General features: G+C 44.8%; 41 protein-coding genes (1 of these 41 running past the window's edge). 25 read left to right on the top strand and 16 right to left on the bottom strand.

The features are described from left to right. The first annotated feature begins 202 nt into the window (after window positions 1-202). From HY960_13825 to HY960_13835, 3 genes are all read left to right on the top strand, one after another. Window positions 203-580, top strand: coding sequence for a response regulator (locus tag HY960_13825; GenBank protein MBI5216826.1), 378 nt, complete (start codon window positions 203-205; stop codon window positions 578-580). Window positions 581-614: 34 nt separating this feature from the next. Beyond that, window positions 615-1,883 carry a type II/IV secretion system protein gene (locus tag HY960_13830; GenBank protein MBI5216827.1) on the top strand — a complete coding sequence of 423 codons (1,269 nt, stop codon included), beginning with the start codon at window positions 615-617 and terminating at the stop codon, window positions 1,881-1,883. A 215-nt stretch (window positions 1,884-2,098) separates the two neighbouring features. Continuing rightward, window positions 2,099-2,302 carry a cold shock domain-containing protein gene (locus HY960_13835; protein ID MBI5216828.1) on the top strand — a complete coding sequence of 68 codons (204 nt, stop codon included), beginning with the start codon at window positions 2,099-2,101 and terminating at the stop codon, window positions 2,300-2,302. Window positions 2,303-2,411: 109 nt separating this feature from the next. Here the strand turns inward: HY960_13835 and HY960_13840 are convergent, their stop codons facing one another. The 13 genes from HY960_13840 to HY960_13900 all read right to left on the bottom strand — a co-directional run bounded on the left by HY960_13840 (window position 2,412) and on the right by HY960_13900 (window position 12,548). Further along, entirely contained in the window at window positions 2,412-4,502 is a 2,091-nt protein-coding gene (locus tag HY960_13840) for a fibronectin type III domain-containing protein (protein MBI5216829.1), read from the bottom strand. Between the two features lie 122 nt (window positions 4,503-4,624). Then, the gene (ndk, locus tag HY960_13845; protein ID MBI5216830.1) at window positions 4,625-5,047 is read right to left on the bottom strand and encodes a nucleoside-diphosphate kinase; all 423 of its coding nucleotides are present in this window, start codon (window positions 5,045-5,047) and stop codon (window positions 4,625-4,627) included. Window positions 5,048-5,130: 83 nt separating this feature from the next. Further along, window positions 5,131-5,502, bottom strand: a complete 372-nt coding sequence (locus tag HY960_13850) for a sulfurtransferase (protein ID MBI5216831.1) — start codon at window positions 5,500-5,502, stop codon at window positions 5,131-5,133. Window positions 5,503-5,593: 91 nt separating this feature from the next. Beyond that, complete coding sequence (sucD, locus tag HY960_13855; GenBank protein ID MBI5216832.1) at window positions 5,594-6,574, bottom strand: succinate--CoA ligase subunit alpha; 981 nt, start codon at window positions 6,572-6,574, stop codon at window positions 5,594-5,596. A gap of 145 nt (window positions 6,575-6,719) precedes the next feature. Continuing rightward, window positions 6,720-6,914: a hypothetical protein gene (locus tag HY960_13860; GenBank protein ID MBI5216833.1), complete on the bottom strand. Its 195-nt coding sequence runs from the start codon at window positions 6,912-6,914 to the stop codon at window positions 6,720-6,722. Then, the gene (locus HY960_13865; protein MBI5216834.1) at window positions 6,901-7,398 is read right to left on the bottom strand and encodes a hypothetical protein; all 498 of its coding nucleotides are present in this window, start codon (window positions 7,396-7,398) and stop codon (window positions 6,901-6,903) included. Before HY960_13865 ends, HY960_13860 begins: the two co-directional genes overlap by 14 nt. Window positions 7,399-7,419: 21 nt before the next feature. Then, on the bottom strand, window positions 7,420-8,832 hold the full coding sequence (gene gatA, locus HY960_13870; protein ID MBI5216835.1) for an Asp-tRNA(Asn)/Glu-tRNA(Gln) amidotransferase subunit GatA: 1,413 nt from the start codon (window positions 8,830-8,832) through the stop codon (window positions 7,420-7,422). A gap of 96 nt (window positions 8,833-8,928) precedes the next feature. Then, window positions 8,929-9,129, bottom strand: coding sequence for a twin-arginine translocase TatA/TatE family subunit (locus tag HY960_13875; protein ID MBI5216836.1), 201 nt, complete (start codon window positions 9,127-9,129; stop codon window positions 8,929-8,931). 2 nt (window positions 9,130-9,131) lie between these two features. Further along, window positions 9,132-9,869, bottom strand: coding sequence for a phosphoribosylformylglycinamidine synthase subunit PurQ (gene purQ / locus HY960_13880; protein ID MBI5216837.1), 738 nt, complete (start codon window positions 9,867-9,869; stop codon window positions 9,132-9,134). Between the two features lie 185 nt (window positions 9,870-10,054). After that, the gene (gene purS / locus HY960_13885) at window positions 10,055-10,303 is read right to left on the bottom strand and encodes a phosphoribosylformylglycinamidine synthase subunit PurS (GenBank protein MBI5216838.1); all 249 of its coding nucleotides are present in this window, start codon (window positions 10,301-10,303) and stop codon (window positions 10,055-10,057) included. Window positions 10,304-10,312: 9 nt separating this feature from the next. Continuing rightward, window positions 10,313-11,077 (bottom strand): CDP-diacylglycerol--serine O-phosphatidyltransferase, encoded by a 765-nt coding sequence (pssA, locus tag HY960_13890; GenBank protein MBI5216839.1) that lies wholly within the window; start codon window positions 11,075-11,077, stop codon window positions 10,313-10,315. Between the two features lie 32 nt (window positions 11,078-11,109). Continuing rightward, window positions 11,110-11,781, bottom strand: coding sequence for a phosphatidylserine decarboxylase family protein (locus HY960_13895; GenBank protein ID MBI5216840.1), 672 nt, complete (start codon window positions 11,779-11,781; stop codon window positions 11,110-11,112). Window positions 11,782-11,789: 8 nt separating this feature from the next. Continuing rightward, window positions 11,790-12,548: a hypothetical protein gene (locus HY960_13900; GenBank protein ID MBI5216841.1), complete on the bottom strand. Its 759-nt coding sequence runs from the start codon at window positions 12,546-12,548 to the stop codon at window positions 11,790-11,792. A 147-nt stretch (window positions 12,549-12,695) separates the two neighbouring features. On the opposite strand from HY960_13900, the gene HY960_13905 reads away from it, so the two are divergent. Both HY960_13905 and HY960_13910 read left to right on the top strand, forming a co-directional pair. Beyond that, complete coding sequence (locus HY960_13905; GenBank protein MBI5216842.1) at window positions 12,696-13,838, top strand: peptidase M14; 1,143 nt, start codon at window positions 12,696-12,698, stop codon at window positions 13,836-13,838. A 473-nt stretch (window positions 13,839-14,311) separates the two neighbouring features. Beyond that, window positions 14,312-24,358, top strand: a complete 10,047-nt coding sequence (locus HY960_13910; GenBank protein ID MBI5216843.1) for an Ig-like domain repeat protein — start codon at window positions 14,312-14,314, stop codon at window positions 24,356-24,358. Window positions 24,359-24,502: 144 nt separating this feature from the next. Here the strand turns inward: HY960_13910 and HY960_13915 are convergent, their stop codons facing one another. Next, a complete protein-coding gene (locus tag HY960_13915; protein ID MBI5216844.1) occupies window positions 24,503-25,741 on the bottom strand; it encodes an MFS transporter in 1,239 nt (412 codons plus the stop codon). A 113-nt stretch (window positions 25,742-25,854) separates the two neighbouring features. Between HY960_13915 and HY960_13920 the strand changes: the two genes are divergently transcribed. From HY960_13920 to HY960_14015, 20 genes are all read left to right on the top strand, one after another. Further along, entirely contained in the window at window positions 25,855-28,389 is a 2,535-nt protein-coding gene (locus tag HY960_13920) for an AsmA family protein (protein ID MBI5216845.1), read from the top strand. Window positions 28,390-28,400: 11 nt separating this feature from the next. Next, a complete protein-coding gene (gene rsmA / locus HY960_13925) occupies window positions 28,401-29,204 on the top strand; it encodes a ribosomal RNA small subunit methyltransferase A (GenBank protein ID MBI5216846.1) in 804 nt (267 codons plus the stop codon). Then, the gene (gene mgtE, locus HY960_13930) at window positions 29,201-30,634 is read left to right on the top strand and encodes a magnesium transporter (GenBank protein MBI5216847.1); all 1,434 of its coding nucleotides are present in this window, start codon (window positions 29,201-29,203) and stop codon (window positions 30,632-30,634) included. Before rsmA ends, mgtE begins: the two co-directional genes overlap by 4 nt. A 13-nt stretch (window positions 30,635-30,647) precedes the next feature. Then, complete coding sequence (locus tag HY960_13935; protein MBI5216848.1) at window positions 30,648-31,565, top strand: phosphatase PAP2 family protein; 918 nt, start codon at window positions 30,648-30,650, stop codon at window positions 31,563-31,565. 1 nt (window position 31,566) lies between these two features. Next, window positions 31,567-32,439 (top strand): YjbH domain-containing protein, encoded by an 873-nt coding sequence (locus HY960_13940; protein ID MBI5216849.1) that lies wholly within the window; start codon window positions 31,567-31,569, stop codon window positions 32,437-32,439. Between the two features lie 180 nt (window positions 32,440-32,619). Continuing rightward, a complete protein-coding gene (locus HY960_13945; GenBank protein ID MBI5216850.1) occupies window positions 32,620-33,606 on the top strand; it encodes a hypothetical protein in 987 nt (328 codons plus the stop codon). 37 nt (window positions 33,607-33,643) lie between these two features. After that, window positions 33,644-35,068: an outer membrane protein transport protein gene (locus HY960_13950; GenBank protein MBI5216851.1), complete on the top strand. Its 1,425-nt coding sequence runs from the start codon at window positions 33,644-33,646 to the stop codon at window positions 35,066-35,068. A gap of 101 nt (window positions 35,069-35,169) precedes the next feature. Then, window positions 35,170-37,593: a penicillin acylase family protein gene (locus HY960_13955; GenBank protein MBI5216852.1), complete on the top strand. Its 2,424-nt coding sequence runs from the start codon at window positions 35,170-35,172 to the stop codon at window positions 37,591-37,593. Between the two features lie 93 nt (window positions 37,594-37,686). Next, a complete protein-coding gene (locus HY960_13960) occupies window positions 37,687-38,439 on the top strand; it encodes an NAD-dependent deacylase (protein MBI5216853.1) in 753 nt (250 codons plus the stop codon). A gap of 784 nt (window positions 38,440-39,223) precedes the next feature. After that, window positions 39,224-40,603 carry an oxygen-independent coproporphyrinogen III oxidase gene (hemN, locus tag HY960_13965; protein MBI5216854.1) on the top strand — a complete coding sequence of 460 codons (1,380 nt, stop codon included), beginning with the start codon at window positions 39,224-39,226 and terminating at the stop codon, window positions 40,601-40,603. Window positions 40,604-40,701: 98 nt separating this feature from the next. Further along, complete coding sequence (locus tag HY960_13970; GenBank protein MBI5216855.1) at window positions 40,702-42,219, top strand: PAS domain S-box protein; 1,518 nt, start codon at window positions 40,702-40,704, stop codon at window positions 42,217-42,219. Window positions 42,220-42,231: 12 nt separating this feature from the next. Beyond that, on the top strand, window positions 42,232-43,590 hold the full coding sequence (locus HY960_13975; protein ID MBI5216856.1) for a sigma-54-dependent Fis family transcriptional regulator: 1,359 nt from the start codon (window positions 42,232-42,234) through the stop codon (window positions 43,588-43,590). 314 nt (window positions 43,591-43,904) lie between these two features. Next, entirely contained in the window at window positions 43,905-44,306 is a 402-nt protein-coding gene (locus HY960_13980) for a hypothetical protein (protein MBI5216857.1), read from the top strand. Window positions 44,307-44,376: 70 nt separating this feature from the next. After that, window positions 44,377-44,877 (top strand): hemerythrin domain-containing protein, encoded by a 501-nt coding sequence (locus HY960_13985; protein MBI5216858.1) that lies wholly within the window; start codon window positions 44,377-44,379, stop codon window positions 44,875-44,877. Between the two features lie 40 nt (window positions 44,878-44,917). Further along, complete coding sequence (locus HY960_13990) at window positions 44,918-45,769, top strand: sulfide/dihydroorotate dehydrogenase-like FAD/NAD-binding protein (GenBank protein ID MBI5216859.1); 852 nt, start codon at window positions 44,918-44,920, stop codon at window positions 45,767-45,769. A 32-nt stretch (window positions 45,770-45,801) separates the two neighbouring features. After that, window positions 45,802-47,241: an NADPH-dependent glutamate synthase gene (gene gltA / locus HY960_13995; protein ID MBI5216860.1), complete on the top strand. Its 1,440-nt coding sequence runs from the start codon at window positions 45,802-45,804 to the stop codon at window positions 47,239-47,241. Between the two features lie 18 nt (window positions 47,242-47,259). Further along, window positions 47,260-48,321 carry a butyrate kinase gene (gene buk / locus HY960_14000; GenBank protein ID MBI5216861.1) on the top strand — a complete coding sequence of 354 codons (1,062 nt, stop codon included), beginning with the start codon at window positions 47,260-47,262 and terminating at the stop codon, window positions 48,319-48,321. After that, window positions 48,321-49,235, top strand: a complete 915-nt coding sequence (locus tag HY960_14005; GenBank protein ID MBI5216862.1) for a bifunctional enoyl-CoA hydratase/phosphate acetyltransferase — start codon at window positions 48,321-48,323, stop codon at window positions 49,233-49,235. Before buk ends, HY960_14005 begins: the two co-directional genes overlap by 1 nt. Before the next feature lie 320 nt (window positions 49,236-49,555). Beyond that, window positions 49,556-50,797 carry a radical SAM protein gene (locus HY960_14010; protein MBI5216863.1) on the top strand — a complete coding sequence of 414 codons (1,242 nt, stop codon included), beginning with the start codon at window positions 49,556-49,558 and terminating at the stop codon, window positions 50,795-50,797. Window positions 50,798-50,897: 100 nt separating this feature from the next. Next, the gene (locus HY960_14015; protein MBI5216864.1) at window positions 50,898-51,776 is read left to right on the top strand and encodes a hypothetical protein; all 879 of its coding nucleotides are present in this window, start codon (window positions 50,898-50,900) and stop codon (window positions 51,774-51,776) included. Between the two features lie 20 nt (window positions 51,777-51,796). On the opposite strand, the gene hypE is transcribed toward HY960_14015, so the two are convergent. Then, a complete protein-coding gene (hypE, locus tag HY960_14020; GenBank protein MBI5216865.1) occupies window positions 51,797-52,855 on the bottom strand; it encodes a hydrogenase expression/formation protein HypE in 1,059 nt (352 codons plus the stop codon). A 1-nt stretch (window position 52,856) separates the two neighbouring features. Further along, window positions 52,857-57,671, bottom strand: partial view of a PAS domain S-box protein gene (locus HY960_14025; GenBank protein MBI5216866.1) — the 3' portion only. 252 nt of this gene lie beyond the right edge of the window; 4,815 of the gene's 5,067 nt are visible here — the last part of the coding sequence; the start codon falls outside the window, past its right edge; it ends in the stop codon at window positions 52,857-52,859.

Consider the following 57,671-nt stretch of genomic DNA (forward strand, 5'->3'; position numbering starts at 1 on the left):
AGTTCTCTTTTTTTGAACATCGTTCGTTCTAATTCCTCTGTTTTATTTCCTCATCCACCATTTCATGGGTGTATCTAGTTCTTACTTTTCACGTATTTGTTGGATTTGCCCCTCATAATTTTCCATGTCGGATTTTAGATTTGATGATACGTTGCATCTTACCTCCCTTTTCATTACTTTTTGCCTACAGGAATTTGAAACTATGTCAACAAATCATTCAATTTTAGTCGTGGACGATGAGGACGGGTTACGAACGCTCATCGCTTCAGAGTTAACAAGAATCGGTTACAAGGTAGAAACAGCAAACGATGGTGACATCGCTATCGCTCATCTTCGGCGCGCTCCGTTCGATGTTGCCATTCTTGATATTAAAATGCCCAAAGTGGACGGCATCGAAGTTTTGAAATTTATCAACAGCAATTGCCCGACGACAAAAGCAATCATGCTGACCGGGTTCGCCGACCTTTCGTATGCTATGGAATGTAAGCGTTATGGAGCATATGATTTTATCGGAAAACCATTTAGCTTTCAAGACCTGCTTTCTACAATTGAAACAACGATACAAGAGAAAACGACGTGAAGAGCGTTCGACGCTTTTCCGGTAAGGAGTCCCTATGGCTGTTATGAAAACTGAAGAACTGAAAAAAATACCAAGTAAATTTAATCTCGAACAATTCGATGTCGCTGTGTTTGCGAAGGATAAAATCCGTGAGATGTTTCGCACGGGAAAACTTCCGACCGCGGATGCGATGGCGGAAGAAGTTATTCTTCGCGCGGTAAAAGAAGGCGCGTCCGACATTCACTTCGAGCCGACCGACTTTGCTCTCCGCATCCGTCTTGGATATGAAGGCGTGATGAAAAAACTTGTCTCGCTCCCGAAAGATACGGCGGAAAATCTCGCGAATGTTCTCAAAGCAAAAGCCGGGTTGAACGCGTTCGAAAAGAAGAAACCACAGGAAGGACGGTTCACGATCATTCTCGGAAACGTGCAACTTGATTTACGCATCAGTACATTACCCGCCGTGACAGGAGAACGGATTGCACTTCGTATTTTAACGAAGGCAAGTCACATTACGAAGATTGAAGAGTTGGGCTTTTCGGAAGTAAATCTTGAACGGATGAAAAAATTATACAGCCGTCCTTCCGGTTTATTACTGATTACCGGTCCGGCAGGAAGCGGGAAAACAACGACAGCGTACGCAACGGTCAATAAACTCAACACACCGGAAAAAAATATTTTTACCGTCGAAAATCCCATCGAGTTCAAACTCGATTTTGCAACGCAGGTTCAGCCGAGCACGGACAAAACATTCACCACGGTCGATGCGCTTCGTTCCATTCTTCGCCAGTCGCCCAATGTTATTTTAGTAGGGGATATTCGTGATGCAGAAGCGGGTAATCTTACCGCCGAAGCCGCATTTATAGGAACGATGGTCATCAGCACAATGCTTTCAAGTGATGCAATCGGAACGGTTCCTCGCCTTTTGAACTTCGGTATTTCTCCGTATTGGTTAGCATCCAGTCTTGTAGGAATAGCACATCAGCAACTGGTGAGGAAAATATGTGAAGCATGTAAGGAAGAGTATCAGGCAGGACCGGAAGAACTTGAGCGGTTGGGAACCGGAACATGGGGACAAACACAGTATTACCGTGGGAAGGGCTGTGAAGCGTGTAACGGAACCGGGTATCATGAACGAACGGCGATTCAGGAAATTTTGGTTATCAACGACCAGATGAGGGATTTGATCTATGAACAGGCGCCAAGTGTGAAATTGAAAGAAGCCGCGTTCAATGCCGGATTCGAGGAAATCCGGGCTGACGCAAAAAGTAAAGTCACTGATGGTACGACAACAATCGCGGAATTTGTCCGTTCATTGGGGTAAGTTGGTGTTCCTGTTTGCTGTTTGATACAGTGAAAGAGTTTCGTATCTTACTACCGAACTCAACTCACGTTGCGTGTCGTACCGGGATATTGCCACTTCCGCGAGTCAATTTAGTCTCCCCAAACAGTAACCACCGTTGAGCATTATTTTATTATTACGAGCCATGTGCGCTGATGCGCGTGGCATTTTACTTACTACAAAAAAGGATAACCAATATGGAACAAGGAGTTGTTAAATTTTATAACGTGACGAAAGGATTTGGATTCATCACCATGCAGAGCGGCGAAGAGATATTTTTTCACAAGAGTAATGTTAAGAGCGTTGGCTTTCGTGATGTTTTGGTGCAGGGAGATAATGTTTCATTCGAAATCAAAAATGAATCAAAGGGAAAACGCGCGTTTAATATCAACAGGATTTAACCTTTCTCTCTCCGAACATTAGTCATTGCAGGTTGAGAGAATTCAAGTTCCTGTCAAATATCATCTAAAAAGAAAGTCCCGTTCAAGAATATTGAAACGGGACTTTTTTTTATGGATGTTGGTAATAATATTTTAAGACATTCTCTCCGGGCGGACCATTCGGCATGGTAAAGTATCCCATGTCCGGTCGTTCGAGTAATGTTCCTTCCACATCACCTGCTTTGAAGACGACAGAAAAATTCGTGTTGTATTGCTTGAGCATGTAAATTCCGCTTTGTCTCTGCACTCCTTTGTCATAATAGAAGAATGACCCATCAGAGAAAAACCTGTAGCCCATGCTATCCACACCGTTATTATATTTCGCTTCCCAATAAGAAGAATATTTAAACTTTGTGATAATTTTATAAATAGTCGGGTCTGTAAATCCGACAGAACCGCTTACGCTTTCTTGCTGAATGAATTGACCGGTATCAGCATACAGTACAACCGGTTGGAACCCGTCCCAGTAACCGTTCTTCATTGCGTACGTATGTCTGCCTGCCGCCAACGCCACCGGCATAAAACTCCCGACTGAAATTTCTTGTGGTGCAGTCAGATATTGCACCCCGTCAACCACGAGTGAAACAATGACATGAGAAGAACCATTAATAAATTTGGTTTCCGTAGAACTCTTTGTCAATGCTGTTACCGTGTTCGCATAATTCGACATTCCTGCAAGATTATATGCACGGATACGATAACTGTATCGGGTAGATTGTTGAACTTCGTGGTCGGTGTACTCCTTTGAATTAACCTCGGCTATTGCTATTTGAACAAAGTCCTGTGTTCCCGCCGGAGCCCGTTCGATATGAAAACCGTCTTCGTTTGCTGAACGGTCGGTCCATGTGAACCGAACCTGTTCATGTGTTAACTGGGCATTATCAATTTGCACCAAGGATGGTGCGGCAGGAACTCCTTGAATTTGCAACGTAGCACGGGTAATAACATTTGAGTATTCGGATTGACCATCAAGATTAAACGCCCGGACTCGAAAATTATACGACGTTGATGATGAGAGTCCTTTCATTTTATAAACAGAATCATTGGCATTTACGGTGGCTACAAGAACGTAATTAGTAGTTCCACCCGGACCTCGCTCAATATAAAATCCGTCTTCATTGTCTGAGTTATCTGTCCACTCAAGCCAGATTTGCGTCGCAGATTTGACTTGTGCTGTCAGACTTGTCGGTCCGACCGGCACGCCGTTTAATCCGGCTGTAAATGCGTCAGCCGTGTTGGAAAATCCGGAAAGACCAATATTGTTAAAAGCCCGAACCCGGTACGTGTAACTTGTTCCCGGAACAAGATTTTTATCACGATAACTTGTGGTTCCGCGTTCAGGATTTGCAATTACAGAAAATAGAGCAGTGGTGCCGGGAGCGCGTTCAATTCTGAAACCACCTTCGTTGGGTGAATTATCTTTCCATTGTAAGTGAATCTGTGTTCCTGAAATTGCCGTTGCGCTGAGTAGGGATGGAGCAAATGGCGGAATTACATTTGCACCGGCAATTACAGTCACTACATCAGAATAGCCTGAGGAACCAATTGGATTATACGCATACACACGGTATTGGTACGAAGTCCCTGCAACTGCATTATCGTCTTCATAGTAATCAATATTTTCCGGTACAGTATCAAGTCCGAAGAAACTCGAAGTTCCTGTAGCGGCTCGTTCGATTCGGAATGCTTCTTCATTATTTGAATTATCCTGCCATGAGAGATACACACGTGTGTTGGAAACCGGAATCGCTCGTAACGTTAATGGTTGATTTGGCGGTGTCGGCGTACTTTGGGTCGTCCCGACCGTTATGGATGATGGAGCGGAATTTCCACCGACATTGTACGCAATAATCCGGTACGCATAACTTGTTGTCGGGGTCAAATCTAAATCGGTAAACGAGGTCACTCCCGCTTCCACCGAAGCGACTGGTTTCATAAAATTCAATGAATCAATCGTTGTCCGTTCTACCCGGAAACCATCTTCATTATCGGAATTGTCTTTCCACGTAATGTTGATTTCTGTCGAAGAAACAGCAGACGCCCGAACATTTGTCGGACGGAGAGGAACCTTCATCGGTTCCTCTTCTTCCACACACGAAACGAAAACCATTCCAAGTATCGCGAGCAATATCCATGATAAAAATACAAGAGATTTCTTCATAGCGAACTCCATTTTCCCAATTCAATAGTAATTATTTCTGTCATTCAGGCTTATACACTGCCGTCAAGATAGGAAATAACATGGATTAAATCAATGTTGAAAATCAAACCTATCGGTTCCCTTTATTCATTTTGAATGAGTTCCTGATTTGAAAAGAAAAAGGCAATTTCGATTTTCCCGTTTTCAACAGAATCAGAACCATGAACGATGTTTTCGCCTTTGTTATCCGCATACAGTTTACGGATTGTTCCTTCTGCGGCATCTTTCGGGTCGGTAGCGCCAATTAAGGTACGGTAGTCGGCAATCGCATTTTCTTTTTCCAAAGCGATGGGGACACATGGTCCCGAACTCATAAACTCAACAAGACTGTCATAAAATGGTCTCCCTTTATGGACGGCATAAAATCCGCCTGCGGTTTCTTTGGTCAAACGGGTTTTCTTCATGCCGAGAATTTTGAATCCCGCTTTTTCTATGTGTGCAATTACCTGACCGGTAAGATTCTTTTTAACACAATCCGGTTTTAATATTGCTAATGTACGTTCTATCAATGTTGTATTCCTTTTAGTTTATTAATTTAATGTTGTTAAAATGATTTTGATGAAAGATTTCTGATTGCTTATTTCCGAGTTCAAAAACTACTCACCGGATATCCAAGTTCATTCCACCGTCTCCAGCCGCCATCCATAGAGATGACGTTAGTGTAACCCATGCGCCGAAGATTATCTGCCGCCAGCGCAGTTCGATACCCGCCGCCGCAATAGAGAACAATTTCCGCATTGAAATCGGGGACGTGCAACTCAATGTCACGCTCGATAATTCCCTTGCCTATGTGAATTGCCCCGACGATATGTCCTTGTTCCCATTCGTTATCTTCGCGAACATCAACAAGCACAAACTTCTCGTCGTTGTCCATTTTCTGTTTGACTTCTTCCGGCGTTGTTTGTTTGATGCGAGTCTTTGCATCATCAACAAGCCGGAGAAATTGTGGAGAGTGAGTCACTTGTAAGATAGTTTCCTGTTTTCAGTTTTCGGTTTCCAGTTTTTATTAATGATAGATACAAATAACGGATAACAGATAACCGAAACAATTTTTACTTTTTACTTTTGACTTTTGACTTGGTGATAGTTTTCTTCTTTTTTGATTTTGCAACAGTCACAACGGTCTTCTTCGTTTTCTTTCCAAGAACCTTGACCACCGTCTCTCCAATCATCGCAGGACTTTCAACGACGTGAATTCCCGCCTTGCGCATCGCATCCATTTTCTCCGCGGCAGTTCCTTTGCCGCCGGAAATGATTGCGCCGGCGTGTCCCATTCTTCGTCCCGGAGGCGCAGTTCGACCTGCGATAAATCCAATCACAGGCTTCTTAAAATGTTGCTTCACATATTCAGCGGCGGTTTCTTCTGCTGTTCCGCCGATTTCTCCAATCATAATCACTGCGTCCGTGTTTTCGTCTTCATTGAAGAGTTTCAGCAAATCGGTAAAACTTGAACCAATCACCGGGTCGCCGCCGATACCGATACAGGTTGATTGTCCAAGTCCAAGTTCGCTCACCTGCCACACCGCTTCGTAGGTCAATGTTCCACTACGCGAGATAATTCCGATGCGTCCGGGATTGTGAATAAACCCCGGCATGATTCCGAGTTTACATTGCCCCGGCGTGATGATTCCCGGACAGTTCGGACCAATCATCCGAACCCCGGTGCGATTGAGATGGTCGTACACACCGACCATGTCCTTTGCCGGAATTCCTTCCGTGATGGCAACGATCAATTTCACTCCGGCATCAGCCGCTTCAAGAATCGCTTCGGCTGAGAACGATGCGGGGACAAAAATAATCGCAGCGTTCGCTCCTTCGTTCTTCACAGCATCGGCAACCGTGTTGAACACCGGCACCGCTTTCTTGAACGGGTATTGTTCGTTTCCGTTGTACTGCATGCCGCCTTTTCCCGGCGTTACGCCTGCAACGATTTTTGTTCCGTAGGCAATCATCTGCTGTGTATGGAATGTTCCTTCACCGCCGGTGATGCCCTGTACTACTACTCTTGTGTTTTTATCTACTAAAATGCTCATTTGCTCAATTCAAAATTAAAAATGAAAAAAATAAAATTTGTCCCGCAAAACGGGTAGGTGCTTTCAATGTTCAGTAACCGTTATTTGTTACCGGTTAATCGAACCGTAACTAAAAATCCGAAAAGAAAAACATATTCCCAAACACTTACAATTCACCGCGTCTGAACTTTTGGAGGGTTTCCCACTTTTCAAGTGAGAGGGTTTTATACATAAATTCCTTTGCTTCCTCCAACCAACGTAAACGTTCAGAAATTGGAATCTTTTTGTACTCTGCTATTTGTTCATCAGTCACAGAATACGATAATGTCCCACGTAGAGTTTTTTCTTTATGCTTTTCCATCTACTCTTTTTAATTGTTGTAATGCTTCAATATCAGATTGGTCTATTGTTCTGTCGGCTTTTTCTTTTAAAAGTATTAAGTCGTCTCGCGAAATAGTTGGATAGGTGACTCCTTCAAAAAGAATATCTTCTCTATGTTTATAACATTCTTTGAAATTTAGTGGGTGTTCAACAAAAATATCAATAGTTTCGAATTGTTTCTCTGTTAGAAAAAAAGAAAAAACCAGCATATTCTTTTCTCTTTTCCAAAGGTGTCTTATCTCTTCACGAGCAAATTCCTCTGCGTTTACCGGCAAGCGTGGTATAAAATTCATCGACTTCAATACTTGCAATGCACGTAAAACGTTTTCTGTATCAAAATCAATCATGATATCAATATCATAAGTCATACGCGGTATTCCATGAAGGTTCACCGCTACACCACCAACTATCAGATACCTGACTCCTGCGATGTTTAAGGCATGAACAACTTCTTTATAAAACACCTATCACCTTTTACCTAAAACCTAACATCTCTCAAGAAAATCCCCGACCCTCAAAATTGTCCCTTCATCAAACTGCTTCCCAAGTAATTGCAATCCAATCGGTAATCCTTGATGGTCGTTGCCACAAGGAAGTGAGAGACCGGGAATACCTGCAAGATTTGCAGAGACGGTGTAAATATCCGAGAGATACATTTGCAACGGGTCTTCCATCTTCTCACCGAACTTGAATGCCGTAGTCGGTGAAACGGGAGTGAGCAAACAATCTACTTCTTTGAATGCGTTATCGAAATCTTGTTTGATGAGGCGACGAACCCGCTGTGCCTTCCGGTAGTACGCGTCATAATATCCGGCAGACAAAACATATGTGCCGAGCATGATGCGGCGCTTTACTTCCGAGCCGAATCCTTCGCTTCGGGATTTTGTGTACATCGAAGTCAAATCCTTTGCGTTGGGAGAACGATAACCGTAGCGCGCTCCATCGTATCGTGCAAGATTAGAAGATGCTTCTGCCGTTGTGAGAATATAATAGACTGCAATCGTGTATTCGGTGTGCGGCAGAGAAATTTCTTTTACTTCCGCACCGTGTTGTTTCAACAATTCAACTTTTTGCATGATGGCGTTTCGGATTTCCGCATCAAGTTCATCGGCGAAATATTCTTTCGGAAGTCCGATGCGAAGTCCTTTGACATCGCCTGTCAGTTGTTCAAGATATTTCGGGACGGGAATATTTGCCGAGGTCGAATCGTGTTCATCATGTCCGGCAATTGTTTGAAGAATGTGTGCAACATCCCGCACGCAGGAACCGAACGGACCGATTTGGTCGAACGAAGAAGCGAATGCGACAAGCCCGAAACGCGAAACACGACCGTACGTTGGTTTCAATCCGACAATACCGCAAAACGCCGCGGGCTGACGAATTGAACCGCCCGTGTCTGTGCCAAGCGATGTTCTGGAAAGATTCGCGGCAACTGCAACTGCCGAACCTCCGCTCGAACCGCCGGGAACACGCGTCTCATCAATAGGATTCAGTACGACACCGTACGCGGAATTTTCGGTTGAAGAACCCATCGCAAACTCATCCATATTTGTTTTGCCGATAATGATTGCATCTGCATCGTGCAATTTCTTCACAATCATTGCATCATACGGTGAGACAAAATGTTCAAGAATCTTCGAACCGCAAGTCGTCACTTCATCCTTGAGATTGATGACATCTTTGATGGCGATGACCATTCCTGCAAGTGGTCCGGCAGAATTGTCGGAGAGTTTCTTATCAATTACACGTGCGCGTTCCATCGCTCTCTCAGAAAAGAGAGAACGGAAAACGTTCAAATGACGCTTCTGTTCAATTTGACGGAGATACGATTCGGTGATGCGTTCGCACGTCGTTTCTCTGTTACGTAGTTGTTGTTGGAGTGAGTCGAAGGTATTCAAAGGAGATGCAAAAATTCCTGCCACAATTTCTGATTTGGTTTGATGCTGAAACGCGAACCGAGGTCGTGTCGCGTTTCAACATGTGTACGTTATGATTTATCCGGCGTTCTTATCTTCTATCTTCTTCGAGTCGGTCGCGGGTTTTTCCAATTCATCCTGAACTTCGCGGGATGCTTTCCGGAATTCGCGGATTCCTTTTCCAAGTCCCTGAGCGAGTTCTGGAATTTTCTTCGCGCCGAAGAAAATCAAAACAATAAGAAGAATTAATATTATTTCACCGGTTCCAATGTTTGGCATTGTTATATCCTTTCAGCAAATTCAAGTTGTTGAGTCGCTTCGTTGACGCCAAGATGGGCAAGCAACGAAGCAAAAATTTTTTGTCCGTCGGTCGGACCTAATGCCGGGTCGGCGGCACGTTCGGGGTGCGGCATCATTCCCATAACGTTTCCAAGTTTGTTGACAATCCCTGCAATGTTCGAGCGTGAGCCATTCGGATTGGCTTGTTGTGTGAGCGTTCCATCCGGTTCGCAATAGCGAAAAAGAATTTGCCGGTTCGCTACTAATTCCTGCAAGATTGCGTCATCAACATAATAATTTCCCTCGCCATGTGCAATTGGGATGCTGAGAACTTCGCCTGCTTTGCATTGATTGGTAAACATCGTTTCTGTTGTTTCCACGCGTAAATTCACAAATTTGCAGGCGAACGTAAGTTGTTCATTCCGAAGCAATGCGCCGGGAAGAAGCCCCGCTTCACATAATATTTGAAAACCGTTGCAAATCCCAATGACCGTTCCGCCGCGTTCTGCAAACCGTACAACTTCTTTCATGATTGGAGAGAACCGTGCAATCGCTCCGCACCGGAGATAATCACCGTACGAAAATCCGCCCGGAAGAATGACAACATCAACATCTTCAAGTGATGAGTTCTTATGCCAGAGAAATACCGTCTCCTGATTGTAAATATGCTTGAGCGTGTGGTACGCGTCGTGGTCGCAGTTTGAGCCGGGGAAAACGACGACGCCGAATTTTGACTTCATGGTTGACGGTTCGTGGTTGTTAGTTCTTTGTACTTTGTTCTTTGTACTTTGTTCTTTGTACTTTGTTCGTTGTACTTTGTTCGTTGTCATTTGTCAATAGTCATTCGTCATTCGTATAACGTATAACAGATAACAGATAACTAATAGCTTTTTTTACTTTTTATTTTTGATTTGTTACTTGATATTCATATCGCTTCAACAACGAAATGAAAATCCTCCATCACCGGATTTGCAAGTAACTTCTTGCACGCCTGTTCAACGGTTTGTTCTGCTTCCTGTTTTGTAGGACTGTTCAGGGTCATCTCAACAAACTTTCCGATGCGGACTTCGGAAACATTGTTCATCGAAAGACTTTCGAGCGCGTGATGAATTGCTTTCCCTTGCGGGTCGAGAATGGATTGACGGAGTGTTATTGATATTTTCGCTTTGAACACGTTCAACCCTCAAACATCAATACTTGTTAAATCGTTTTCGTCCGCTTCGTGTTGTGCGGCAGGGCGAAGCACGGTGCGAAGTGCCTGAACAACAAATCGTATGGGACCGGTTATTACAAACGCCACAAAAATCGGGAAGATTGCTTGTCCGAGCGAAGAAATCATCGCAGAGAGTGCAAGCATGGAAAGTGCGAACCGCCAAGGGTGCTGTGAAATTCCGCGACGGGAAAATTTCGGAGCCGCATCATACTTGAATGTACTGACCATCAAAAGTGAAAGCCCGACCGAGAGCGGTGCGAGAATCTCCGCGCTGAATCCGGTTAATCCGTTCGTGCCTTTGTAATAAGTGAGAATAAATGAAGCAATCATAATTGCTGTTGCGGGAGTTGGCAAGCCGCGGAAATAATCTTTATCGTATCCAACGAGTTGAACGTTGAACCGCGCAAGTCGCATTGCCGCCATCACCATCGGCATCGCACTGATGAGAATTCCCCAACTGCCGAGTGATTTCAAATGTAAATTATAGATGAGAAACGAAGGAGCAACTCCGAAGGAGACAACATCGGCGAGTGAATCAAGTTCGACGCCGAAGTCACTTGAAGATTTGGTGAGGCGCGCCATTAAACCGTCGAGACTATCGAAGATGGCGGCGATGATAATGAACCATGCGGCATTGGTATAATTTCCTTCAAGCGTAAAAATCAAAGAAAGAAAACCGCAAAACATGTTCAACGTGGTGAACAAACTTGGAACGACTGCTCGTGTTATTCTCATGCTAAACCTTGTTCTTGTTGTACAACTGTTTGTTATTGTTCCGAAGTTGGCTTCGGAGTAAAGGTTGCAAGCACCGATTCGCCTGCAACAACATGTTCGTTCAACTTTACATTGATGTGTGTGCCTTTGGGCATGATGACATCAACGCGGGAGCCGAACTTAATCATGCCGAACCGCTCGCCCATGACCGCCAACTGACCGACTGTAATCGGGGCGACAATTCTGCGGGCAACTGCTCCGGCAATCTGCTTAAAAAGTACTTTGTATCCGTTGCTTTCAACACCGATATGCGTTCGTTCGTTCCGTTCAGAGGATTTATCTTCAAACGCTACAAGGTACTCGCCCTGAATATACCGAAAATATCCGACTTGACCGGAAATGGGAAACCTGTTCACATGAACATTCAGCGGCGACATAAACACACTCACCTGTACTGCATCGCACTTCAGATATTCATCTTCATAAAATTCTTTGATGAGAACGACTTTTCCGTCGGCAGGAGAAACAACGATGTTATTTCCGGGAGGTGTTGTCCGGTCGGGGTCGCGGAAAAAATTCAAGACAAAAATTGTGGCAAGCCCGACTATGGAGAAAATGATATAACGAATCGCACCGCTCTGCGTGAAGAAGAATGTCGCGGCAACAATCAGCACCGCGATGATAAAGAACTTGACAACGACATCAAGGCCGTAGTGTGTAATCACGGTGCGCGTCAGATTTTCAATGAGAGACGGTCGAGTAGTTCCGCATAGACACCTTCTGCATCATCGCCGTTTACTATGTACTTGTTGATGTCCACAACTTTTTCAGCCGATGTATCGCCGAAGCGACACGTGCGCGGGGAAAGGTCGTCTCCCAAATAAATTTGTCCTTTGAATCTGCCGAACTCGAGTTGCAACTCGACAAGAGAGAGTTTTCTTCTGAGACACAAGGCGCGAAGGACTGCGTTAATTTTTGAAGAGAGACGGTTGATTTGTTTACACTCATCGGGTGTTGCAATTCCCATCGCATACAAATGATGCTCGTTCACCCACGTTGCTTGTCCGTTCGGAGAGTGGTAGTAGTATTCAAAAATCGGAAAATCAAGTTGCGCGCCTTCCTTCAATCCGAAACGTTCGGGAATAGAACCGACACAATAATTATAAACACGAACATGTATCGGAATCATGTCCAACTTCCGAACCATTATTTCTGTTTCGGAAAGCCGCTTCACATAGTGCGTCGGGATGTGAAACCCGTCGAGATGTTCAAACAAATAGCCGGAAATACTGCTACGAAGCGCCGACATGACTTTCTTTTTTGTCGTTCGCTTGCCGTTTGTTTGTCCGTTAGAGATAAATTCCTGAATGAGATATTCAGCATCGGGAGTGTGGTAAAAATTTGTTTCGTGTCCTTCAAGAAAGAGCTCTCTCTTCCCCTCTTGTGCTATGGATTGATTCGCGTCGGGAGAAGATTGCGATTGGTGTTTCATAATCACTATGTTGATGTTAATTGCGGAGGCATGATAGCAAAAATGAGAAGAAAAAACAAACACTCCTTTCGCGCGTGTAACGTGAAGAAGTGGTTAGTATCAAAGTAAAAGTTTTTCTTATATTTCCTCCCGAAAAAAAAGAAAGAGATGATGCTGCAAAATTTTGCCCGACAACTTTTCCATACGTACGATTCATTCCGAGTGAACTTGTTCTCAAGCAGAAAATTTTCTTCCGAGGAATTTCATCAGGCACTTGAAGATATTATTATTCCAACTTCGATTGTCAGAACGCGGAGTGTTGGTGAATCTCTTGAAGGAAGAAGGATAAAATTGTATTCTGTCGGAAATGGAAACACGAACGTGCTACTGTGGTCTCAAATGCACGGCGATGAATCAACGGCAACGATGGCAATTGCTGATATTCTCAATTTCTTCAAGCAAACGGTTGATGAAGAATCAATAAAAAAAAATCTTGCGTCGCTATCAATTCATTTTCTTCCGATGTTGAATCCTGATGGAGCGGCGCGTTGTCAAAGAAGAACAGCGCAGGGAATTGATATGAACCGCGATGCACTTGCACTCCGAACACCGGAAGCGAATATCCTCCGACGACTTCAGCAGGAATTGAAACCGCAATTCGGTTTTAATTTACACGACCAGGAACTCAGCACGGTTTCAAATTCAAAGGAATTGACAGCGATTGCGTTGCTCGCCCCCGCTTTCAATGAAGCAAAAGATGATAACGATGTACGGCTTCGTGCAAAACATCTTGCCGCAACGTTCACTGAAACGATGAATCTTTTTATTCCAAACAGAATTGCCCGCTACGATGATGCGTTCGAGCCGCGCGCATTCGGTGATAACATGCAGAAATGGGGAACAAGCACACTCTTAGTCGAATCGGGACACGATTTCAATGACCCGAATAAATGGAATATCCGGAAATTGAACGCGGTGGGAATCCTCACGTGCCTTTTTTCCATCGCAACAGAAGAGTTTAAACACTCAAACATTTCATTGTACGATTCGTTGCCGTTTAACGGAAAGAAGGCGTACGATGTTATTATCCGTAACATCATCATCAAACATGAAACTCTACAAGCCGTTGGAGGAAAAGAAACTCCTGCTGATCTTGCAATTTCTTATCAGGTCGACACGCACTCAGAAGAAACACCGTTACTTGTGGATATTGGAGACTTACACACATTTATCGGGCTAAAAGAAATTGATGGGAAGGGAAAATTATTCTCTTCTTCTCGGTTACAAATGGGAAAGCCGTTTTCGATGTAAGAGAAAATATATTGCTTAGAATGAGTATTTTCACACAAAATACTGACTTACGAGCATGATATATGTGAGAATTGTGTAGAAAGTTAATCAATAATGGGAGGTTGGTTGGACTGATTTCTCATATGTGACATATTTAAGTGACATAATTGTAGATTCCTGTGTCAGTTAATAATGAACTTGGTGTTGCTTTTCGTATTAGAGGAGGATTTCATTTGCGAAACGACTAATGCATTTGTTCAATTTCTGCACAAATATTAGTCTCATTTTGAGTGAGCATCTCATAATGAAACCTTGATTTTATTAAAATAATTTAAAAATGAATTGCGTTTCCCTTATTTAGCGTGGCATATTAATTGCCAATTAGTCTGATGGAAAACTGTCTTTTGATGATTCCATTTCTTGACATCATCAATCTTTTTTAAGTATATTGAAAGGCAGTTTGACCCTTTTAGGATTTTAATAAAAGGTACATTATGAATATTATGTCGCAATTCAGAAACAACAGTTTGAAGAGAACATTATTACGTTCTCTTCTTGTAATTTTTTCATTTTTTGTTTTTTTCAATTTCTCGCTTGCCGGAAACAGTCCGCTTGGTGATACAGCCGCGGCGTGGCCAAGCAACAGCAGTTTTTCCATTTACCATAAGGCAGATGGTTCCCAAATAAAAGACGATGATGGAGACCAGAATCCCGGCTATGCTGATATATCAAGCGGCGCGACGAGTGGCGTCGGTTCATTACCTTCAGTGTATTTGGCATACGATGGAAAGAATGTATTCTTCAGACTAAGAATTCATGACGACCCGAGCGATGCAAGTCATGGTGGCTTCAAGAGTTTTGCATATTCGGTTGTTGTAGGAGTTGGCGGGACCCAAACAGCCGTTATAGGTGTGAATGGTAAATCTGCTTCCGTTGATGAAGTATATATTGCAAATGGAGACGGTTCGCAAACAAGTATTATTTACACATATCCGTTTACCGGCATAAGTACAGGCGCTCGAACAATAAGCGATGGTAGCGGGCATTTCTATGTTGATTTTCAAGTCCCGTTATCAAGAATAACGCAACGTGTTCCATCTATTACTGCCTCGACACCGGTTCAATTATTTTATGGAACTTCGACTGCGGGTAATCTTTCTGTCATCAATAAAGATTATATGACAGGAAATACTGTTTCATTCACAGGACTTGCTACAGTTTATTTTTCTTCACCGTCAATTCCAATACTGACAAAAAGCTCCTCGCTAATTTCGGGTTCGAATCCTCCGACTACCGGACAGACATCGACATATAATCTGACGTTATCGTTAGTCGCAACAGGGGCGAACGCGTTGTCCGGCACATTGGTGTATGATACAATTCCTTCGGGTGTTACTATTGTTAGTTCTTCAACAACGACTGGAACAATAGTTACAAACGGGCAAGTAGTGTCGTGGAATCCCGGTACGATTCAACCCGGAGTTAGTGTTTCGGCAACGATTCGCGTTTCGGTAACGCCAACGGTTTCACAGTACGGTTCGACATTAACTCTTAATCCCGGTGCATACAGTAGCGGAACGGATGTTCAAAAAAATGTTCTAACCAAGGATACTTCAAATGCTATTACTGTTGGTCCGGTTCGAGGGACTCCGCAAATTACAATCAGTGGAGGGGAAAGTGTTCTAACAAACGATAACACCCCGACCATTTCAGGAACGACCAATGCAAACACCGGTTCCGTTGTTACCGTTACAATCAATGGTATTTCTCAAACAGCGACTGTGCAGAGTGGTGGGACATGGACGCTTACATGGACGACCGCACTTTCTAATACGACGCATACGGTTAATGCAAGTGTCACCGCAGAAGGAACTGGAACCGATACTCAATCAATTACAATTGATACGACGGCACCCGCAGTTGCAGTTTCTTCACCGACAAACGGAAGTTCAACAACAGATAACACTCCGCTCGTGACCGGAACTGTTGAAGCGAACAGCACCGTCAGAGTTTATATTGACAATACGTTAGTCTCAACCATTACTTCGACTCCGCTTGGAACATGGAGTTACACAAGCGGAATACTTGCAGAAGGCGCGCACTCAGTTTATGCAACTGCAACAGATGCAGCGGGAAATCTCGCGACTTCTTCAGTCAATTCATTTACAGTTGATATGACTCCGCCGACGATTGTCATTAACAACGGCAATCCGATCATTACGAATGACCAAACACCAACGATTTCCGGTACGTGTTCAGAACCAAACGGAACAACTGTTTCGATTACTGTCAACGGTCAAACAAATACAACGACGGTAAGTAGCGGAACGTGGACAATCAATTGGTCCACAACACTATCACAAGGTTCGTACACTGCAAGCGCATCAGTGACAGATGCGGCAGGAAATTCTTCATCAACCTCTCAGCCGTTAACAATTGATACTACTGCACCGGCTGTTGCAATCAGCACACCAACCAACGGAAGCACAACCAATGATAATACAGTTCTCGTAACAGGTACTGCCGAAGCAGGAAGCGTTGTACGTGTTTCTATTGATGGTGTGTTGGATACAACGATGACTGTCCCCGGTTCCGGTGTTTGGAGTTACACAACTGACCCGTTGAGCGACGGTTCGCACACGGTTTCTGCTACTGCAACCGATGCCGCGGGAAATGTAGGAACGGCGACCTCAAAGACTTTTACAATTGATACCGTTGCACCAACAATTACAATCAACGGTGGCGCCTCACGACTTACGACCGATACAACTCCGACAATAAGCGGAACAAGTTCTGAACCGAATGGTAGAACAATTTCGATTACAATCAACGGGCAAACGAATACGACCACTGTTTCCGGTGGAACATATACGTTAGATTGGCCCGTAACATTGGCAGAAGCAACATATACGGTTACAGCAAGTGTTGCTGACTTGGCTGGAAATTCTGCATCCGCAACTCAACAACTTTCAATTGATACAACACCTCCAGCATTAACAGTTACAGCGCCGACAAATGGTCAAACAACGAATGATAACACACCGCTCATCTCCGGTACTACCGACCCGGGCAATACGGTGAAAGTGTATGTTGATGGAAACTTAGTTGCAACATTAATTGGCGATGGAAGCGGGAACTGGAGCACAACAAGCGCACCGTTATTAGATGGTTCTCATTCCGTTGTCGTTACTGCAACAGAACCATCGGGTACTACAACAACGAGTCCCACAATTACATTTACTGTTGATACCGTTGCACCGACGATTCAAATCAACAATGGAAATGCAATCATAACGAACGATGTAACACCGGCAATTCCCGGAACATCTTCGGAACCGAACGGGACGACAATAAGCGTAACGATAAACGGACAAACAAACACAACAACAATGAGCGGCGGTTCGTGGTCAATTAGTAATTGGTCTCCTGCACTCGCTGAAGGGACGTATCTTGTTTCTGCATCGGTGATTGATGCGGCGGGAAATACCGCTTCAACTTCCGTGAGTTTAACAGTTGATGCAACAGCGCCTTCGGTCGCAGTTACATCGCCTGCGAACGGTTCAACAACAAGCGATAACACTCCGCTGTTGACCGGAACAGCAGAGACTGGAACAACTGTTCGTGTGTATGTTGATGCAAGTCTTGTCACAACAATTTCTGTGAACGGTTCAGGCACGTGGAGTTACACTTCTGCAACACTTGTTGACGGTTCACATACTGTCTCGGCTACGGCGACAGATAACGCGGGGAATCTCGGAACATCTGCTACGAATACATTTACCGTATTCGGAACTGCACCGACTATTACAATCAACAGCGGCAACCCGATTCGAACAAACGATAACACGCCAACGATAACAGGAACATCGAATACTCCGGCAGGAACAACAGTTTCTGTTACCATCAATGGTTCGACAAATACAACAACGGTTCAATCAGGTGGAACATGGTCGATCAATTGGCCAACGACATTAAGCGATGGAAATTATCCTGTTACTGCAAGCGTGACGTACGCAAGTCAGACTGCAACCGATACGCAGACATTAACAATTGATACTGCCGCGCCGGCAGTTACGGTTGATAGCCCCGCAAACGGAAGTGCAACAAACGATAACACGCCGTTGATTGCTTCGGGAAATACGGAACCCGGCGTAAGTGTCGTGGTCTCAGTTGACGGAACACCTGTTGATACTGTCACAGCAGACAACAATGGCGACTGGAGTACGACTTCACCGACACTTGGCGATGGCTCACATACAGTCTCCGCAACAGCAACTGATGTTGTCGGAAATACTTCAACAGCAAGTTCGACCTTCACAGTTGATACGACTGTTCCAACGATTACGATTACCGGTGGCGCTTCTGTAACAACAAATGACAGAACCCCAACCATCAGCGGAACGACTTCCGAGGCAAACGGGACAACGATTTCTATTACGCTCAACAGTCAAACATTTACTACGACTGCATCCGGCGGAACGTGGACAATCAATTGGCCCACAACTTTATCTGACGGAACATATCCGACAACCGCAAGTGTCACCGATGCAGCTGGAAACTCTGCATCAGCAAATCAAAGCATACTTGTTGACGGCACCGCTCCTTCGGTTGCAATCAGTTCCCCCACGAACGGCTCAACGACGAGCGATAATACTCCATTGATTAACGGTACCGCAGAAACAGGAACAACCGTACGTGTGTATGTTGATGGAAACTTAGTTACAACAATTCCTGTGAATGGTTCGGGAACGTGGAGTTATACTTCCGCAACACTTACCGATGGTTCTCATACAGTTCAGGCAACCGCTACCGATAATGCAGGAAATGTCGGAACATCTTCAACGAATACGTTTACCGTTTCTTCTGTTTCACCGACAGTTACTATCAACAACGGAAGTCCGATTCAAACGAACGATAATACTCCGACAATTACCGGAACCTCCAACACTCCGGCGGGGACAACTGTTTCCTTAACTATCAACGGAACAACCAATACAACGACTGTTCAGGCAAACGGAACATGGTCTATTACGTGGACGAATCTTGCAGACGGTAATTACCCGATGACCGCAAGTGTAACGTATTTAAGTCAGACAGGAACCGATACACAAACATTAACAATTGATACTGCCGCACCGACCGTAACAATTGATAGTCCGGCGAACGGAAGTTCAACAAATGATAACACGCCATTGATTGCTTCTGGAAGTACTGAGCCCGGCGTAACTGTTATTGTCAAAGTTGACGGAACTCCGGTTGATACAGTTACAGCAGATAACAACGGCGATTGGAGTACAACATCACCTACATTAAGCGATGGCTCACATACGGTTTCGGCAACTGCAACCGATGTTGTGGGAAATACATCAACAGTCAGTTCAACCTTTACTGTTGATACAGTCGTTCCGACGATTACGATTAATGGCGGAGCCACTATTATTACCAATGACAGAACGCCAACCATCAGTGGTACAACATCCGAACCGAACGGTACTACGATTTCCATTACGTTAAACAGTGAAACCTTTACAACCACTGCATCCGCCGGAACATGGACGATTGATTGGCCCACAACGTTATCTGATGCAACATATCCTGTCTCAGCAAGCGTCACCGATGCGGCTGGAAATTCAGTCTCCACGAGTAAGAATATCATTGTTGATGCAACCGCGCCATCTGTCGCAATTACTTCTCCGACAAATGGTTCAACAACAACCGACAACACGCCGCTCATAACCGGAACTGCCGCAACGGGAACAACTGTTCGCTTATACATTGATGGCAGTCTTGCAACGACAATTTCTGTGAATGGTTCAGGTACGTGGAGTTTCACTTCTTCAACTCTTGTTGATGGAGTCCATACCGTTCAGGCGACTGCAACCGATAATGCAGGAAACGTCGGAACATCTTCGACAAATTCGTTTACGGTTGCAGGCACAGCGCCGACTGTTACCATCAATAACGGAAACCCGATTCGCACGAACGATAATACACCAACAATTACAGGAACATCAAACACACCGGCAGGAACAACCGTCTCAATTACAATTAACGGTGTCACAAATACTACAACAGTTCAATCAGGCGGGACATGGTCTATCACGTGGACGAATCTCGCAGATGGAAATTATCCTGTCTCGGCAAGTGTAACGTATCTGACTCTGACTGCAACCGATACACAAACATTAACAATTGATACAACCGCGCCGACCGTTACTATTGACAGTCCTGCAAACGGAAGCGCGACGAATGATAACACGCCGGTTATTTTCTCAGGAAATACCGAACCCGGAATTACGGTAGTTATTGCAGTTGATGGAACTCCGATTGATACTGTCATTGCGGATAACAATGGAGATTGGAGTACAACTTCACCATTGTTAAGCGATGGTCCTCATACCATTACAGCGACGGGAACGGACGTAGTCGGAAATTCTTCTGTGGCATCTGTGACAGTTACAATAGATACGGTTCTGCCTACCATAACAATCAATGGCGGTTCTTCTGTGTATACCAATGACCAAACACCGACCATCACGGGAACAACTTCGGAACCAAACGGCACGACAATTTCTGTTACCATCAATGGACAAACATTTACCACCACAGCATCCGGCGGAACATGGAGTATTGATTGGCCCACAACTCTTTCTGATGCAACATATCCTGTTACAGCATCTGTTACCGATGGAACCGGAAATACTGCAACGGCTTCACAATCTCTCATAGTTGATATTACTGTTCCTGTCGTAACGATTACTTCACCAACCAACGGCGGCGCAACAAATGATAATACACCGACTGTGACCGGAACATCAGAGCCGGGAAGTCAGGTCATTGTTTTTGTTGATGGCGTTCCGGTTGATACTGTTCCTGCAAACGGTTCGGGCGCGTGGACTTATACAAGTCCGACTCTTGCAGATGGAAATCATACCGTCTCTGCTACCTCGACCGACCCGGCAGGAAATATCGGCTCTAGCCCAACCGTAACATTTACGATTGATTCAATTCCCCCGGCAATTGTCATCAACAGCGGAAATGCAATTGTAACGAATGATAACACGCCGCGCATTCCCGGAACAAGTTCGGAACCGAATGGGACAAACGTGAGCGTGACGCTCAATGGACAAACAAATGTAACACCGATGTCCGGCGGTTCATGGTTTATTGATTGGCCCGCGACATTGGCTGATGGTTCATACATTGTTGCAGCACAGGTTACTGACTTGGCAGGAAATTCAACAGCAACATCTCAAACAGTAACAATTGACAGAACCGCGCCTGCCGTTGCTATTTCTGCGCCGACAAGCGGCAGTACATTAGCGGATAATACTCCCATCATTTCCGGAACTGCCGAACCTGCAAGCACGGTAAAAGTATATGTTGATGGTGTCCTAATCGGAACTGTAACTGCGGATGGCGTTGGGAATTGGGGAATCGTCAGCCCCGCATTAACTGATGGAAATCATAATGTCTATGCCACCGCAACAGATGGTTCAGGCAATGTCGGGACTTCTCCGACAAAAACATTTACCGTTGACTCAAGTCTTCCAACGGTTGTCATCAACAATGGCAATCCCATTTTTACCAATGACAATACTCCGACAATTTCCGGTTCAACATCAGAACCGACCGGTACAACAATTACCATTATCGTTAACGGAACAACACGAACTGCAACAGCATCAGGCGGAACATGGACAATTAATTGGCCCGTTTCTCTTTCAACGGGAACATACGTTGTCAATGCAAGCGTAACCGATGTTGCCGGAAATTCTGCAACAACCGCACAACCGCTAACGCTCGATGCAACAGCGCCTGCAGTTGACATCTCTTCTCCAATTGCAGGAAGTAAAATCAATGATAATACTCCTTTGATTGAAGGTACTGCAGAACCAAGCGCAACAGTGAAGGTATATGTTGACGGAGTTCTTATCGGAACAGTAACAGCAAACAACACAGGATATTGGAGTATTACAAGTCCGACATTGACGGAAGGGAATCACAATGTGTATGCCCGTGCGAACGATGATGCGGGCAATGCCGCGTTCACTCCAACGCGAACATTTACCGTAGATGCAGTCCCGCCGACAGTGACAATTGATGGCGGCAGTTTCCGTACAACGAATGATAACACGCCGACAATTTCAGGAACCTGCTCAGAACCGAATGGAACAGTGGTAACAATTTCATTGAACGGACAGCAAGGAACAACGACAGTTACCGACCATGCTTGGTCAATCAACTGGCCCTTTGTGTTGGCTGATAGCACATACATTATCAATGCAAGTGCGACAGATGCAACCAATAATACAGGTACAGCCAGTCAGGCGTTGACCGTTGATAGCACACCTCCGAACGTTTCTGTTACAAAGCCGACTTCCGGTGAAATAACAGATGACAACACACCGGAAACCAGCGGAACAACTGAACCGGATGCAACTGTTGCAGTGTATGTTGATGGCACTCTTCGTGGCACGGTTATCGCGGACGGAGTTGGCACATGGACGTTAGAATCTCCGTTGCTTTCCGATGGTAATCATACGGTGTACGCGGTTGCAACGGATGCCGGAGGAAATTCCACAACATCAGCATCGGTTCCATTCACCGTTGCTGCGTTACCGCAAATCATCAGCATTGACCCGTCCGAACGATACATTGGAACCGGGGCATTCACGATGACTGTAACGGGAAAGAGTTTCAATCCGAATTCGATTGTTAAACTCAACGGCTCGGCACGAACAACTCGCTACGTCAGTCCCACACAATTGGAAGCCGACATCAATAGTACAGATGTGTTGAATCTCGGAACTCTTCCCGTGACGGTGTATAACCCGGCGCCGGCAAATGTTACTTCACAACCATTTACATTTACTGTACTTGGTTCTAACATCAGTGGAATCATCTTTTTCGATGCAAACTCGAACGGAGTGAAAGACGCGAATGAATTAGGAATGTCGAACGTTACGGTAAACGCCGTCGCTTCCAATCCATCATACACTACAAGCACAACTACGGAAATCGGTGGAACATATACATTGTCGAATTTACAGGCATCAACGTATACGATCTCTCCGGCGCTCAGTTCAACATGGACAATGGTTACTCCTGCATCCGGTTCGTATGTACTGAACCTGACAGCTGGGAAAGATACATCCGGTCTTGATTTTGCAAGTATTACTTCCTCCGATACAGGAACATATCGCACATTTACTCCTGTTGATTTGACAATCAAAAAAGCAATCAGCAGAAAAAAGTGTAACGGATTCCGCTTTGCATTCAATTTCAAAAACAACTCCGGGCGTGTTGCGAACGGTATCTATGTTGAATTCAACAATGTCGTTACTCAATTCACAACCATTGAACCGTTTACGGAGATTCAGGACTTAGGTCAGAATGCTCAGGACTACAAATTTATTGGTCCCGATATTGACACGGGTGTAACAATTCAGGTGAGCGGATTCTCCGCTGTTACACCATGCCGAATTAAAATCAACAAATGGTGGTGGTTGTATAATGATGTGAACATCTCCGTCAAGAGAAGTGAAGGACCGATGAAGGCGGCATTCTTTACAACAACCCTGCCGATGCCGAACGCGGCAAACGCTCGCGACGAAGTCATGAGCAACGGGCAGATTATTTCGTATGGTTTGATTGCGGGCATTCCTCAATCATCTGCCGATGCAAAGAAATACGGATGGGTTGATATTCGTAAGAGCGCAGACTTGATGAATACCATGTTCGATAAAAGGGGTTTGCACACCGGCGCGCCGCGAGGCTTTACCAACGGCATCGGTCAGATTGTAAATAAGCAAAAGAAACTTCCGCCAAGCAAGCACAATAATAGATTGATGGCTGAAGTGCTTGCACTGAAGTTCAATATTTGGGCGAGTGCGCTTGCAGTCACACCGGTCGGCTTCGGAGAATTAGTCTACGAAGAAGTTGACAATCCTCTTAGCGGGTTGATGATTAAACAAATTGGTATGCGTGCAGATACATTCTTAACATACTGGAAGAACGTTGATACTTCTGTTTATAATAACCTTGACACGACAATACGAAAACTGAATCTTGCGTTCAATGGGGATATTGATTCTACACAGTTTGCAGTTAAAACAACTCTGAAGGGCTTCCGCTCAGTTGCAGATGTCGCATTCTTACGACCGAATCCAAGCATCGAACCGACTATCTATACCGATGACCGTTCGTTAGAGAATATTTTCAACAACGAAATTCCTGAAGCATTCTCCTTGCATCAGAATTATCCGAATCCGTTTAACCCGGCAACAACGTTATCGTTTGATTTGCCGGTTGATGGCTTCGTGAACTTGACGATCTATGATATGCTGGGGAAAGAAATCGTAACACTGTTGAACAACGAACTACTTGATGCCGGCACCCAATATTATGAGTTTGATGCTTCATCACTCCCATCCGGAATTTATTATTACCGTATCAACGTGACCGCTTCGACAGATGATGATGAATACGTCGGTGAAAGAAATTTCGTCAGCACAAAGAAGATGATGCTGGTGAAATAAGTATTGAGGAAAAGTACACAGTATTTCCAACTGTAACAGAAAGCCCATCGTTGTCTAACCAAAACGATGGGCTTTCTTGTTTGATAGTAAATTGCTGTTAGAAAAGCAGTTCGATGATAGAGTTAGACAACGAGAGAAATTGTATTATTCCACCTTCCTTGGTTCCTTTACCTTCACGATTAACATCGTAATTCCAATCACCGAAAATGTCAGCCCAAGTGCGAACAGGGTTTGATGTCCGAACATATCGCTGATGACGCCGCCGAGTAATCCTGAAAGATAGAGAGGAGCGAGAAGCGTGTTCATCAAGCCGATGTAGGTGGCGCGTTGTTCGTTTGGCCCGTACTCAATGGCGAGATTGTAGCGTGTCATCACTTCCGAGCCGATAAAAATTCCCATGAACACAAAGATGACGCTGAACCACTCGATAGAGGGAGCGAACAATGCCAGGAGTGTTGCAGAGAAAAATGAGAGTGATGCGGAAATAAGCGCGGCTTTGTTTCCGAAATGGTCGGCTAAGTAGCCGTTCACGAGTGCGCCGATGATTTGTCCGCCGACCGTTATCATTGTGAATGTTCCGACCATACTATCGCTTGCGTGAAATTCCTTGAGCGCATAGACGGTGAAGAAACTCATCGGCATGGTTGCGAGAATCAAGAACGCAGATGTCCAGAGAAATTGTTGGAACGGCTTGTTTTCTTGCAGGATGCTTTTGAGTTGAGTAAAATATTCCCGCACTGATTTCCGTGGAAGAACGTTGCTTGGGTATGCTTCGATAATCTGAAATTGAAACGCAATAGCAACCATCTGCAAGAAAAATGTTGTCGCAAATGCGAGAGAATAGTTCAGTGGAAAATCAAACGTTGTGAGAAGCCATGTCAGGTACATTCCGCTCAGAATGGATAGTCCGCCGGCGAGAGCGTTACGAAAACCGGTAAGTCGCCCGCGACGTTGTAACGGAGTCAACTTCACGTAAAAATCAAACCACCACGGGGTAACAATTCCGAGAATGAGTTGATTAATGGCAAAGAGGGAAAGAAAAAGCCATAACACTAATGTCGGGTGAGACGCGCTGAGGAAAAACACGACGAGTGTGTTGATGAAGACCGCGCCCCGCTGTGCAATTCCGTAACCGACAACAACAGGTTTTTTCCAAGCAACTGATTGTGCATACCGTGCAGAAAAAATTTGTGGCAGGAACAAGGGAACGAACAGCACGACGCCCAACACTCCGACTTCAAGATTTCCGCCACCCAACCGCGTGATTAACGCCGGCATGACTGTCTGCGGAGAAATAAGTAACGCACCTGTTACCCAGAGGGCTCCTTCAATAATATTGTAGAAGAAATTTCGTTTGTCGTGTTGTTCGGGGTTTGAAGTCACGGGTGCAAATATAGGTATTTCTCATCAATCGTGAGAATCATTTCATCCCTTGTCATTCGCACCGAGTTTCGGTATATTTTCTCTGCACGTATTCATATTTCAGAAACACGATTATGGCTCTCAGCAGAACATCAAAAATTTGGATTGGCATTCTTTCGATTCCTCTCATTATTCTTTTTGTAGGAATTCTCGCACTCAATTTATATTTCACCAGCGAACGGCTCAAGGAACTCATCATTCCGGAAATCGAGGCGTCAACGCATCGAACAGTAACGGTGCGGGATGCTTCGTTCTCCATTCTTCCAAGATTTTCCATTAGAATCGAAGGATTGAAAATCTCAAACAAGGAAGGGGAAACGTTTGACCGGGACGAATTTCTTTCTGTTGAAACGATTGACCTTGAAGTGAAAATCATGGAACTTCTGCGCAGCCGGTTGGAGATGACGCATTTGCTGATTGATAAACCGAAGCTCTATCTCGAAGTAACAAGTGAAGGAATGACAAACTACTCCGACGAGCAACCGGAAGAACAAAGCACCGGTGAAGTGAAAGTAACGAGCGATAAGAGCGGTACGCTTCTTCTTTCAAACTTTGATGTACGCGACGGTGAAATCATTTTTATAGATAAGAAGGGGGATTCTCGGATGTTCATTTCCGGATACAACCAAACTGCCTCGGCGACGAAGATGCCAACGCAGAGTTCTATCGAACTGAAGGCAGAAGCGTCAATGAGCAAATTCAGTTACGGTTCGCTCGAAATGTTTTTTGTGAAAGATATTCCCATCAAAGCGCGCGGTACGATGACATTTCATGAAGACCGTCAATCACTTTCGCTCGACGATGTCGAAATGACAATGGGTGAACTTCCCGCGAAGATTACAGGAAAAATCATAAATGTATTCAACGACAGAAGTTTCGACCTTACCATCACCGCAACGAACGGAGAGATGAAGCAGGTTCTCTCGCTCATTCCTCCCGATTTTCTCAAAGCAACGAGCGGACTTTCGAGCAGCGGTAAGGTTGAAGGCGTTATCACGATGAAGGGCGAATCAAATTATGATGTGCAACCGGAAGTGAAGGGAGATTTCTCCGTCGAGAACGGAACGGTGCAATACGCTTCATTACCGAAATCAATTTCAAACCTGAATGTTGTTGGCTCGTTCATTCGTCCGGCGGGTCTACGACCTCGTAGAGGGGAGAGAAAGAATCCGCCCCCCGGAAGTTTTGAGATGAGCAAACTTTCCGCATCGCTTGGCGGGAACAACATCGGCGGAAGCATGAAAGTGGTTGATTTCAATGACCCGTATGTCACGGCATCGTTTAACGGCTCGCTCAATCTGAATCAGGTAAAAGAATTTTATCCGCTCGAAGCGGGAACGGAACTGACCGGAACGATGAAAGGAAATCTCTCGCTCGATGGAAAAGCAAAAACTCCGGAAAGTATCAAAGCAATCGGCGCGATTGAATTTCAAAACGCAACCATCAGAACAGCAACTTCGAAATCTCCCGTCAGCAATTTGAACGGAATGATTACGTTCAACAATCAAAATATCGAATCGAAAAAACTGAGCATGATGATGGGCGAATCTGATTTGACGCTTTCGTTTCTTATGAAAAACTATCTCGGCATGGTGATGAAAGAAGCGGCGAAGGCGGGAAAGCCGACTGCATCGGTTTCGCTCACTTCAAAACAGTTGCGCACTGTTGATTTGATGTCGGATGAAACAGAATCTGCCGGAACTTCTGAGAATAAAAAAGAAGGACCAAAGAAAGCGATGATGCTACCGGGGATGGACGTGGATGCAAACGTGAACATCGGGAAGTTGGTGACGGAAAAATTCGAATTCACGAATGCGAAAGGCGTGTTGTCTATCAAAGAAGGAATTGTCAAACTCAACAACTTTTCGGTGAATGCGTTTGAGGGAAATGTAGTTTCCAAAGGGACGCTCGATTTGCGGGATGAAAAGAAACGCCCGTTCGATTTCGACCTCGACATCAAAGGCGTGCAATCCAATTCGATGCTCTCGAAATTCACTTCGTTTGGAAAGAATTTGTACGGGAAACTGACGATGAAAACTAAACTGACCGGTGAACTTGACGACACGCTTGGTCTTGTTCGTCAGGCATTAACGGGCGACGGAAACGTGAGCGTGACCGATGGAAAACTTCTTGGTTTCGCGCTAACGACGTCGCTTGCGGAGTTTACTGGTCTTGATGAACTGAAAGTCGTGAACATCAACAATTGGTCAAACATCTTTTCGATTTCTAACGGCAAAGTGAACATCAATGATTTGAAAATTAAAAGCGGACAGACGGATTTTATCGTGAACGGCGCACAAGGATTGGATGGCTCGCTCGATTACAATTTAAATATCAAACTTCCCGGCTCCGTTTCCGACCGGTTAAAACTCCCCGGCGTTGGCGATCAACTTGTGCAGTTTTTCAAAGATGAATCAGGGAGAATCAGTTTGAGTTTTCTCGTCGGTGGAATGCACACAAGTCCGACTTTGAAACTTGACACGAAGCCGCAGGAAGAAATGGCAAAACAAGCGTTACAGAAAAAAGTGGATGAAGGAAAAAAGAAAGTTGAAGATGAGTTGAAAAAGAAACTGGGTGAGGGGTTGAATAAGTTGTTGAAGAAACCGTAATCTCCAACCACATGTATGTTAAACCCAAACAATCTCTCGGTCAAAACTTTCTTGTTGATGATAACATCGCCAGAAAAATTGCTACTTCCATCAATCCCAAATCGGATGATGTTGTTGTAGAAATCGGACCGGGACAGGGAGCGCTGACGAAACAACTCTTCAGTAGTTCATGTCGGCTTATCGCGTATGAAGTTGACGGACGCGTTGTTGAATCGTTAAAACAGAAATTTGAATCAGAGCAAGTCAGCATCATTCATCAGGATTTTCTTCAGACGGATTTACGGAAACTCAGTTCACAATTCAAACAAAAACTTCGCGTGGTCGGGAATATTCCGTACCATCTCACCAGCGAAATATTTTTTAAAGTTTTGGATGAACGGGAGGCAGTCAGCGACCTAACGATGATGATTCAAAAAGAAGTAGCACAGAGATTTATAGCCAAGCCGGGGACGAAGGCGTACGGAATTCTTTCCGTCTTATGCCAGTTCTATGGAAAAGCGAAATTAATGTTCGCCGTCTCACCAAACTGCTTCTACCCGAAGCCGAAAGTAATATCGAACGTCATACAATTTTCTCTGTTTGATGAACTACCGTTCCGTGCGAATGAATCACTCTTTCGTACTGTCGTAAAGACGGCGTTTGGTAAAAGAAGAAAAACATTACGCAACAGTTTGAAGTATTTACCGTTTGAAGAAACAAAAGTTGTTCGTATCTTAGCCCGCATTTCGGTTGATACAACATTACGCGCCGAACAACTTTCACCCGAACAATTCACAGAACTGACAAACGAAATAGAACAAGCGCTTCAGGAATGAGCCAACAAGCACGAGATATTGAACAGACCGTCGTGACGGAAGATGCTATCATCATTCCCCGACGTCGAGGCGTGAAGACCATCGAGGTGGACGAAGAACTGCTTCAGGATATTCGTGAACTGATTCACGAACGCGCCGGGGCGATGTTGCTCAACATTCTCTTCGACCTTCACGCGGCTGATATCGGCGACCTTCTCAACCGGCTTGAAGCGGAAGACCGCGAGTTTGTCTTCAATCTGCTTGATAAAGAAACTGCCGGCGAGGTCATCCTCGAACTTGACCCTGCAATCCGTGAACAACTACTCGACGTACTCTCTTCAGATAAAATTACAAGTTTTGTCGGCGAACTTGCCTCTGACGATGCTACCGATGTTGTTTCAGAACTTTCTCCACAGGTTGCAGAAAAAGTTCTTGAGGCGATGCCCGCCGAAGATTCTGCTGACGTTAAAGAACTTCTTCGTTATGCGGAAGATACTGCCGGCGGAATCATGGGAACGGAATTCGTTTCCGTTCATCGTCGGGAAACAGTTCACAAAGCAATCCGCGGAGTACGCGAGCAGGCAAAAGAAAATCAAACAATTTACCACGTCTATGTAGTTGATGATGAAGGAGTGCTCGTCGGGGTGATGCCGTTGCAATCGCTTGTATTAAGTTCACCCCACAAACGCGTCTATAAAGTGATGGACACGAATGTGAAAAGCGTAAAAACGGATGTTGACCAGGAAGAAGTAGCCGCAACATTTCGAAAATATGATTTGGTTACGCTTCCTGTTGTGGATGACATCGGCAAATTGGTCGGCGTCATTACCATTGACGACATCGTGGACGTTATCGAGCAGGAACACAGCGAAGACGTTGCCCGTATGGTCGGTTCTGATGCTGAAGAACTTGAGCATCGTTCCCCCGCTCAGATTGCTATGCTACGACTGCCGTGGGTTCTCATCACACTCTTGCTTGAATTTTTTGCAGGAATGGTCGTTCACTATTTTGACCAAACACTTAGCCGGGTAATTCTTCTCGCTTCGTTTATGCCGATAATTTCCGCTCTCTCGGGAAATACAGGACTTCAATCCGCTGCGTTAGTTGTTCGCGGTATTGCAACGGGACATATTTCACTTGACCACTGGTGGCATCCGGTCGTCCGACAATTTCAGACGACACTCATTCTCGGAAGCGTTTGCGGCGCGGCGCTGGGAATTGTTGCGGGAATCTGGCAGGGGAATGCCGTCTTCGGATTTGTCGTCGGTCTCTCAATGATGATTTCGATTAATATTTCCGGATTTGTCGGAACGGTAACACCGATGCTTTCAAAGCGATTGGGGTTTGACCCGGCAATAACAGCAGGTCCGTTTGAAACTGCATTTCAGGACGTCGTTGGCATTACGATTTTCCTCGGTATGGCAACTTCAATGTTGCATTGGATTGTCTAACGGTTCGCGCTGAATGAACATCTCGCGTTTCATCGAACCATTGCGTCCGGTAGATGCTCTGGTGATTTTCTTTGCAATTTTTCTTTCTGTTCTCGATGTTTTCTTTGTTCCCTTTGAAACTGCTTCTTGGCTGATAGCCGCGAATATTGTTGCAAGCATCGTCATTGTTGCATTTTCCTCCTACCGTGCACATCACCCGTCTATCAGTTGGTTGCATGATTGGTATCCCGTTCCAATCATTTTCTTCACATTCAAAGAAATTCATGTCATTATTCAATCCATCGCCCGGCCGGATATTGACGTCGCGTTGATTGAAATTGACCGATGGATGTTTGGAGGAGATCCGACAGTGTTTCTTGCACAGTTCATTCATCCGGCATTGACAGAAATCTTGCAGATTGCATACACAAGTTTCTATTTCATCATGCTGACGCTCGGCATTGAACTGTACATGAGAAAAGATTTCAAAAAATTTACATTCTCTACATTCACCATGTCGTACGGATTTTATCTTTCCTACATCGGATACTTGTTGTTTCCCGGAGTGGGTCCGCGGTTCACACTTCATGATTTTTACTTGCTCGATACAGAACTATCAGGATTGTGGCTGACGCAGATAACCCGTGACATTATCAACGCAGGCGAATCCATTCCACCGGGAATATCCGACGCGTTCAAACATGCACAGCGCGATGTCTTCCCGAGCGGACACACCCAGATGACTCTCATTGTATTGTATTTTGCTAACAAGTATAAACTCAAATCGCGTTATGTTTTGTATTTCTTCGGTTCGTTATTGATAGTTGCAACGGTGTATCTCCGGTATCATTATGTGATTGATTTACTTGCCGGAGCGCTCTTCATGTTGTTCACAGTCTGGACAGCGCCGAAGATTGCACGATGGTGGGATACGCTTCGGGAGAAAGTTTGAAATGATTCCTGAAAGATATTTGATGATGGATGCTCGATGCTGGATGCTTGATGCAATTTTTTCTTGCCGTTCACCACTCATATCTCACATCTCACATCTTTTGTTACTTTTTATTTTTTATTTTTTACTTTACTCACCGCTTTCACCCGCCGAAGGCGGGCAAGCCGCTCAAACCACGAAAGAAACTCGGCTCTCAAACGAACCACTGAATCTTGTAGATATGCCAACTGCAGGAATGTTGTACCATCGAAATTTTTCTGCCACACTTGAATTTTATGAAGAAAGTGGAATGTTGGCAAGCGCGAATGTCGGATTGTTCAATCGTTTAATGCTCGGAGTTGCGTACGGAGGAGCGAATGTCATTGGTGTGCAAAGAGCGCAGTTCAATCCGCATCTCGGAGTAGCAGTGAAAGTTCGTGCGGTAGAGGAAACGTACTATGTCCCGGCAATTGTTCTCGGTTTCAATTCTCAGGGGAAAGGGAAATTCATTGATTCATCAAACAGGTACACGACAAAATCTGTCGGAGTCTATGCTGTGGCAAGTAAGAATTTCAATTTGCTTGGCTACTTGAGTATTCACGCGGGAATGCATTACAGCCTTGAAGATACCGATTACCGGACGTTTAACCTTTTTGTTGGATTCGAAAAAACATTTGCTTCCATTTTTTCAGGAACTCTTGAGTATGACAACGGCTTTTCTGTTGCACAATCAAACAGAATAGATAGGGGACGCGGCTTGCTGAACATCGGGCTTCGGGCAAGTCTGACAAGAGAGTTTTCGCTCGGAGTGAACCTGAAGGATGTCATTCAAAATCAACAGGATTTTTCAGCCGGTATCAGGACAATTCAGATAGAGTACACCAAATCCTTCTGATTTGTAGAGAATAAGCAACACGGTTGTTTTCAATAAACAACACATTGCGTCAATCATCTAATAAAACAGAAAAAAGAGTTGTTTTTGAACTCGTTTTCGACTACATTTCTTTCAGCCATGAAGAACCGTAATGGCATCACAGTTGTTACTTAACAAACGTTATTATAACGAGGGTTTATTATGAAATCATCATTTACAATTTACTTAGCAATTTTCAGTTTACTCGCCTTACTGCTCTCTGGTTGTTATACGCAGTTGAGCACTTCCCGCGATTACGATGACTACGACCGTAGCGACTATTCTTCATCAGAGCAGGAGTATGACCGGGATAAAGAATCGGGAGATTCCCAGGAATCTTCTGAGTACGATGACGATGATTATGCGTACTCTCATGACAATGATTACAACTGGCATGCAGGTATCGGCTTTTCCTATTACTATCCTTCATCCTATTGGCCTTCCACTGCATTCAGCGCCGCGTACAGTAATCCATGGTACTATGACAGATATTGGAATTCCGGTTACTACGGATACAATAGTTACTACGGAGGATATTATGGCGGCTGGTGCGGAACACCTTATATTTGTTACCCGGCTTATTCGTATGGCTGGTATCCGAATTATTATTACCGCTATCCTGCCGATAAATATTCCTGGGGAAGACGTGATTTCGGAACAGACCGTGGAAAAACTACGCGTGATGATTTTGACGGAGGCGGAAGAGATGGATATTATTCCCCCTCAAGTATCGGTACGCCAAGTCCGGGAAATTCGGTAAACACTACCGGCGGTTCAAGAAGAGAATCATACAAACCGACAGAGCGTAATGTTCGCAGCGAAGGAACAAAAAGAAATGCAACCGTGGATCGCGGTCGTTCGAATGACAGAACACGCGAAGGTCGCGGAACAGATTCACGCGTCGGAACTTCACGCGGACGTGACCGCGGGAATACAAATGTTCCGAAATACACACCGACCTATCGAGGCAACAATGATGGCGGTTCTCGTCGTGGAAATGACCAGGGAAATACTACGCCTTCATACACACCGCCTCCTGCATCATCAACAACGCCAAGCGCGCCCCGTTCTACTCCGCCGCCAAGCGGCAACCAGAACACCGGTGGAAATCGCGGAAGTAACACACGAGGCGGCGGCGGTCGCCCATAGTTTTTAGATTTATTTTTTCAAAGGGAATACATTGGTTATGAAAACCATAACAAGAATAGTTTTGTCATTGTTCATGATTTCGTTTGCGGTAGTAAACACTTTCAGTCAGTACCCGGAAGATGCGCTTCGACTTTCCACGATGGGTTCCGGGTTCGGCGCCCGCTCGCTTGGTTTGGGAATGACCTACACCGGAGTTGCCAGCGATTATTCCGCTGCGTACTGGAATCCCGCCGGACTTGGACAAATCAAACGGAATGAAATGTCTGTCGGATTATCCCACTTTACGTACGGGAACGATGCAACATTTCAGGGAAACGCTTCCTCGTTTACCAACAGCACAACCAGTCTGAATAATTTAGGACTCGTCTATTCCTTCCCGACAAAACAGGGAAGTTTAGTTCTGGCGTTTGGGTACGGTAGAAATGTTGATTTTACAACCGGGTTGTCGTTTAAAGGTTTTAACCCATACAGTAGCATGGTTCCTTCGTTAGATGGTGACTTAGCCTATGAATTGTATCTCGTTGATTCAGTTGGAAACACTCCGCTTCAGGATAGTCTTGAACAACGCGCAAGAGTACTGGAGGATGGCGGACTTAACAATTGGATGGTTAGCGGAGCGGTTGAAGCGGCAGAAAATTTATTTCTCGGCGGTACATTGAATTTTGTCTCCGGTTCTTACACTTATAATAGAGATTTTGCCGAATCGGATACACACTATAAATATGAGTACAATCGCTACGGCGCTGATTACGCTCTGAGTCGTTGGAATGTTATCAACACGGTCGATGGTGAAATTTCTGGTTTTACGATGCGTATGGGAATGTTGTATAAGTTTACCACTCGCTCTCGTATCGGATTTAATATTAAACTGCCTACGTCATATACTATTCGGGAAGAATACGCAAGTGATGGAACGAGCGTGTTTGATGTACCCGATACGCACGGGAATTATTCGTACAATTACCGAATTGCCGGAAAAACTGAATACGATGTAACAACGCCGTTTGTCTTCAGTGGTGGTATTTCTCTTGCAGGAGAGGATATCATGCTTGCAGCGGATATTGAATATACCGATTGGACACAGATGAAATTCTCGAATGCCGACCCGTACCTTGAACAATTCAACAGCGACATTAAAGAAATTTTCCATCCAACGCTTAATCTACATGGTGGACTGGAATTCAGCGTACCGGAAACTTCATTGAGACTTCGGGGCGGATTTGCATACATTCCCTCGCCGTACAAAAACGACCCGACTTCGTTCAATCAAAAATTTGTTACCGGCGGTTTGGGAGTGTTGTTGGCTGACGTGATTATGGTTGATATCGGCTTCTCCCATGGTTTCTGGGAAACCTCACACATCAACTACCGGCATGATGATGTTTATGGTAATCCTCTTTCGGAAACGAAAGAAAAAATCACTACCAACAATTTGATGACAACCTTAAGTTACAGATTCTGATTACGTAAACCCTCAAATGTACATCTTAGATAATCCCGTCCCGATACATTTCAGGACGGGATTTTTTTTCTTTTTGAGAAAGTTTGATACTTTCCAACCGCATGTCCAAATTATCAAAAATATTATTCGGCGGCGCCGTTGCACTTCTTATTATCGGCATCGCGCTGTTTTTCTTTTTCTACTATCTGGTTACCAAATCCTTCCCGCAAACAGGCGGAACCATTGAACTTCCATCTCTCCAAAAACCGGTGGAGATTGTTCATGACGAATGGGGAGTTCCGCATATCTCTGCTCAAACCGAACATGATTTGATGGTTGCGGTCGGATTTGTACACGCACAAAACCGGCTTTGGCAAATGGAATTGGCGCGGCGTGCCGGTTCCGGCAGGCTTTCCGAGTTGCTTGATACAGCAACGGTGAAGTACGATAAACTTTTCCGCACACTCGGTTTTGCACGGCTTGCGGAAAAACTTGAACGGAATCTCCATCCCGACTCGCGACGATTGCTCGAAGATTACGCAGAAGGAATCAACGCGTACATTCAGGTGAACAAGGGAAAATATCCTGTCGAGTTTGATATGTTGAATTTCGAGCCCGAGCCATGGACTGTTCAACACAGTTTGCTGGTTGCCCGGTTAATGGCGTGGGAATTGAACTTCGCATGGTGGACAGATTTAACGTACGCGGAAATTGCAAGCCGGGTTTCACCGGAAAAATTTCAGGACATCATACCGGGAACATCTGAATCGTTCCCAAGTACGGTCTCTTTTTCTATGCTTGATGAATCAGACGTGACGGATTTTCTCGATGTCAACCGTTCATACAGAAATTATTTCAATCTTGGAAATTTATCGGGAGCGAGCAATGCATGGGTTGTCGGCAGTGAAAAATCAATGAGCGGGAAACCGCTTCTCGCGAACGACCCGCACCTTCGTGTTACTGCGCCGAATTGGTGGTACGAAATTCATCTCACCGCTCCGGGATGGAATGTGGCGGGTGTTTCAATTCCCGGCTCGCCGTTCGTTATCATCGGCCACAACGATTCGCTTGCATGGGGTTTTACGAATGCAATGCTCGATGATGCTGATTTTTACATCGAACGGGAAGATTCGTTGAAGCCGTATTTTTATCACTACAAAAACTCGTTGCTTCCGATGGAAGTGCGGGAGGAAATTATCAAAACAAAATCGGGAGATAGTTTGACGCTGACCGTACGTTCGACTCATCACGGACCGATTATCAACGATGTTAATCTCCCGATTCAACATGGCGACTCCATAAAAAAGAATCCCGTCGCAATTCGCTGGACGGGCTACGAGATGAGCGATGAGTTCCACGGTTTTTATCTGATGAACCGCTCGACGAACATTACCGAGTTCGAACATGGATTGAAGGAACTTACTGTTCCCGGGCAAACAGCTGTCTATGCTGATGTAGAAGGGAACATTGCTTTCTGGACAGCCGCTGCAGTTCCTCTACGTACGAAAGGAAACGCTATGCTTCCGTTTGAAGGCTGGACAGGAATAACAGAATGGGAAGGATTTCTGCCGTTTGAAAAGTTGCCGCATGAAATAAATCCGTCGTGCGGATACATTGTTTGTGCAAACCATAAACTCGGAGATGAAACCTATCCGTACTATCTCTCAACCCTCTGGGAACCGCCATCACGTTACCAACGCATTGAAGAGTTGTTGAGAGAGGCAGAAAAATCTTCGTCCGAAGATTTCAAGTTGATACAGCAAGATGTATTTTCATATTATCACCGCGAGATTTGCCAACACATTCTTTCTGCATTTCCGGACGATTCGACGACAACGACACAAATACAAGCCGCCCTGGAGTATCTTCACAACTGGGATTACAGAAGTACGGCGAACGATATTGCAACGACTATCGTCAACGAATTTTTTGTGCAACTTCTTCACAACACGTTTGATGATGAACTTGGCAGTGATGTGTTCAGTGATTTCGTTTTCTTCTCGGCGATTCCTTATCGTGTCAGCAGTCAGTTATTAGCGGCTGATAGTTCGCGTTGGTTCGACAATATTTCAACAGAACAAATCGAAACAAAAAATGAAATACTCCGGCTCAGTTTCCAACAAGCGCTTGATACGTTGCAAGAACTTCTCGGCGCAGAGATGAAACACTGGCAATGGGGAAACATTCACCGGGTCGAGTTTGCTCATACATTTGGAGCGAGGAAGCCGCTCGATGTCATCTTCAATGTCGGACCGTTTCCTGTGGGTGGTTCGGCAACGACAATCAACAAGGGAGATTATAAACTCACCCGGCAGTTCAATGTTTTTTCCGCTCCGTCAATGCGACAGATTGTTGACCTCGCACAACCGGCACGAGCGTTGATGGTCAATCAACTGGGGCAATCGGGCCAGCCGCTCCACGAGCACTACGACGACCAAACTCCGCTCTGGCTCAACGGTGGGTACCGAACGGTAACGCTCGATTGGAGCGTGATTCGCTCGGCGCAAATGAAACGGCTTGAGTTGGTTCCTAACATTCGTGAGTAGTGAATGGTGAGTGGTGAGGAGATTTCTGAATGCTGATTGCTAATTAGATTTTTGCAGTTAAATAAAGTACGAATGACAAATGACTATTGACCAATGACAATCTCACCAAAACTTGAAAACAAATTGCAATTCGCTGAGAGCGTTGTCGTATTCACCGGCGCGGGTATTTCGGCAGAAAGTGGAGTGCCGACATTTCGCGGCGAAGATGGCATCTGGAAAAAGATGAAGCCGGAGGAACTTGCAAACTTCGATGCGTTCATGCGCAACACGGAACTTGTATGGGATTGGTACAAACACCGCAAACGCATCATGCAAAACATTCTGCCGAATGCGGGACATTATGCAATTGTGGAGATGGAACAGTTGTTCAAGAGCGTTGAAGTCATCACACAGAATATTGATAATCTTCATCGCCGCGCGGGAAGTACGATTGTGCATGAACTTCATGGAAATATCGAACGGAACTATTGTATCGGTTGCGGGAGAAACTACTCCAACGAAGAAATATTTTTGCATGAACCTACGCCTCGTTGTACAACATGCAATGGTTTGATTCGTCCCGACGTAGTGTGGTTTGGTGAGAACCTTCCGGCGGATGCGTGGAACGCAAGCGTCAATGCCGCAGAGTTTGCCGATGTCTTCTTCGTCGTGGGGACATCAGCAGTTGTTTACCCCGCCGCCTCGCTCCCGACTCTTGCCCGTCGCTCAGGCGCATTCGTTGTTGAAATCAATATCGAACCGACGGAGTTAAGCAATTTCGCTCATGAAGTGTTACTTGGAAAATCCGGGGAAATTCTTCCGGCAATTGTTGAACTCCTCAGGAAGTTGCAGTTCCCTTCAGCATAAACGGGTTGAAAGCATTATTGAACCGGGGCAGTCTCAAAAGTTAGATTTCACCGTAGGCGCAACCTTAATGGTTGCGTTTCCACATCAAAAACGCAGACGTATAGTCTGCGGCTACACGCCAATCGGTCTTTTTGGATAGCCCCTACATTTTGTCGTTTTTGAGCCATTTTACTGAATCAGTTCACAAATTTTGTGAACCGGTTCAGTAATTTGATGAACCGGTTCATCAGTTTTGTGAATTAATTCAGTAGTTTTGTGAATTAGTTCACCGGATTAGTGAACTGGTTCAGTGATTTGATGATTTAGTTCACCTGTTTTATGAACTATTTCAGCACACTAATGAACTGATTCACAAGCGGAGTGAAGTAGTTCACAAGATTAGTGAATCAATAAAATAGAGGATGTGATGTTTTCAAACAAACATGACCGAAGTTCTCGAAATTGAGAAGAAATCATCCTGAATATTCAAACATGATAGGGAGAGGATGTTGGGAGTACGGGTTTACTCTTTTCTGATAATATCACGGTCTATTCCGGTTTTCTTATGGCATAGCCTTTGCCCTTCGATGGAGAGCAATTTCATCCATAGATGAGATTGCTTCGAGGTTGTCCGAATAGTCCTTCATCATTCGACATTCATTGTTCGACATTTGATATTTGAGTAAATAACGAATATCGAATGACGAATTCTGAACTCCGAAGTTGCTTTTTTGGGACAGCCTCTCGCAATGAAGAAAAATCACCTAATCAGAAAAAACCCGTTCTACTGAAAGTATCTATTGATATGGATAGTCATTTAATCACATTGATTAAGAAATACGAGACCAGCGGTCCTCGCTACACAAGTTACCCCCCCGCGCCGGTGTTCAAACCGGAGTTCTCCGCCGCACAATACCAATCCGAAATATTTCAGGTAGAAAAGCAACCCGACGGGACAGGCGTTTCTCTCTATTTCCATATTCCGTTTTGTGATACGCTCTGCTATTTCTGCGGTTGTACGACGATGATTACGCGTAACCGCGAACATCTCGACGAGTATCTTGTTCATCTGAAACAAGAAATAAACCTCCTTGCTCCGTTGCTCAATGATGAACGAAAGGTTGTACAACTCCACTGGGGCGGAGGAACACCGACGTATCTGGCGCCGATGCAAATTCAGGAGTTGGGAAATCATATCATGAAGTCGTTTCACTATGATGTGGATGCGGAAATCAGCGTCGAGGTTGACCCGCGTGAACTGACATTCAATCATCTTCAGGCGTTGCGTAATGTCGGTTTCAATCGCATCAGTCTGGGTGTGCAGGATTTCAATCCGAAGGTGCAGAGAGCAGTGAACAGAAATCAGAGCGAGTTTATTACGCGGCAAGCAATTGCATGGAGCCGTGAGTTGGGATTCTCCAGTTTAAATGTTGATTTGATATACGGACTTCCGTTGCAAACGGTCGAATCATTTTCCGAGACGCTCGACAAGTTGATTGAAATTTCTCCCGAACGGGTTGCCGTTTATAATTTTGCCTATGTTCCCTGGCTGAAGAAACAACAGAAACTTATTCACACCGAAGATTTGCCTTCGCCCGAAACGAAGTTGGGAATTCTCGCATTAACAATTGATAAACTGAGCGATGCAGGGTACGTGTATATCGGGATGGATCACTTTGCAAAACCGGATGATGAATTGACGCTCGCTCAGAAATCGAAAACGCTCCGGAGAAATTTTCAGGGATACTCGACTCGTGCCGGTTCGGCTCTGTACGGACTCGGAATGTCCTCTATCAGTCACTTCGGAACGTGCTACGCGCAAAATGCAAAAACGCTCGACGAGTATTATCAGGCAATCGGCAACGGAGAATTTGCAACGCATGTCGGTTACAAGATGACAACGGATGATGTGATTCGAAAACATGTCATTATGAAACTCATGTGTGATTTATCGCTACAGAAAGCGGAAGTGGAATCGCAGTTCGGAATTTTGTTCGATTCGTATTTTGCTTCTTCGTTGCTCAAGTTGGATCCATTGATAGAAGATGGTTTGCTCATTGCCACACCGGATGCGCTCATCATTACGAATGACGGGCGATTGTTCCTGAGAAACATCGCCATGTGTTTTGATGCGTATCTTTCGGAGAAGCCGAAATCGCAACCGCTTTATTCGAAAACTGTTTGATAAGTTTACGCGGATTGTGTAGATTAACAACGCAAATCAATAGTATAGGTCGGATTTGAGCAAATCAAGCCGAAACGATACAAGAAACGATAATCTACATGACTGAATCAAAGACACAAGGTTCTTCTCTCCATCAGCGAACGAAAGCCCGGCGCGTGACCATGCGGGAAATAATTCCGCGCGAACTGCTTGACTTAACTCCGAATATTATTCTTATCGTCTCTTCAGATGGAACAGTATGCGAGGCAAATCTTCACGCCTGTTCAACATTCAAAAAAGAAGAAAAGCAATTGCTTGATTTTTCTTTTTATGAATTGTGTTGCTCTGATGAGCAGACAAAATTGCGCGGTCTCGTAGAGGAATGTTTCGCTACGGGAAAGACAATTAAAACGCAAACGCAGTTGATTTCCTGCGACGGAGTGACCATTGATGTTGACATGACATTGCGCCGTTACCCGACGAACAGGCGTTCGAGAAAATATTATTGTGTGTTGATTGCCCGGGATATTTCCGAAGAGAAACGCCGGGAACTCGACCTCTTGCGGTTCTCCAATATTGCACACTACACGGTAAATCCAGTCGAAATTACAGACCAGGATGGGAAGATGATTTATGTCAACCCGGCGTTTGAAAAAGCGTCGGGTTATTCGAAAGAAGAATTACTCGGACGGAACCCGAAAATTTTCGGAAGCGGAAAACACCCGAAGGCTTTCTGGGATAAAATGTGGAAGACTATCAGGTCGGGAAAAGTCTGGGTAGGGGAAATTGAAAACCGGAGACGAAACGGCGACTCGATGTTTACGCAATTGTTGATTTCTCCCATCATTGACAATGATGGAAAGATTGTCGGGTACTTCGGTGTTCACCGAGACATAACAGAGCAGAAACAATTGGAGCAACAACTCATTCATGCACAGAAGATGGAAAGTATCGGGTTGCTTGCGGCAGGAATTGCGCACGAAGTCGGAAATCCTCTGACTTCGATTTCTTCTCTTGTGCAGGTGATTCAACGGACGACGCAGGATGAGTTCACGCAGGAAAAGTTGGAACTGATTAAGAGCCAAATTACGCGCATCTCCCGCATCATCCGCGATTTGGTTGATTTCTCGCGCCGTTCATCCTACGAAGTGCAGATGACGGACATTAACAAAGGTTTGCACGAAGCGGTCGAGATTGTGCGCGTTGGGAGAAAAGCGAAAGAAGTTTCGTTCAAGGTTTCGCTCGATACAAATCTTCCGCAATTACCGCTCGTCCCCGACCAGATTGAGCAGGTGTTCATCAATATCATCATCAATGCGGTTGATGCAATTAACTCGGAAGCGCCGGAGCGATTCGGGAAAATCAAACAAAAAGAAATTGTCGTCGCCTCATTTGTCCGTAACGAACATGTCGTGGTGACAATCAAAGATACAGGAAAAGGAATTTCGGAAGATTTACTTCCGAAAATATTCGAGCCGTTTTTCACAACAAAAAAAGTGGGCGAAGGAACAGGGCTCGGTTTGTGGGTCAGTTACGGAATTATTAAAAGTTTTCAGGGAAATATCAGCGTGGAAAGCACTGCGGGCGAAGGGACAACTTTCACTATAGCGCTTCCGCTTCATTCAGATTTAGGTTAAACAGGAAAAACAATGGCAGACAAAATTTTAGTTGTTGACGATGAAAAAATCATACGCGAATCCATCTCATTTATTTTGAAGAAGGAAGGATTTACTGTCACCGAAGCGGCGAACGGAAAAGAAGCATACAACAAGTTGCTTTCCGAGTCGTACGATTTGGTTATTACCGATTTGGAAATGCCGGAGATGAAAGGAATCGAATTGCTCGACCATGTTCTGCACATCAATCCGCAGGCATTGGTTGTTATTATCACTGCGTACGGTTCGCTCGAAACAGCAATTGCCGCGCTGAGAAAAGGAGCAAGCGATTACATTCTGAAGCCCATTGAGTTTGATGAGTTGTTGGTGAAAATTCATCGCCTGTTAGAACACAAAAAACTCGCGCAGGAAAATCAATATCTGAGAAAAGAACTGAACAGGGACTATGATTTTTCGAAGATTGTAGGTAAAAGCCCGGAGATGACGAAAGTGTTCGATATTATTCAGAAAGTTTCTCAGACGGATAGCACGGTATTAATTTCCGGGAAAAGCGGAACGGGAAAGGAACTTGTTGCGCGGGCAATTCATTATACAAGCAGGAGAAATGAAAAGCCCTTTATTGCTGTCAATGCCGGGGCGATTCCGGAAACGTTGATTGAAAGCGAGTTATTCGGACATAAAAAAGGTTCGTTTACCGGCGCGGTGGCTGATAAAATCGGATATTTCAAAGCGGCGGATGGAGGAACATTGTTGCTGGATGAAATCAGCGAGATGCCATTTATTCTTCAGGTAAAATTACTTCGTGCAATTGAACAGAGGGAGATAACTCCCGTTGGAACGTCAACCCCGGTTTCGATAGATGTCCGGATCATCGCATCAACAAATCGCGAACTTCATAAAGAAGTGGAAGCGGGAAGATTCAGACAAGACCTGTATTACCGGTTGAATGTAGTTGAAATTCACCTTCCCTCTCTTTCCGAACGTCGTGCTGATGTGCCACTTCTCGTCGAGCATTTTGTGGATAAATACAAAAAGGAAATGAGGAAAAATATCAAAGGAGTTAACAATGAAGTGATGCGTTTGTTGATGCAACACGATTGGAAAGGGGAAATCCGAGAACTTGAAAACATCATCGAGCGCGCCGTTATTTTCTGTTCCGGTGATTTCATCACCATGAACGACTTGCCGGAGTTTTTACACGTGGAGACTGAGGTCACGGCTCATGGAGAAAAAGCTTCCTTGCAAGCTGCGCTTAGTGATTTTGAACGGCAATACATTCTTACTGTTTTGCGGAAGTATCGTTTCGATAAAGACCAAACTGCGATGGAACTGAAAATCAGTTTACCGACGTTGTATCGGCGTATTAAGGACTTGAATATCAGTCAGACTTAACTGTTATCTGATACTGTTTTACTTGGGAGGCGTTCGAAGATTCATTCGTATGGAGATAGGAAAAGGATTTCTATCCTACCAAATGTTGTACAGAGCGCATTCAACTACATTCATTTCTCAAAAGTGAAGCCCTCTAAACCTCTCCCTTTCATAACTGATAAGTAATAATCTCATAGTAGTTTGTTTGATAGATAAACAATTTAGAAGTGCATTATTTTTTGCAAATATCGGTAAATCGTATGGTTGAGGGGGATATTGTGATGGCATAATGATTGCCATTATATGGAGTAGTTAGAAGCAGATTGGGTATTACAATGAGTTTAAGAATACGAACCAAGAAAAAAAACGAAGCGAAAAGGACAATAGTTCTGTACAGCCCCGACATGGATTTGTGCTTAAGTTTGAGAATGTTATTTCAGGAACAGTATAACATCGTCACGACGACGGAACCGGAAATCATGATGATGATGGTGAAAAGTTTCAAGCCGGAATTAGTAATTGTTGATGCACCGCCGACCGACCGAATGAGATTTCGTTTTGCACAAATGCGGAAAGAAAATCCCCGTGTTCATATTATGATTTTTTATGCCTCCTTTTTCGATAACCCGCGACTGCACGATTTTATTCGCCAGTCGGTGGATGCAGCGTTTTCCAAACCGATTGATTTGACCGAAGTAACAAAGCAAATCAATGAGTTTACGATGAATACGCATTAAGCGATGTTTTATCAACCATCCGTTCTGAATAACCATCAAAAGCAACAACGAGTTACCTACAGGGGAAATTATGCACATCAATGACCCACTCGAAATATTTGTTAAAGAACATGAAGAAGGGGTGCACTATCTTCATCAACTCCAAACTGCAACGAAGTATATCAGTCAATCCGGTTTTTCCTTTGATGCATTTATGAAGTTGGGTGAAGCAATCCGGTTTATTGATAACGAACTGCGTGCGCATAACGAGAAGGAGGAAAAATATTTGTTTCCGTTGCTCGAACATCATGCGGGAAATCCAGTCCGTATCATGCTTGAAGAACACCGTGAATTGTGGAAACTCTTTGCACGAATCCGGCAATGTGTGGAAGATATTGAAGAAGGAAGAATTTACGCGACAACCGTAAAGGAATTAGTTCAGGCATCCGACCAATTGTACGAGTTGCTTCTGAACCATATCAAGAAAGAAGATGAAGTACTGTTCCCGATGGCAAAAAAGGTACTGACTCAGGAAGAATACGAACAGTTGAGAGAATCATTGCTGAACGTACCAACAAGTGTGGCAGGTTAGATTTTATTTCCGACAATAATCACTATCGAACACAAACTCTATGTATCCAATTATTCATAAGGAATTTCTTGCCCCGACGTTAGGCAAGTTTATTATCAAAGCGCCGTTCATCGCGCGAAAACGTCAGCCCGGAAATTTCGTTATTCTCAGGGTTGCAGAAACAGGCGAACGAATTCCGTTGACGCTTGTTGATAGCGACCCGGCAAACGGAACTATTACGCTGATTGTACAGGCAATCGGAAAAACTACCAAACTCCTGCTGACAAAAAATGCAGGCGATGTTCTCACGGATGTTGCCGGTCCCCTTGGCTCACCGACACCGATTGAAAATCATGGCGCGGTAGCGTGTGTGGGCGGCGGAGTTGGAACGGCAGAACTTCTCCCGATTACCCGCGCACTGAAGGAAGCAGGAAATGTTGTGTACTCCATCGTCGGTGCAAGAAATAAAGAACTTATTATTCTCGAAAAAGAGATGTATGAAATTTCCGACCGGTTGTTCGTTACGACTGATGACGGAACATACGGAAGAAAAGGATTTGTCACTGACCAACTGAAAGATTTGATTGAAGGTGGTTTCGGAATTAAAGCGGTGTATGCAATCGGTCCGCTTCCGATGATGAAAGCAGTTTCCAACCTTACAAAAAATTATGGAGTTCACACGCTTGTCAGTCTCAATGCTATCATGGTTGACGGAACCGGCATGTGCGGCGGGTGCCGCGTAACCATTGACGGGCAAATGAAATTCGCCTGCGTTGATGGACCGGAGTTTGATGCACACCAAGTTGATTTTGATGAGTTGATTATGAGAAACAGAACGTATCTTGATTTAGAGAAAATTTCTATTGAACGATTTGAGCAAGACCAAGTACGCTTGCAGGAGGCATTGTCATGAACTACGTGAATCCGATGAAACCATCCGAGCGGATGAAACTGCCGCGTCAACATTCCATCGAGCAGGATGCGGAAGCGCGCTCACATAATTTCAAAGAAGTTTCCTACGGCGTGAATGAAGAACTTGCCATGCAGGAAGTTCAACGTTGTCTTGAATGTAAGGACCCTGTGTGTATGACCGGTTGCCCGGTCAGCATTGACATCAAGAGTTTTATTCAATTCATTTTGAAAAAAGATTTTGTCGGTGCAGTGAACAAGATTCGTGAATCGAATTATCTCCCCGCAATTTGCGGGCGTGTGTGTCCGCAGGAATCGCAGTGCGAAGAAATCTGTACGCTCGGAAAGAAACATGAACCGGTTGCTATCGGGAAACTCGAACGGTTCGTTGCCGATTATGAAATGCAACACAACCTGTTTGTTCCGCCAGTGATAAAAGATAGTCGTGAGGAGAAGGTTGCTATTGTTGGTTCCGGTCCTTCCGGATTAACGTGCGCGGCGGAACTTGCTAAACTCGGTTATAAAGTGACAGTGTTTGAAGCGCTTCATGCCGTTGGAGGAGTTCTGCGCTACGGGATTCCGGAGTTTCGTTTGCCGCGAAATATTCTCGACATGGAAGCGGAGCGCATCAAAGCCCTCGGTGTGGAAATTATTACCAACTTCCTTGTGGGAAGGACGGCAACGATTGATGAACTCTTCGATGAGTGGGGATTCAAGGCGGTGTTTCTCGGTACAGGCGCAGGAACACCGACGTTCATGGGAATTCCGGGTGAAAGTTTAAGCGGTGTTTATTCTGCAAATGAATTTCTCACAAGAGTCAATTTGATGAAAGCATACGATTTCCCGAACCATGATACGCCAATCAAATATGGCAAAGCGGTTGCTGTCATCGGTGGCGGGAACACAGCGATGGATGCTGTGCGAACATCGAAGCGGCTCGGAGCAGAGAAAGCGTATTTGATTTATCGCCGCTCGCGCAAAGAAATGCCTGCACGTGAAGAAGAAATTCATCACGCGGAAGAAGAAGGAATCGAATTCGTTCTGCTCACGAACCCGATTCGAATTGTTTCCGATACAAATAATTGGGTGTGCGGAATCGAATGTCAGAAAATGGAACTCGGAGAGCCGGATGAATCGGGTCGTCGTAAACCTGTAGCAGTAAAAGGTTCGGAATATATAATTCCCGTGCAGACGGTGATTGAAGCAATCGGACAGAAACCGAATCCGATAATTCAACAAACGACACAGGGATTGGATGTCAGCAAGCGCGGAACAGTCGTCGTGAACGAAGTTCAGGCGACAAGCCGCGAAGGAATTTTCGCCGGCGGCGATTTGGCGCGCGGCGGTGCAACTGTTATCCTCGCAATGCGCGATGGAAAAACAGCCGCGGCGGCAATTCACGAATACTTGCTTTCGAAGCATAACGGACAGAAACAAGCAGTTCCTGAGCCGCACGCTGAATTAGCAGTTGCCTGACGAACAACGGTAAACTGAATGTCATCAACGCACTCAGTTCTCATCATCAATCCCGGTTCCACTTCGACAAAAGTGGCAATCGTTGAAGATGAACGTCTTATCGAAAGTGAAACCTTTCGACATTCAGCAGAACAACTGCAACAGTTCTCACACGTGTGGGAACAATTTGAGTTTCGATTAGAAACTTGCAAACAATGGACAGCAGAACATGTACAAGCATGTTCTGCTGTCGTCGCGATTGGTGGGTTGCTTCGACCGTTGCAGGGTGGCGTGTATCGTGTCAATCAAAAAATGCTCGATGATGCGCGCTCGAATTTTCAAGGTGAGCATGCTTCGAATCTTGGTTGCGCGCTTGCTTTCGAGATTGCAAAACAGTACAACATTCCTGCCTTCGTCGTTGACCCGGTCTCTGTGGATGAATTTGAACCTCTCGCATATTACTCCGGTCATGCCCGCATCAAACGAAGAAGTCTTTCGCACGCGCTGAACATTCATGCCGCCGCACGCCGCGCTTCGGAACAATTGAACATTTCGTTGAGTCAATCGTCATTTGTCGTCGGACATTTGGGCGGTGGAATTTCCATCGCTCCCGTTCGCAACGGAAAAATTGTTGATGTCAATGATGCATCGAGCGACGGACCGTTTTCCCCGGAACGGACGGGCGGGCTTCCGCTTCAGCCGTTCATTTCACTTTTGTACTCAGAGAAATTCACTGAACAGGAACTCCGGCAACTTGTGATGGGAAAAGGTGGATTGGTTTCGTATCTTGGGACGAACTCAGTCGTTGAAGCGGAACAGCGAGCGAACGCCGGTGATGCTACTGCAAGAGAAGCATTGCAGGCGATGGCGTATCAAATAGCAAAAGAAATCGGCGCTATGGCAACAGTGTTAAACGGCAATCTCGATGCAATCATTCTGACGGGCGGGATTGCAACTTCTGAATTAGTGACTTCATGGATTGTAGAACGGGTGAAATTTATTGCTCCTGTTCTCATCTTCCCGGGTGAAGATGAAATGGTATCACTTGCGCTTGGTGCGTTCCGGGTTCTGCGCGGTGAAGAACAACTAAAGGAATACTAATGCTCCATAATTTCAATGAATTGCTTGAACATGCATTAACAATTACCGGCAAACGTGTCGTCGTAGTTTTTCCGAACAACGAAGAAACGTTTTCTGCCATAGAAGATGCGTGCAAACTCAACCTGACGGAATTTCTTCTTGTCGGTGATGAAGCAGTTATCCGTAAATATATTCCCGGTACGCTGCACACGGGAATCAAGATTGTTCATCAACCGACAGTAATGAAGGCGTTACTCCGTTCGATTGAACTTGTAAAAGAAGGGAATGCCGATATTCTCATGAAAGGCGGTGTTGATACCTCAACGATGATGAAGGAAGTGTTGGGCGAGAGCGCCGGAATGAGAACGGGCAGACTTCTTTCCGATATTTTCATCGTAGAGTTTTCACAACGGCGACCGAATCAACTCCTTATGATAACCGATGGTGGAATAACCCTTGCACCGGATTTGAAAAACAAAATCGAATTGATTCGTAATGCTGTTGAGGTTGCCCATGCACTCGGAAATAGTGTTCCGAAAGTTGCCATACTTTCTGCAACAGAATTTGTTTTGCCGAATCTCCAATCAACACTCGATGCCGCTGCACTTTCGAAGATGAACGAACGGGGACAAATCAAAGGATGTATTGTGGACGGACCGTTTGCGTTGGATAATGCACTCTCCGAAGAAGCGGCGGCAGAGAAGCGTCTCAGTTCACCCGTTGCAGGGAAGGCGGAAATTCTCATTGCCGACAATATTGAAGTTGCAAACAGCCTTGCAAAAAGTACAACGTACTTTGCCGGGCTCCGCCTTGCGCATGTCATCATAGGCGCAAACGTCCCGATTCTCATTCCTTCACGAGCAGATAAGAGCGATGCGAAATTGCTCTCCATCGCGCTTGGTGTGTTGATGAGCGATTATTACTCGAACACATAACCTTGCAAAGGTTTCCCCTTTTTGAGGGACTTTCCGTTTTATTAGGTTTTTGATTTTCTATATTGTAAACCTTCCATGCCTGCGCAGGCAGGCGCAAGGTTATTTGCAGGTAAGGTTGCATTGATTGCCTAAACCTGCTATATTCAGGCAATCAACTCTCTCACTCTCGCGGGCAATGATCAGGCTCGCCGGTTCTTATCTCAACGTTAACACGTGAAACCGTAGTGTCCGATAGCATGGCGTTGCCATTCGCATCGGACAAAAGTAATAGACATTTTCCGTCAAGAATATTTTTTAATCACTAATGAAGGAGTATTGTTATGACTGCAACTGCTGTTATTAATCATCGCGAATTATATCGTTTGCCATGGACTCTTCCCGATAATGCCATCTCGTGGTTAGAGCCAACCTCTGCGTGCAATCTCGCCTGCGACGGATGCTACCGGGAGAACGTGAAGGACAGCCACAAGCCGCTCGATGTTGTTAAACAGGAATTGGAACTGTTTCAACGTATGCGAAATGCGGACGGAATTTCCATTGCCGGCGGCGACCCGCTCATGCACCCGCATATCGTTGATATCGTACGAACTGTTTCGGAGATGGGACTCAAACCAATTATCAACACGAACGGCAACGTGTTGACGAAAGAGTTACTCCAAGATTTGAAACGAGCCGGAGTCTATGGCTTCACGTTTCACGTGGATAGCAAACAAGGACGACCGAAATGGAAAAACAAAAATGAAGTTGAACTGAACGAACTGCGCTTGCAGTATGCAGAAATGCTTGCTGAAGTCGGCGGAATTTCCTGCGCGTTCAACTCGACTGTGTATGAAGACACGCTCGAATATGTCCCCGAACTTGTGGATTGGGCGGCGAAACATATTGATATTGTGCAAGTGATGGTGTTTATTCTCTACCGTGCCGCCGTACCGAATCTTCCGTTCGATTGGTACGCAGGTGGAAAAAAGATTGACATGGGTCCGCTTGTCTATTCATACATTGAGCAGAAGAAAGTGGATTTGAAAGCGCCGGAAATTGTTGGTAAAATCCGCGAACGGTTTCCTGAGTTCACTCCATGTGCATATCTCAACGGAACCGAGAAAGCGGATTCGTTCAAGTGGTTGCTTTCGGGAAGAATTGGAACGAGAGAGGACATTTTCGGTTACGTCGGTCCGAAGTTCCTCGAAATCATGCAGACGTTTCATCATCTCTTCAAAGGGAGATACCTTGCGTACGCGAAGCCGCAATTGACACGGCTTGGGAAATCTATGCTTCTCCTTTCTCCGCTTGATAAAAAACTCAGGAAGGTTGCAAAGAACTACCTCGGTTCTGTGTTTGCCAATCCGTTCAGCATCTTCAAACGGTTGCATTACCAATCGGTGATGATTATTCAGCCGGTAGATTTTATGCCGGGCGGTGGACAAAATATGTGCGACGGTTGTCCCGACATCACCATCTACAACGGCGAACTTGTCTGGTCGTGCCGTATGGAAGAGTTAAAGCATTTCGGTTGCTGGGTGAGGACGGTACCGAAGGATGGCGAAATGATGCAGACAGTGTGAGTGAATTTGATTACTCCCTTTTCATTTGAAAACTGACGTTGTGTATTTTGAATAGTATAAAAGAGAGATTACATTGTTCTTACTATTGAAAATGTAGATAATGAAGTACAATAGTTTTTTTCTGATAGCTCTAATAGCAATGGGCTCCTTTTCCTGTCATGGCGTAACAGATGAAATGTTACGGACGGAAGTAGTGCCGAAAATTGTTTATTGGATGAATGGAGGAGTTTCGGGGAGAACCGACACAGTGTTGATTGTTAATTCAAACGGTGTTGCTACAAGCAGGTTTGGTTATCCAACCATTGACAGAGTGTTAGCAGATAGTGAGTACCAGTCAATCATTTCTTTATTTAACGGTTTTGACACTTTGTCAGAATCAGATTTTTACATCAAAGCAAGATGCAGAGATCAGCAGTATGATCATATAGTGCTCATAAATGATACCTCTGCAAAAATGGTATCAATCGATCTCTGTTCTTTTGGCATGGATTCAACATCTGTAGCGGTTAATAGAATACGAAACCTACGTAATGTTTTGTGGAATTTATCTAAAACTATTTACAAAGAAGATAACCCATGGCGAGGTGTTACCGTTCAGTATTCAACCAACAAAAGTGTTTATCATCTGAACGAACCTATTCAAATAAATATTCTAATTAAAAATCCAACAGACGTAGTTAGGACATTATACTTTTTCTATCACCAAAGATTTACTTTTTCGATAGGTGGTACAACTCCGCCTTATTTTTTATTTCATTACCCAAAGCCTGGTTCGATTGACGAGACGAAGTCTACGTTAATTCTCCAACCTAATAGTCAGCATGAAATTACGTATGAGTGGGATTATGAAAGTGATACATCTATAACTCTTGCCCCGACAAAATACAGAATATCTCTTGATCTTCTAGCAGGTCAATACAATTATGAATTCAGGCTTGATGAGCCACTCATGATTGAAATTACTGAAAGAATGAAATAATGTAGCAGGATAGAGGGATTCTAACATATCCTCGGCAATTGCTCACCCGTAAGCATATCCACAATCCGTGTCCCGCCGATGCGGCTGTTCATCACGACAAGTCCGGCATGGTCGGTAACTACTTCGCCAATGATGACACTTTCTTTTCCAAGCGTATTCTTTTTCATCGTTTCTAGAACTCGTTCTGCATGAAAGGGAGGAACAAACGCGAGGAGTTTTCCTTCGTTGGCGATGTACAGTGGGTCAAGTCCAAGGATTTCGCACGCGCCTTGAACTCCTTCGGGAACGGGAATATCGTTTTCGTTGATGACGATTCCGACTTTAGCAGTTCCGGCAATTTCATTCAGCGCGCTTGCAACGCCGCCGCGTGTCGGGTCTCGCAGAACGTGAATATCGTTGCACGTGTTTAGCATTTCGGAAACTAATCCGTTCAACGGCGCTGTATCGCTGATGACGGGAGATGAAAATTCTAATCCTTCCCGTACCGACATGATTGCGATACCATGCATTCCAATCGCTCCGCTCAAAATAATTTTATCTCCCACTGCTGCACGTTTCGGATTGATGTTCACTCCATTTTCAATCACACCAATGCCGGAGGTATTTATAAAAATCTTATCCCCCTTACCGCGTTCAACCACTTTCGTATCGCCTGTTACCAAAGTGACTCCGGCGTTCGTAGCAGCGTTCTTCATCGAACAGACAACTTGCCAGAGTTCTTCCATCGAAAATCCTTCTTCGATAATAAATCCGGCAGAAAGATAGAGTGGTTTCGCGCCGCACATTGCCAAATCATTTACTGTCCCATAGATGGCGAGTTCGCCGATGTTTCCTCCCGGAAAAAATATCGGGTTGACGACATACGAATCCGTCGAGAAAGCCAATCGAGTTCCTTCAACCGAAAGTATCGCTCCGTCATGAAGCGGTTCCAGTAATTCATTGTTGAACTGTGAAAGAAAGAAACTGTGAATCAACCGTTGAGAGAGTTTTCCTCCGCCACCGTGAGCAAGTAATACATGTTTGTATTCACCGATGGGTACGGGACAGGACAAATTTATTTCTGTTTGTTGCACATTCATTTCACGATTTCAAACTTTGTATTTTTTTGAGAACTTTATTAATAGCAGAAACAAGATGGTCTGCGCTGAACGGTTTCGGTAAGAATGATTCAACGATGATTCCTTCGGACAAAAGGAACTGCGCGTCTGTTTCCTGACCGCTTGCGGCGATAATCTTCACGTCGGGATTGATCTGCTTCAGTGAACGAGACAACGCTATTCCATCCATGAACGGCATGAGAATATCGGTGACAACGATTTGTATTTCTTCCCGGTGTTGCACGTAGAGATTAATCGCTTCAGTTCCGTCGTGTGCAGTAAGAATTCTGTAACCGGATGATTCCAATGTTTGAGAGGCAATATCGAGAATTGCTTCTTCATCATCCACCACCAAAATTAACTCACCGTTTCCGTGAATAAATTCAGGTCCGGGTTCAATTGGCTTCGGTGTGACCAGAGTATTTGAAGATGGAAGATAAACGGTAAATGTTGAACCGGCGCCAACGGAACTTTGTACGGTAACGAATCCGTTGTGTCCTTTCACAATTGCGTGAACAGTGGAAAGTCCCAACCCCGTACCCTTGCCAACTTCCTTTGTTGTAAAGAATGGGTCGAAAATAATATCGCGCAATTCCGAAGGAATGCCGATTCCGGTGTCCGTAACCCTGAACGCAACAAACGGACCGGGGTGCGCTTCGATATGGGTACGTCTGAATTCTTCATCAATAACAACGTTGAAAGCGGAAAGCGAGAGGATGCCTCCTTGCGGCATTGCATCGCGTGCATTGACACAGAGATTCAACAGCACCTGATGAAGTTGTGTCGGGTCTCCGGTGATTGTCCACAACTCTGTTGGAATATCAAGCACAAGCCGGAGTGTTTTCGGGAAGGTTTCCCTGATGATGTGTTCCATCTCTTTGATAACGTGCTTCGGTTGTAGCGTAAACCGTTCGCCGGAAATACCTCGAGCGAATGTCAGAACTTGTTTAATAATTTCTTTGCCGCGGTTCGCGCTTGATTCTAATGTGGTAAGAATGTTCCGGGTTTGTTCGCCGGGAAATTTTGCTTTGAGCAGTTCCACCGATAACAGAATCGGGGAGAGAACATTATTCAAATCGTGAGCGATGCCGCCGGCGAGTGTCCCGATACTTTCCAATCGTTGCATCCGTAGGAACTGAGATTCCAACAACTTCTTCTCGGAAATATCGGTGCAGACAATTAAAATCGCGGATGGCTGTTGTTGTTCATCTTTCATCAACACTAAGCGGCTATAGACGGTGATTGGTTTTCCTTCTTTTGTGAACTGTGTTCCTTCTCCCTGCCATTCACCCCGTTGCATCACATCCTTGAAAGAACTTTCTGTTACCGATTGATACTCACGGAAAATATAGGGACGCATATCTTTTCCGCGAACTTCTTTTGAATCCCACCCGTACATTTTTTCTGCGCCTTTATTCCAAAACAGCACGATGCCTTGAAGGGAGATAACGATGATAGCGTCCGTTGTAATATCCAATAAAGCGGCTTGTTCCTGCAATCGTTTTTCTACTAATTTACTTTGCGTGATGTCTGTAGCCACACCAATCAAAGCAATCTGGTTGCCGAGTTCATCGCGTACTGCTGAGGTGGAAAGATAAATCGGGAATTCTGTCCCGTCCTTTTTTCTGTTGAGGAGTTCTCCGTGCCAGCCGTTTTCATGTGTCGCCTTTAAAATTATAGAAGTCGGAACTACGGCGTTGTCTGAACGGACGATACTAATGTTTTGTCCAATGAGTTCTTCAGAAGTATAACCGTATGTTTTCAAAAAAGCATCGTTCACGAACAGGATGTAGTTTTCGTTATCGGTAATCGAGACACATTCACCGATGCTCTTGATAGCATGAGCGAGCATGTTGACGGTTTTCTCCCGCTCTTTTCGTTCGATGGCTGTTCCGAAGATATTGGCGGCGGATTTCAATGCCTCCAATTCGGCAAACGACCAATCGCGTTCCGTATAACAATCATCGAAGCCAATGAACCCCCACCATTGATGATTGACGGAAATAGGAACAACACAAATGGAACGAATCTGTTGCTGCTGAAGAATATCGCGCTCGGATTGAGGAAACTCCCTGATGTGTCCGTACACGTAGTTATCACTCGAGAGAAGTTTTATCCACCGCTCGAAACCTGCCTCCATGAGTGGAAGATTTTGTAATTCCGGGTTATCAATCTGAGGTTCGGTCTCTGCTGAAACCCATTCAAATTTCTGACTGGTAAGGAGCGTATTGTTTTCACCAACATGATTTTCAAAAATATAGACACGACTGACAGCAGTGGCTTTGCCCAATCTGGCAAGAATATTTTGAACGCTTTGTTTGAACGATTCTCCCTGCATAAAATGTTCTGTTGCAAAACTCAGCGCTTCGAGAATTGCCTCGCGACGATACAGTCCAAGTTCTGCAAGTTTTTGCTTTGTGATGTCTCTGCCGACCGACTGTACTTCGATGAGAGTTTCGTTGTTGTCGAAGATTGCACGGTCAACCCACGATTGCCATCGTATTTCTCCGGTGGGAAATAACAATTCAAGTTCCAACGATGATGTCGGGTTTTCCGGTTTGAGTATTTTCAACGCTTCGACATGATGCTGTAATATTTTCTTGATAGATGGAAATACAACTTCATATAAGTTTTTGTCTTTTAGATTTTCCGGTTCCTGGTTGACCATTCTGCTAAAGGCATCGTTGACGAACGTGAGTTTTCCATCAGGTGAAAACCGGATGATAAATTCTGTTTGGTCGTGAACGATTGCACGGTACCGTTCTTCGTTCAACTTTAATAATATATCTTGTTTTCTTTTTCTCCTGTTGTATATGAACCCAAAAATGAACAAAACTGTAGCCAACGTTATTATTGGTACGTAGAACAGCGGCTTCAAGTAGTATGGGGAATCAACAGCAAAAGTAAATGAGTAACCCTCGGCAGAAAAATTCCCGAACAAACCTTTTGCCTGGACAGCGAATGTATGATTTCCCGGTCGAAGGTCAACAAACATTTGCTGGTGTTCCATACTCCAGGTTGACCACGAATGTTCATCTAACCGGTATCGTGTTTCAATTTTTTTTGATGGCAATTCTCCCCAGAAACTGTACGCATTCCATTTCAGATGGAAGGAATTGTTCACGCGTGCGGGCTGTTCGATAATTGCAACGGGCGGTAATTTATTTGCGTGGTCCAAATTCAGGATTGCAGTACCGCCCCCCATTGTTCCGACAAATAATTTGTTTCCAACCTGAAGAAGGGGCCAGAGTCGAAGCGGATTGAGTCCGGTTGTAGCATCAAACCGCGACCAAATTCCGTTATTATAACAGGAAAGTCCGTTTGCTGTTGCAATCCAAATTCTGCTCAGTGAATCAATGTGAATTTCCCAAATTACATCACTAATCAAACCGTCGGCAACAGTAAAATAATGAGGGGCATCATCTTTCAAATATCCCAATCCTGTCATCTGGTCGCTGAACCAAAGAGTGTTCTGATGATCAAGCGCGAGAGTGAAAGTTCTATTTTGCCTCAATCCTTCATTCATCGTCCAATGTTTCCAACTTCCATCCTTCCGGCGACTGATTCCTCCGCTCGTTCCAAACCAGAGCGCTCCGTCTGTCCCTTCTGCGAACGCATAGACACGATTATTAATCAATCCCTGTTTTGTTGACCACTGAGAAAATTTTCCGTTTTCAAAAAGGAAAGCCCCGGGTTCGTTTTTTTCATCCGCATAATATTTAGCCATGCCGAGAAACCACAAACGATTTTTCTTGTCCTTTTTTATTTTATGAAAAAATCCCGATAAGCCTTCGTTTCGTCCGAAATGTTTCCACTGTGAACCGTCCCAGCGATACGCGCCTTCAAACGAAGAGCCACTGGAAACCCAGATGTTTCCTTGTTCATCTTCAGCCAATCCTGTTAATGATAGTGCCCTGCTTCCGGCAATTGTAGTAATATTTTCGGTTGATCCGTCGGGTTTTCGGATTTCAATCCCCTCATCAGTTGCAATCCAAAATGAACCATCGTGCGCACTGAGCAATTCTGAAATCCTATTTGACCTGCTGACCTGAGGTTTTTTCCAATAGTTCCATAACGCCGTAGTGGTAGTGTAGAGAAATAATCCCGATTCTGTGCCAACCCACAATCCGCCGGATGTTCGGTATTTCAGGAACAATATGTTGATGAGTTGTTCGGGAAGATTTTCAAGAGAGTTCCAACTGTTTTCCACTTGAACCCGAATTTCTCCTGACATGTACGAATAGAGTGGATGTGCTTTATCTAAGACATCGAGCGACTGGATGAAATCAATTCTTCCTTCTTTAGAATGACGAGGTGGTTCATTCGGTTTCCACTCCCAGAGTCCGCGTTGTTCTGCCGGATAGATTACTCCCATGATTCCACCTGTCAATGTATCTTCGGCAAGAGTTGTAACAGTCAACCCGAACGAAGGTGTTTCAATTTGTTTTGTTAGGACGGAGTCCCGAAGAGAATACACTCCTTTATCTGTTGCTATCCAGATGTTGCCGCTTCGCGTATTCCAGACTTTTCGCACACTGCCGGAATGTTGAAGTTGTGTAAATGGAGTAGCGTGGGAAAAGTTGTAATCCCAAACGTGCAAAGAAAAGTCTTCATGGATTGCAAGAAACTTGTTATTGTTGTATTGAGCAAGTTCCATTACCAATAATTGTTTTTGATGCAGGAGAAGTTTATGCAAAGTGAATCCACGCTCGTTTCCGATGTAGATATTTCCATTACTGAGTGCAAGTACTCTGCCTGTTGAATCAATAAAAAATGAATTGATTTGTTTCTGATGCAA

The sequence above is a fragment of the Ignavibacteriota bacterium genome, from assembly GCA_016212665.1.
Taxonomy (GTDB): Bacteria; Bacteroidota; Ignavibacteria; order UBA10030; family SZUA-254; genus FW602-bin19.

Excerpts from the sequence above, each read along its gene's own strand:
- HY960_13990 (MBI5216859.1), top strand. The coding sequence starts at position 44,918 with ATGTATCCAATTATTCATAAGGAATTTCTTGCCCCGACGTTAGGCAAG.
- HY960_13860 (MBI5216833.1), bottom strand. The coding sequence starts at position 6,914 with ATGGAAAAGCATAAAGAAAAAACTCTACGTGGGACATTATCGTATTCT.
- HY960_13835 (MBI5216828.1), top strand. The coding sequence starts at position 2,099 with ATGGAACAAGGAGTTGTTAAATTTTATAACGTGACGAAAGGATTTGGA.
- HY960_13980 (MBI5216857.1), top strand. The coding sequence starts at position 43,905 with ATGAGTTTAAGAATACGAACCAAGAAAAAAAACGAAGCGAAAAGGACA.
- HY960_13940 (MBI5216849.1), top strand. The coding sequence starts at position 31,567 with ATGATTCCTGAAAGATATTTGATGATGGATGCTCGATGCTGGATGCTT.
- HY960_13830 (MBI5216827.1), top strand. The coding sequence starts at position 615 with ATGGCTGTTATGAAAACTGAAGAACTGAAAAAAATACCAAGTAAATTT.
- HY960_13840 (MBI5216829.1), bottom strand. The coding sequence starts at position 4,502 with ATGAAGAAATCTCTTGTATTTTTATCATGGATATTGCTCGCGATACTT.
- HY960_14005 (MBI5216862.1), top strand. The coding sequence starts at position 48,321 with ATGCTCCATAATTTCAATGAATTGCTTGAACATGCATTAACAATTACC.
- hypE (MBI5216865.1), bottom strand. The coding sequence starts at position 52,855 with ATGAATGTGCAACAAACAGAAATAAATTTGTCCTGTCCCGTACCCATC.
- HY960_13960 (MBI5216853.1), top strand. The coding sequence starts at position 37,687 with ATGACAATCTCACCAAAACTTGAAAACAAATTGCAATTCGCTGAGAGC.
- HY960_14010 (MBI5216863.1), top strand. The coding sequence starts at position 49,556 with ATGACTGCAACTGCTGTTATTAATCATCGCGAATTATATCGTTTGCCA.
- sucD (MBI5216832.1), bottom strand. The coding sequence starts at position 6,574 with ATGAGCATTTTAGTAGATAAAAACACAAGAGTAGTAGTACAGGGCATC.
- HY960_13900 (MBI5216841.1), bottom strand. The coding sequence starts at position 12,548 with ATGAAACACCAATCGCAATCTTCTCCCGACGCGAATCAATCCATAGCA.
- HY960_13945 (MBI5216850.1), top strand. The coding sequence starts at position 32,620 with ATGAAATCATCATTTACAATTTACTTAGCAATTTTCAGTTTACTCGCC.
- mgtE (MBI5216847.1), top strand. The coding sequence starts at position 29,201 with ATGAGCCAACAAGCACGAGATATTGAACAGACCGTCGTGACGGAAGAT.
- HY960_13950 (MBI5216851.1), top strand. The coding sequence starts at position 33,644 with ATGAAAACCATAACAAGAATAGTTTTGTCATTGTTCATGATTTCGTTT.
- hemN (MBI5216854.1), top strand. The coding sequence starts at position 39,224 with ATGGATAGTCATTTAATCACATTGATTAAGAAATACGAGACCAGCGGT.
- gltA (MBI5216860.1), top strand. The coding sequence starts at position 45,802 with ATGAAACTGCCGCGTCAACATTCCATCGAGCAGGATGCGGAAGCGCGC.
- HY960_14015 (MBI5216864.1), top strand. The coding sequence starts at position 50,898 with ATGAAGTACAATAGTTTTTTTCTGATAGCTCTAATAGCAATGGGCTCC.
- HY960_13970 (MBI5216855.1), top strand. The coding sequence starts at position 40,702 with ATGACTGAATCAAAGACACAAGGTTCTTCTCTCCATCAGCGAACGAAA.
- HY960_13920 (MBI5216845.1), top strand. The coding sequence starts at position 25,855 with ATGGCTCTCAGCAGAACATCAAAAATTTGGATTGGCATTCTTTCGATT.
- HY960_13955 (MBI5216852.1), top strand. The coding sequence starts at position 35,170 with ATGTCCAAATTATCAAAAATATTATTCGGCGGCGCCGTTGCACTTCTT.
- HY960_13910 (MBI5216843.1), top strand. The coding sequence starts at position 14,312 with ATGAATATTATGTCGCAATTCAGAAACAACAGTTTGAAGAGAACATTA.
- HY960_13985 (MBI5216858.1), top strand. The coding sequence starts at position 44,377 with ATGCACATCAATGACCCACTCGAAATATTTGTTAAAGAACATGAAGAA.
- HY960_13875 (MBI5216836.1), bottom strand. The coding sequence starts at position 9,129 with ATGCCAAACATTGGAACCGGTGAAATAATATTAATTCTTCTTATTGTT.
- HY960_13935 (MBI5216848.1), top strand. The coding sequence starts at position 30,648 with ATGAACATCTCGCGTTTCATCGAACCATTGCGTCCGGTAGATGCTCTG.
- buk (MBI5216861.1), top strand. The coding sequence starts at position 47,260 with ATGTCATCAACGCACTCAGTTCTCATCATCAATCCCGGTTCCACTTCG.
- rsmA (MBI5216846.1), top strand. The coding sequence starts at position 28,401 with ATGTATGTTAAACCCAAACAATCTCTCGGTCAAAACTTTCTTGTTGAT.
- pssA (MBI5216839.1), bottom strand. The coding sequence starts at position 11,077 with ATGAGAATAACACGAGCAGTCGTTCCAAGTTTGTTCACCACGTTGAAC.
- HY960_13905 (MBI5216842.1), top strand. The coding sequence starts at position 12,696 with ATGATGCTGCAAAATTTTGCCCGACAACTTTTCCATACGTACGATTCA.
- HY960_13825 (MBI5216826.1), top strand. The coding sequence starts at position 203 with ATGTCAACAAATCATTCAATTTTAGTCGTGGACGATGAGGACGGGTTA.
- purQ (MBI5216837.1), bottom strand. The coding sequence starts at position 9,869 with ATGAAGTCAAAATTCGGCGTCGTCGTTTTCCCCGGCTCAAACTGCGAC.
- HY960_13975 (MBI5216856.1), top strand. The coding sequence starts at position 42,232 with ATGGCAGACAAAATTTTAGTTGTTGACGATGAAAAAATCATACGCGAA.